This is a genomic window from Terriglobus sp. 2YAB30_2, from assembly GCF_052114765.1.
Lineage (GTDB): Bacteria > Acidobacteriota > Terriglobia > Terriglobales > Acidobacteriaceae > Terriglobus.
The window spans coordinates 1-57,671 of the sequence record NZ_JBFRFJ010000015.1 but is presented as its reverse complement, the minus strand read 5'-3'; the positions used below and the strand labels follow the sequence as shown (position 1 = coordinate 57,671).

48 protein-coding genes and 1 pseudogene (1 of these 49 running past the window's edge) are annotated in these 57,671 nt (G+C 56.3%); 24 read left to right on the top strand and 25 right to left on the bottom strand.

Annotation, left to right across the window (positions count from 1 at the left end):
- The 5 genes in view from AB4Y89_RS19405 to AB4Y89_RS19385 are tightly spaced (at most 51 nt apart) and all read left to right on the top strand, a layout consistent with a single transcriptional unit that may run on beyond the window.
- On the top strand, positions 1–6 hold the 3' portion of the coding sequence (locus AB4Y89_RS19405; RefSeq protein ID WP_442302593.1) for a ThiF family adenylyltransferase. 1,158 nt of this gene lie to the left of the window's left edge; the window shows 6 of its 1,164 coding nt (coding positions 1,159–1,164); its start codon lies off the left edge, out of view; its stop codon occupies positions 4–6.
- Between the two features lie 44 nt (positions 7–50).
- Positions 51–719 (top strand): hypothetical protein, encoded by a 669-nt coding sequence (locus AB4Y89_RS19400; RefSeq protein ID WP_442302592.1) that lies wholly within the window; start codon positions 51–53, stop codon positions 717–719.
- Between the two features lie 51 nt (positions 720–770).
- Complete coding sequence (locus tag AB4Y89_RS19395) at positions 771–1,031, top strand: hypothetical protein (RefSeq protein ID WP_442302591.1); 261 nt, start codon at positions 771–773, stop codon at positions 1,029–1,031.
- Positions 1,024–1,563, top strand: coding sequence for a hypothetical protein (locus AB4Y89_RS19390; RefSeq protein WP_442302590.1), 540 nt, complete (start codon positions 1,024–1,026; stop codon positions 1,561–1,563). The genes AB4Y89_RS19395 and AB4Y89_RS19390 overlap by 8 nt, the downstream gene beginning before the upstream one ends.
- The gene (locus tag AB4Y89_RS19385) at positions 1,560–2,537 is read left to right on the top strand and encodes a serine/threonine-protein kinase (RefSeq protein WP_442302589.1); all 978 of its coding nucleotides are present in this window, start codon (positions 1,560–1,562) and stop codon (positions 2,535–2,537) included. The genes AB4Y89_RS19390 and AB4Y89_RS19385 overlap by 4 nt, the downstream gene beginning before the upstream one ends.
- Before the next feature lie 162 nt (positions 2,538–2,699).
- Here AB4Y89_RS19385 and AB4Y89_RS19380 read toward each other — a convergent pair whose 3' ends face one another.
- Positions 2,700–5,915, bottom strand: coding sequence for a TonB-dependent receptor domain-containing protein (locus tag AB4Y89_RS19380; protein WP_442302588.1), 3,216 nt, complete (start codon positions 5,913–5,915; stop codon positions 2,700–2,702).
- 963 nt (positions 5,916–6,878) lie between these two features.
- On the opposite strand from AB4Y89_RS19380, the gene AB4Y89_RS19375 reads away from it, so the two are divergent.
- Positions 6,879–7,250, top strand: a complete 372-nt coding sequence (locus tag AB4Y89_RS19375) for a hypothetical protein (protein ID WP_442302587.1) — start codon at positions 6,879–6,881, stop codon at positions 7,248–7,250.
- 71 nt (positions 7,251–7,321) lie between these two features.
- Positions 7,322–8,326 carry a glycosyltransferase family 2 protein gene (locus AB4Y89_RS19370; protein WP_442302586.1) on the top strand — a complete coding sequence of 335 codons (1,005 nt, stop codon included), beginning with the start codon at positions 7,322–7,324 and terminating at the stop codon, positions 8,324–8,326.
- 119 nt (positions 8,327–8,445) lie between these two features.
- Here the strand turns inward: AB4Y89_RS19370 and AB4Y89_RS19365 are convergent, their stop codons facing one another.
- From AB4Y89_RS19365 to AB4Y89_RS19330, 8 genes are read right to left on the bottom strand one after another with little or no spacing between them, the layout of a single operon-like run.
- Positions 8,446–9,630 carry a glycosyl hydrolase gene (locus AB4Y89_RS19365; RefSeq protein WP_442302585.1) on the bottom strand — a complete coding sequence of 395 codons (1,185 nt, stop codon included), beginning with the start codon at positions 9,628–9,630 and terminating at the stop codon, positions 8,446–8,448.
- On the bottom strand, positions 9,579–10,556 hold the full coding sequence (locus AB4Y89_RS19360) for a glycosyltransferase family 2 protein (RefSeq protein ID WP_442302584.1): 978 nt from the start codon (positions 10,554–10,556) through the stop codon (positions 9,579–9,581). Before AB4Y89_RS19360 ends, AB4Y89_RS19365 begins: the two co-directional genes overlap by 52 nt.
- Positions 10,549–12,006, bottom strand: a complete 1,458-nt coding sequence (locus tag AB4Y89_RS19355; RefSeq protein ID WP_442302583.1) for an O-antigen ligase family protein — start codon at positions 12,004–12,006, stop codon at positions 10,549–10,551. The genes AB4Y89_RS19360 and AB4Y89_RS19355 overlap by 8 nt, the downstream gene beginning before the upstream one ends.
- Positions 12,003–13,244 carry an ATP-grasp domain-containing protein gene (locus AB4Y89_RS19350; protein WP_442302582.1) on the bottom strand — a complete coding sequence of 414 codons (1,242 nt, stop codon included), beginning with the start codon at positions 13,242–13,244 and terminating at the stop codon, positions 12,003–12,005. Before AB4Y89_RS19350 ends, AB4Y89_RS19355 begins: the two co-directional genes overlap by 4 nt.
- An 18-nt stretch (positions 13,245–13,262) precedes the next feature.
- Entirely contained in the window at positions 13,263–14,612 is a 1,350-nt protein-coding gene (locus AB4Y89_RS19345; RefSeq protein ID WP_442302581.1) for a lipopolysaccharide biosynthesis protein, read from the bottom strand.
- Entirely contained in the window at positions 14,609–15,913 is a 1,305-nt protein-coding gene (locus AB4Y89_RS19340; protein WP_442302580.1) for a glycosyltransferase family 4 protein, read from the bottom strand. The genes AB4Y89_RS19345 and AB4Y89_RS19340 overlap by 4 nt, the downstream gene beginning before the upstream one ends.
- 41 nt (positions 15,914–15,954) lie before the next feature.
- Complete coding sequence (locus AB4Y89_RS19335) at positions 15,955–16,689, bottom strand: polysaccharide biosynthesis/export family protein (protein WP_442302579.1); 735 nt, start codon at positions 16,687–16,689, stop codon at positions 15,955–15,957.
- Positions 16,690–16,736: 47 nt separating this feature from the next.
- Entirely contained in the window at positions 16,737–18,890 is a 2,154-nt protein-coding gene (locus tag AB4Y89_RS19330) for an exopolysaccharide transport family protein (RefSeq protein WP_442302578.1), read from the bottom strand.
- A gap of 349 nt (positions 18,891–19,239) precedes the next feature.
- Between AB4Y89_RS19330 and AB4Y89_RS19325 the strand changes: the two genes are divergently transcribed.
- A complete protein-coding gene (locus AB4Y89_RS19325; protein WP_442302577.1) occupies positions 19,240–20,652 on the top strand; it encodes a sugar transferase in 1,413 nt (470 codons plus the stop codon).
- Between the two features lie 245 nt (positions 20,653–20,897).
- On the opposite strand, the gene AB4Y89_RS19320 is transcribed toward AB4Y89_RS19325, so the two are convergent.
- Positions 20,898–21,983: a hypothetical protein gene (locus AB4Y89_RS19320; RefSeq protein ID WP_442302576.1), complete on the bottom strand. Its 1,086-nt coding sequence runs from the start codon at positions 21,981–21,983 to the stop codon at positions 20,898–20,900.
- Positions 21,984–22,255: 272 nt separating this feature from the next.
- On the opposite strand from AB4Y89_RS19320, the gene AB4Y89_RS19315 reads away from it, so the two are divergent.
- Positions 22,256–22,492, top strand: a complete 237-nt coding sequence (locus AB4Y89_RS19315) for a hypothetical protein (protein ID WP_442302575.1) — start codon at positions 22,256–22,258, stop codon at positions 22,490–22,492.
- 12 nt (positions 22,493–22,504) lie between these two features.
- On the opposite strand, the gene AB4Y89_RS19310 is transcribed toward AB4Y89_RS19315, so the two are convergent.
- From AB4Y89_RS19310 to AB4Y89_RS19300, 3 genes are read right to left on the bottom strand one after another with little or no spacing between them, the layout of a single operon-like run.
- A complete protein-coding gene (locus AB4Y89_RS19310; protein WP_442302574.1) occupies positions 22,505–23,656 on the bottom strand; it encodes a glycosyltransferase family 4 protein in 1,152 nt (383 codons plus the stop codon).
- A complete protein-coding gene (locus AB4Y89_RS19305; protein ID WP_442302573.1) occupies positions 23,653–24,603 on the bottom strand; it encodes a glycosyltransferase family 2 protein in 951 nt (316 codons plus the stop codon). Before AB4Y89_RS19305 ends, AB4Y89_RS19310 begins: the two co-directional genes overlap by 4 nt.
- Complete coding sequence (locus AB4Y89_RS19300) at positions 24,590–25,723, bottom strand: NAD-dependent epimerase/dehydratase family protein (RefSeq protein ID WP_442302572.1); 1,134 nt, start codon at positions 25,721–25,723, stop codon at positions 24,590–24,592. Before AB4Y89_RS19300 ends, AB4Y89_RS19305 begins: the two co-directional genes overlap by 14 nt.
- A gap of 195 nt (positions 25,724–25,918) precedes the next feature.
- Here AB4Y89_RS19300 and AB4Y89_RS19295 point away from each other — a divergent pair, with 195 nt between their 5' ends.
- Entirely contained in the window at positions 25,919–26,455 is a 537-nt protein-coding gene (locus AB4Y89_RS19295; protein ID WP_442302571.1) for an acyltransferase, read from the top strand.
- A 61-nt stretch (positions 26,456–26,516) separates the two neighbouring features.
- Here the strand turns inward: AB4Y89_RS19295 and AB4Y89_RS19290 are convergent, their stop codons facing one another.
- The gene (locus AB4Y89_RS19290) at positions 26,517–27,158 is read right to left on the bottom strand and encodes an acyltransferase (protein ID WP_442302653.1); all 642 of its coding nucleotides are present in this window, start codon (positions 27,156–27,158) and stop codon (positions 26,517–26,519) included.
- Between the two features lie 432 nt (positions 27,159–27,590).
- Between AB4Y89_RS19290 and AB4Y89_RS19285 the strand changes: the two genes are divergently transcribed.
- Positions 27,591–28,460, top strand: a complete 870-nt coding sequence (locus tag AB4Y89_RS19285) for a hypothetical protein (protein WP_442302570.1) — start codon at positions 27,591–27,593, stop codon at positions 28,458–28,460.
- Positions 28,457–30,013: a hypothetical protein gene (locus tag AB4Y89_RS19280; RefSeq protein ID WP_442302569.1), complete on the top strand. Its 1,557-nt coding sequence runs from the start codon at positions 28,457–28,459 to the stop codon at positions 30,011–30,013. The genes AB4Y89_RS19285 and AB4Y89_RS19280 overlap by 4 nt, the downstream gene beginning before the upstream one ends.
- Positions 30,014–30,024: 11 nt before the next feature.
- On the opposite strand, the gene AB4Y89_RS19275 is transcribed toward AB4Y89_RS19280, so the two are convergent.
- The 5 genes from AB4Y89_RS19275 to asnB all read right to left on the bottom strand — a co-directional run bounded on the left by AB4Y89_RS19275 (position 30,025) and on the right by asnB (position 38,083).
- Positions 30,025–31,269 carry a GumC family protein gene (locus AB4Y89_RS19275; RefSeq protein ID WP_442302568.1) on the bottom strand — a complete coding sequence of 415 codons (1,245 nt, stop codon included), beginning with the start codon at positions 31,267–31,269 and terminating at the stop codon, positions 30,025–30,027.
- A gap of 64 nt (positions 31,270–31,333) precedes the next feature.
- Entirely contained in the window at positions 31,334–32,530 is a 1,197-nt protein-coding gene (locus tag AB4Y89_RS19270; protein WP_442302567.1) for a glycosyltransferase family 4 protein, read from the bottom strand.
- Positions 32,531–32,659: 129 nt separating this feature from the next.
- Entirely contained in the window at positions 32,660–33,907 is a 1,248-nt protein-coding gene (locus AB4Y89_RS19265) for a hypothetical protein (protein WP_442302566.1), read from the bottom strand.
- Positions 33,908–34,427: 520 nt separating this feature from the next.
- Entirely contained in the window at positions 34,428–36,110 is a 1,683-nt protein-coding gene (locus tag AB4Y89_RS19260; protein WP_442302565.1) for an ArnT family glycosyltransferase, read from the bottom strand.
- A gap of 17 nt (positions 36,111–36,127) precedes the next feature.
- Positions 36,128–38,083, bottom strand: coding sequence for an asparagine synthase (glutamine-hydrolyzing) (asnB, locus tag AB4Y89_RS19255; protein ID WP_442302564.1), 1,956 nt, complete (start codon positions 38,081–38,083; stop codon positions 36,128–36,130).
- A 500-nt stretch (positions 38,084–38,583) separates the two neighbouring features.
- Between asnB and AB4Y89_RS19250 the strand changes: the two genes are divergently transcribed.
- The 7 genes from AB4Y89_RS19250 (at position 38,584) to AB4Y89_RS19220 (ending at position 44,958) form a co-directional block, all read left to right on the top strand.
- Positions 38,584–39,636 (top strand): hypothetical protein, encoded by a 1,053-nt coding sequence (locus tag AB4Y89_RS19250; RefSeq protein WP_442302563.1) that lies wholly within the window; start codon positions 38,584–38,586, stop codon positions 39,634–39,636.
- 48 nt (positions 39,637–39,684) lie between these two features.
- The gene (locus AB4Y89_RS19245; protein WP_442302562.1) at positions 39,685–40,245 is read left to right on the top strand and encodes a DNA polymerase ligase N-terminal domain-containing protein; all 561 of its coding nucleotides are present in this window, start codon (positions 39,685–39,687) and stop codon (positions 40,243–40,245) included.
- Between the two features lie 412 nt (positions 40,246–40,657).
- Positions 40,658–40,858 (top strand): DUF1059 domain-containing protein, encoded by a 201-nt coding sequence (locus AB4Y89_RS19240; protein ID WP_442302561.1) that lies wholly within the window; start codon positions 40,658–40,660, stop codon positions 40,856–40,858.
- A gap of 1,789 nt (positions 40,859–42,647) precedes the next feature.
- The gene (locus AB4Y89_RS19235; RefSeq protein ID WP_442302560.1) at positions 42,648–42,827 is read left to right on the top strand and encodes a hypothetical protein; all 180 of its coding nucleotides are present in this window, start codon (positions 42,648–42,650) and stop codon (positions 42,825–42,827) included.
- A 1,464-nt stretch (positions 42,828–44,291) separates the two neighbouring features.
- Positions 44,292–44,447: a hypothetical protein gene (locus AB4Y89_RS19230; RefSeq protein ID WP_442302559.1), complete on the top strand. Its 156-nt coding sequence runs from the start codon at positions 44,292–44,294 to the stop codon at positions 44,445–44,447.
- Positions 44,444–44,680, top strand: a complete 237-nt coding sequence (locus tag AB4Y89_RS19225) for an asparagine synthase-related protein (RefSeq protein ID WP_442302558.1) — start codon at positions 44,444–44,446, stop codon at positions 44,678–44,680. Before AB4Y89_RS19230 ends, AB4Y89_RS19225 begins: the two co-directional genes overlap by 4 nt.
- Before the next feature lie 143 nt (positions 44,681–44,823).
- The gene (locus tag AB4Y89_RS19220) at positions 44,824–44,958 is read left to right on the top strand and encodes a hypothetical protein (protein ID WP_442302557.1); all 135 of its coding nucleotides are present in this window, start codon (positions 44,824–44,826) and stop codon (positions 44,956–44,958) included.
- Between the two features lie 1,555 nt (positions 44,959–46,513).
- Here AB4Y89_RS19220 and AB4Y89_RS19215 read toward each other — a convergent pair.
- A complete protein-coding gene (locus AB4Y89_RS19215) occupies positions 46,514–47,347 on the bottom strand; it encodes a manganese catalase family protein (RefSeq protein WP_442302556.1) in 834 nt (277 codons plus the stop codon).
- A 701-nt stretch (positions 47,348–48,048) separates the two neighbouring features.
- On the opposite strand from AB4Y89_RS19215, the gene AB4Y89_RS19210 reads away from it, so the two are divergent.
- Entirely contained in the window at positions 48,049–48,690 is a 642-nt protein-coding gene (locus AB4Y89_RS19210; protein WP_442302555.1) for an SRPBCC family protein, read from the top strand.
- Positions 48,691–48,711: 21 nt separating this feature from the next.
- Positions 48,712–49,905 (top strand): zinc-dependent alcohol dehydrogenase, encoded by a 1,194-nt coding sequence (locus AB4Y89_RS19205; RefSeq protein ID WP_442302554.1) that lies wholly within the window; start codon positions 48,712–48,714, stop codon positions 49,903–49,905.
- Positions 49,906–50,074: 169 nt separating this feature from the next.
- On the opposite strand, the pseudogene AB4Y89_RS19200 reads toward AB4Y89_RS19205, so the two are convergent.
- Positions 50,075–50,560, bottom strand: a pseudogene (locus AB4Y89_RS19200) (SIR2 family protein); the annotation flags it as partial.
- A 123-nt stretch (positions 50,561–50,683) separates the two neighbouring features.
- Positions 50,684–50,926, bottom strand: coding sequence for a hypothetical protein (locus AB4Y89_RS19195; RefSeq protein WP_442302553.1), 243 nt, complete (start codon positions 50,924–50,926; stop codon positions 50,684–50,686).
- A 176-nt stretch (positions 50,927–51,102) separates the two neighbouring features.
- Between AB4Y89_RS19195 and glgX the strand changes: the two genes are divergently transcribed.
- Positions 51,103–53,220: a glycogen debranching protein GlgX gene (glgX, locus tag AB4Y89_RS19190; RefSeq protein WP_442302552.1), complete on the top strand. Its 2,118-nt coding sequence runs from the start codon at positions 51,103–51,105 to the stop codon at positions 53,218–53,220.
- 120 nt (positions 53,221–53,340) lie between these two features.
- Here the strand turns inward: glgX and AB4Y89_RS19185 are convergent, their stop codons facing one another.
- Together AB4Y89_RS19185 and AB4Y89_RS19180 are read right to left on the bottom strand one after the other, a co-directional pair.
- Positions 53,341–53,739 carry a GlcG/HbpS family heme-binding protein gene (locus AB4Y89_RS19185; RefSeq protein ID WP_442302551.1) on the bottom strand — a complete coding sequence of 133 codons (399 nt, stop codon included), beginning with the start codon at positions 53,737–53,739 and terminating at the stop codon, positions 53,341–53,343.
- A 232-nt stretch (positions 53,740–53,971) separates the two neighbouring features.
- Positions 53,972–54,205, bottom strand: a complete 234-nt coding sequence (locus tag AB4Y89_RS19180; RefSeq protein ID WP_442302652.1) for a cytochrome c oxidase assembly protein — start codon at positions 54,203–54,205, stop codon at positions 53,972–53,974.
- Between the two features lie 57 nt (positions 54,206–54,262).
- On the opposite strand from AB4Y89_RS19180, the gene AB4Y89_RS19175 reads away from it, so the two are divergent.
- Positions 54,263–54,625, top strand: a complete 363-nt coding sequence (locus tag AB4Y89_RS19175) for a hypothetical protein (RefSeq protein ID WP_442302550.1) — start codon at positions 54,263–54,265, stop codon at positions 54,623–54,625.
- Positions 54,626–54,871: 246 nt separating this feature from the next.
- Positions 54,872–55,375, top strand: a complete 504-nt coding sequence (locus tag AB4Y89_RS19170) for a DUF4142 domain-containing protein (RefSeq protein WP_442302549.1) — start codon at positions 54,872–54,874, stop codon at positions 55,373–55,375.
- A 1,786-nt stretch (positions 55,376–57,161) separates the two neighbouring features.
- Here the strand turns inward: AB4Y89_RS19170 and AB4Y89_RS19165 are convergent.
- Positions 57,162–57,536, bottom strand: coding sequence for an OsmC family protein (locus AB4Y89_RS19165; protein WP_442302651.1), 375 nt, complete (start codon positions 57,534–57,536; stop codon positions 57,162–57,164).
- Between the last annotated feature and the right edge of the window lie 135 nt (positions 57,537–57,671).

Sequence of the window (57,671 nt, the reverse complement as noted above, 5' to 3'; positions counted from 1 at the left end):
TCATGAATGCCTTAGAACGATCGACACTTTTGGCAGGGCTGATTGTTTTTATGGCCTCGCTCCAGTTCGGCACAAATCTTCTTGGACCTGGTGTTGCATCTCTTGCTGCGATTGTCCTCGGGGTGATTTGCACCCTCATCTGGGTGCACTTCGATCTTCCTCACCGCCTGATATGGATTCCGCCGGTTTCGTTGGGAGCAGCTTCTCTGCTTGCGGTAGGTATTGCTGCTCTCGTCGGTCCGATCAGCACGCTCTTCGCGATCGTCCCCATCCTTGTGGCCGGAGCCTCTTTTGCGACACTGGCCTTCCTCACCTGGGATCGGCCGCGATGTGGTCTCTGCAGCCGGCGCCTGCGGACACAATCCGTTGTCTTTCAGTGTCCTCGCTGCAGGCTTGAGGTATGTGAGGAGAGCTGCTGGAGCTTCGAGCATCGCCGCTGCCATCTCTGCCTGGAGCAGCGTGTTCCCATTCTTCCCATGCAGGAGCGCTGGTGGTCTCGCGTCACCGGGCCGCCATCCGAGGTTGGGAGATGCCAGGTCTGTCTCGCGGCGCCACAGAAAGCCGCTCTACGATGCTGTCCGAAATGCCGTCGCCTGCAATGCCAGGATTGTTGGGACTTCCACAATGGAAGTTGTACCCGCTGCGGTGAGACGCTTCCGGACCTGCCCTCTGCGCTGACGGAATCCATTGCAAAGGTTTACGACAGGAAGGCCTCCTAGATTCATCAAAGCGTCATCAAACGGTATTTCATAGACGAGGAAGTGAAACGAATGCCGAAGTATCAAATCTATTTCGACACTGTAAGTGGAGAGACGAAGTACAACGTCGATATCGATGAAGGCGAGACCTTGAATATGGTCCTTGAAGAGATTCTCTTCGATCTTCGCGAACGCGGCGATGTCCTGAAAGGAGACGGCGAACCAGAGGTGATCTGGAACAGTTCGATTCTGGATTTTGGCCGTGCTCTTCCGGAACAAGGGGTACGTCCCAATGACGTCTTGCGCGTCTCCACCGTCGCGACCAATGGCTGACATTCCGCAGACCTCACCCAGGGAAAGAAGGCTTGTCGCCGAGTGGGATCTCCTGCAGAGTCTCGCTCATCTGAATCCTGYACGTATCGGCAACCTCGCAGTAGAGGATGAGGTGTTCTCCTGCACGCTTCACAAGACCCCAGCCCTTCGTGTGGGAACGAAGGACGTTGTTACAAGCCATCGCTTGAAGATTGTCTTTCCGCTCTACTATCCCTCGGTTCCTCTCGAACTTTATCTGAAAGCTCCTGTCGCTCACCCGAATGTCCATCCTCGGACCGGCTTTCTATGTCTTTGGGACAAACACCAGGTAAGCAATAACGTGGAGCACGCACTTCACAAAACGGTCGCGATGCTTTCGCGTCGCCTGGAAAACCGCAATCCGGTTCACGTGATGCAACCCGATCTTCAGATGCTGTCTGATGCTGATTATCCTGCTCCCGGAGAGCCCCTCCTGGGCATTGCTCATCCGGGAATCGCCGCTCATGGTCGCCTTCCCGATGAGCCTCCTGCGAGAAGGAGGCGGCTCTCATGATTCGCGTCGGTCTTGGAGATGATGCTCCTTTGATGTCTTTCAGTGGTGAAGGGCTTCCCGCAAAACGCTACTCCCCCGAATCCATCAGGCGGCTAGGCGCACAGCTTCAATCGATGATGGGCGAACGCTTCCGTGTGTTGGAACCGATCGCTATTGGTGGTATGGCTACTCTCTTCCAGGTACAACACACGCTGCATCGCGGTCTGTTCATTGCCAAGGTGCTGCATCTTGAACTCGTGGAAAGAAAAGATGTCCGCGAAAGCTTCCGTCGTGAGGCGATCCACCTTGCTCAACTGGGGAACCACCCAGCGATGATTCCAATCCTCGATTTTCAGGAGAATGATCGCTTCGCATTCTTTCTCACGCCATTTATCGAAGGCGAAGATCTGGATCACACGCTCGCTCGTTGCGGCTCGCTATCGCGCGCTGAAGCCCTGCATATGGCGGCACAGATCAGCAGCCTGCTCTGCCACGCGGAGTCGCACGGTATCACGCACTGCGACTTAGCTCCAGGGAATCTTCGTCTCGACACCTTTGGGCGCTACCGGGTTCTCGATTTCGGCCTGTCACGCAGCCGCTTCGACACCACGACGGAATATTTGAGCGGGGGCACGCCGGCCTATACCAGCCCGGAGCAAGCGGCAGGCGGCCAACCTGACCATAGAAGCGATCTGTATTCGCTGGCGCTGATTCTCTGCGAGGCGATGAGCGGCATACCTCTCATCACTGGCGCTTCTTTTGAGGAGATTCGTCACAAGCATCTGCAAGCGCAGTGGACGCTTCCCGCAGTGATCCAGAAAGACGCCCCGGTTGCGAAATTGTTGGACTGGATGCTGGCTGCGGATCCAGCAAAGCGCATGCAGAGTGCGTTCGAGCTCTCCGGCGTACTCGCAGCCCTCGGCTTCGAACGTCCGGAGTTTCATGGGATGGCGAAGATCGAGACGGAAAATCGAAGGGTCAGGCTCTCCAATTAAATGACAAGGCCCGGGCTAGATGGCCCGGGCCTTGTGTTTGGGGGAGGGCTGGAGCATTTTCCCTGTAGGTGTGATGTAGGGCTTCCGCCTCCATGGGCGTTTTCTGCAATGGAAACGCCGCTGCACGCCCTTCTGGGATACCCCAGTAACAGGGAAAATGCTCTAGAAGAGAATCTTCAATCCCAATTGCGTATTGAAGGGTTCACCGGCGCCAATACCCGGAGCTCCGTTGTAGTCGCCGATGGTGTCATACAGGCTGAAGCTTCCGCCGACTGTACTGCTTGGCGGTGCGTAGTTGATACGGTTGAAGAGGTTGAACATCTCTGCCCGGAACTGAATGGTCATCAATTCCTTGATCTTCGTGTTTTTGAAGACGGAGAAGTCCACATCGGAATAGCCAGGACCGTAGTAGCCATTGCGGCGTGAGGTTCCAAAGTGGCCGGTGGCCGGATCGGTAAATGCCGCAGGATTCAGCCAGCTTGCTCCTGGCTTTTGTCCCTGGTATCCCGCCTGCGGATTACCGATCTGGACAGCGCGGTCGTTGCCCTCGTTGGTGCCGCTGATATCGCCCGAAGCATGTACCGTGAACGGTTGGCCGCCGTGGAAGCTGAGCAGGGAGTTCAACTGCCATCCATGCGTCAACTCTTTCGGGCCCCACGCCGCTCCCGGAACTTCATAGCTCATCAGAGTGGTGAAAGTATTGCGGGTGTCAAAGTCGCTATTGCCGTAGTCGCCCTTGAAGTTGAAGTTATCCTGCGGCAGGCTTCCACGATATGCCGTCACTTCATCCAGGTTATGGCTCCAGGTGTAGGCAGCTTGCGTCATCAGCCCATGCCAGTGCATGACACGTAACTGCGCCTGCAGCGAGTTGTAGTTTGAGGTGCCAATGCTCTCGATCTGGTTGATGTTGCCATACTGCGGATAGCTTGAGGCGTAGGGAAGAGAGCTTGCGCCCGCAGTGACGTTGAGCTGATTCAGATCAAGCAGGCTGAGCAGGCGACGGCCTTCGCTGCCCACGTAGCCAAGCTGGGCAATGACATTTGCGCCAATCGTATGCTCGATATTCAGGCTGTAATTCTGGTTGTATGGTGTGCGGAAGTTCCGATCTACGGAGAATACTCCGCAGGGGTTCGACGAGGAACACGGGTAGCTGATCGCGGAAGGGAAGATGGCCTGGCCCCCGACGATCGTGGTCTTGCCGGGCTGCACTGTCGGGTCGCTTGGAATCGCCTTACCTGCCGCGCTGATGGTGTAGACAGGGTTAGGTCCTGCCGGATTGCCTTCAACGCCATTCGGCGCCTGGTTGCCCGGCCGGTTGTCGAGGAAGGGATTCAGGTTCGGCGTATCGAAGTAAAAGCCATAGCCGGCGCGGATCACTGTCTTGTCGTCCAGGCCATACGTGATACCCAGACGTGGGCTGAAGTTCTTGTAGTACTGCTGATAGAGAGAACTGATCTGGTTGCCCTGGAAGGCGATGCCATTGGTCGAGGTCATCTCAGGACGGAAGACAGAAAGATCTTTGTTGCCGTTATGCAACGGACCAACGTAGTCGTAGCGCACACCGTAGTTGAAGCTCAGCTTTCTCGTAAGCTGCCATGAATCTCCCGCGTTCAGCTCCCAGGTGTTGACGAAGACCTGGCGCTCCGGATCTCCAATGGCAATGGTGGCTGCCGAGGTATAACCGGCGAGAAAGTCTGCCAACGCTCCGGCAAGTCCGGATCCGCCGACACGCGTGCCATCAAAGGTGAACGATCCGACTGAGTGACGCTTATAGAACTCATCGAGCTGCGCCTGCCGGAACTCGCCACCGAGACGAATCTGATGCTTGCCCTTGACCCAGCTCAATTGGTCGGTCAGGTGGCCGGTGATGTCGTTACGGCCCTCGGGCGGCGTCATGCCAACTGGATCGAAGCCGGTAATGGTGATGTTCGGAGCATTGCCGAAGGGTGCCCCAGTCGCAAAGCCCAGAGACTGCACATTGAAATTGGTATTCGCGTCATTGAAGACCTGGTTGAAGTAGTTCACCCCTACCAGCAGCTGGTTCGAGATGGAGGGCGAGAGCATGCGGTTATAGACAACCGCGACGTTCTGAACGTGGATAGGCGCCACCTCGAAGTAGTCGTAGATCTGCGATCCGACTGGCGCCACCTGGTTGCCTTGACCGACGAACCAGTGGGCGCTCAGGCTGTCTTTGTCGGTGATGTGATAGTCCACCTTGCCAAGTCCGTTATAGCTGTAGCCAAATTCAGGGACGTTCGAATGGAAGTTATTGACGTTGCCGACCGTGTCGGAGGATAGATTGCCCCCGGCCCACAGCGTATTCAGCACCTTCTGCATAGTCGTATTTACGGGGATATTCTTTGCGGCAAGGATGGCCTTTGCCTGGTTCTGCCAGCCGATGGATGGTTCGGTGGCACTGCCTGACTCGCCGATCACAAACCGCTGCTTCTCAAATGTCAAAAATCCAAAGAGCCTGTCCTTCAGGATTGGTGCGCCGACTGAGAAGCCCCAGTTGTAGTTGCGCACCTTCTGCTTCGTATCGCTGAAAGGGCTTTTGGCTCCGAAGAGTTCATTGCGGTCGAAGTAGTAAGCGGAACCGTGCAGACGATTGGTGCCCGACTTGAGAGTCAGATTGATGGTTCCACCTGGGTTGCGTCCGCCTTCAGGGCCAGATTGTGTCTGGGCCGAGAACTGTTCAACAGCATCGATGGGCAGAATGATACCGGCAATGCCCGAGACACCCCCTTGGTTGACAGCCGGTACGTTGTGCCACAGATCGTTGTTATCCACGCCATCGATCTGCCAGTTCATCTGGTTGGCGCGAGTTCCGTTGAGAGAACCGTATCCACCGCCTGTATATCCGGCAAAGCCGGGTGTTAGCTGGATCATCTGAGTGAAGTCGCGACCATTCAGCGGCATATCCGCTACTGCTTGAGACTCGAGAACGATGTTCTGTGTCACGGTGGTTGTGTCGAGGGTGATGTCTGAGGCCTGTACCTCAACCGTCTGTGTTGCTGCCGCGCTTAGCTTGATGGATGGAAGTGTATAGATCACACCGGCGGAGACGGGGATCTTATCGACCTTAACCGTGCTGAATCCTGAATTGGTGGCCGTCAGTGTGTAAGCGCCCAATGGCAGATCATTGAACAGGAAGCTGCCGGCGCTTGAGGTTACCGAGGTGTACGTACTCTTTGTTGCTTCATTGGTGAGGGAGACTGTTGCTCCAGGGACGGTGGCTCCCGTCACGTCAGTGACTTCTCCATTGATGCCGCCACGAAATGTCTGGGCTGAAAGTGGAGGAGAAAGTACACATACTGCTGTAAGTACTAGAAGGAAAATCACTTTTGGGAAACGAATACACGACTGCCAGAACGTCATGAACCTTACCTCCATGCGTGATACAGCTATAGGTCTGCGTGCCGGCGTAGTGCGGCCGCAACCTTGCCCACTTTTCAGTTACGAGTACGAGACGTGCGAACTGCTCTTCAACTAAGTGACAAGGACCGTAAAGGCCTGGCAGAAGAGAAGGAAACGACTGTAGGGAACAGCGGGGGGAGCTCCAGCTTCTTGCGCCGGAGTCATCTTTTGAAGAGATATTCACCTATTGCAAGCATTCCTGCAATAAAAAATATTGAATCAATCGGCGGGATCTTTCTATCAGAAGGCGGAATAGCTATGCGGCAGTACGCAGGATCGCCTCAGCCAGCCCGACAGTTTCACTGGGCCCAGGTTCCTTCTGTGTCCGTTCTGTTGACGTAGAGGATCGGCGCAACGCCAGTGTGCGGTGTTGCGCTGAGATGATCTCGCTCTCTGGTGAAGGCTCAGTCGCGACCTGACGTGTCAGAGCGAGAATGCTGATACCGCGAGATGATCCCGACATGAAACGGCATGAGCGAAGGAGTACGAAAAAGAATCGTTTGTAGCCCGACCCCAAGCACAGAAGCCCGCCGGGCTGCTTGGTCCGCAACCCCGTCTCCGTATCGCTGAAGCCCTTGAGTGGACAGCTCTCTGGTACCACAGGCGAGGCATGGACATGCAGGCGGATACGTTGAGTCAAATCGCAGCCTACGAAAATCGCCTCTAATGTCTTGTTCCGTACTTATCCCAGGTCGCTCTATCTTGGTACGGTAGTCGACAGAGTAAGTGGTGAAGCGATTTGTCTCTCGCCCATCGATGCCGGAAATGCATTATGCTTTGAGTCAAGACGGAAGATTGGTCCGCTTCTGGTGATGTTTCCTCTTGCGGCCTCACCGTTCCCCTGAACCGTTGCACGCCCTGTTTTATTACTGCCTGTATTGCTTTAACTTCTCCGTGCTTTCTTGCGGATCTCCCGAGGTTGCGATGCAGTCTACACATAATGATTTTCTGGTCCTGTCGATCGGCGACGATGCCGCCCTTCTTCATAACAGGGCGGATGTTCTGATGCGTGCCGGTTATAACGTGCTTTCGTTGCCCAGCTCCGTTTGGTTGGGCGAAGCCCTGTATCCCGGGTATGGAACCGTGATTCTCTGTCATACTGTGCCACCTGCCCGTCAGATTCTGATGGGCAGCGCTCTGGCAAGGGCCGGTGTGCCGATTGTGTGTCTCACCGACAAATTGAGTACAACTGCGCTTGGCGCGATGTACTCAGAAGACTTCACAAGCCTGTTCAACTTCCTGGAACAGGCCTCGGCCCGCTACGAGGCAAAGACCTTCCGCAGCGCTGCCGCATAAATTTTCGATCGATCATCCCTCTGGCTTCGGGGACGGAGGGAAGTCCTGCGCCTTCAGATAGACTGCGTAATGTGATTCCTCGTTCCTCCGATCCAGAGCCCGAGATCAGCGTCGTCATGACGACGTGCAGCCGTGCGCACTTCCTGCCCGGGGTTCTGGATGCACTCCTCGGTCAATCGCTGCTCGCGAGCGTTCGGGTCGAGATGGTGATCGTCGACGATCAATCAACGGACAATACGCCTGAGGTGCTGGCGCGCTATCAGGCGGAAGCGGCGATTCCTGTCCGCATCCTGCAGGGAGCCAAACAGGGGGTTGCTGCCGCACGGAATCTGGCCGCACAACACGCCCGGGGCCGGTGGCTGGCGAGCTTTGACGATGATGAGATCGCGCCGCCGCACTGGTTGCAGACCCTCTATGGTGTCGCCCAGCAGAACAATGCTGTCTGCGTGGGAGGGACGACCGTGCTTTCACTTCCGGAGGGGCGGTCTCTTAGTGAAGTGGGTCCTCGAGCCCGCCGGCTGCTCGGCGAGATCCTGTTCTCGGAAGAACGGAGTATGCAGTTCCACGAGCTTCCGTCCACCAACAATGTGCTTACCCGGCGCGACGTCTTCGAATCGATGGGTGGATTCGACCTGAACTTCACCGAAGGTGGGGAAGACACCAATCTTTTCCAGCGAATGCACGAGGCGGGCCATCGTATGTGGCTGGCCCCTGAGGCGAAGGTGCTGCACCTGATTCCGCCGCGCAGATTGGATCCGCATGTCTTGAGACAGTCGGCCATGCGCACCGGAGCGATCGAAGCGCGGCTTGCCGGAGCGAGGAATAGCGTCCCCAGCCTTCTATATAACCTGACCGGACGTCTGATACTCGCCGTCGTGCGCGACCTTCCGCAGTTGGCGGCAGGGCGTCTCACACGACAACCGGCGAAGGTGCTGGATGCTCAACTGAGTCTTGCGGTCACAGCCGGTTTGTACCGGGGATTGTCTGCGGCACGAGGTGGTTCGTCACAGTTCCTTAGCAGGATGGATTTCCGCAGTCGCCATGGGGAACGGCCCGACGCACCGCCGCGGCAGTAGAGCATTTTCCCTGTGGAGGCAGTGTAGGACTTCCGCATCCTGTGGGCGTTTTCCGAAATGAAAACGCTGCTGTACGGCACTTCCGGGATACCCAGCAACAGGGAATGCTCTAGTAGTACTTATCTCCCGTCGAGGCGCAGGACGCTGCGCGTCGTTGCGCGGTCAGCGCCACCGGAGAGCCACGGTGCGTTTCCAGGTGTATTGAGAACCTGCGATCGGTAGAACTCAAGTACCGTGGCATCGCTCTCAATGCGCGCATCGCCCCAATCGGCCCACTGCGGATAGATACGCCAGTCCCAGTCGATGTAGCAGATAGCCTTGATGCCCTTTGTGCCGCGGAGCAAGCCGAAATAAGGTGCGAACCATTGATCGATGGCGGCATGCGGGTCATGTACAGAGGCGCCTCGTAGCGTTGATTCCGCGATCATAACGGGAAAGCGGCGGTTGTCCGCTTCGGCAAGAAATTCCCGCGTTGCCGCAGATGAGAGCGTCGGCGGAGAGAAAAGGTTCACGCCCCACCAGTCGACGTACGCATCGCCGGGATAGAACTGCTGCCAGCGCGCGGCTGCGAATGCTGCCGCGGCGCCTGCTCGCTGCTGATCGAGTTCAGCATCCGGTGACCAGTCCCACACCACCGCTGCTTCCTGCGGCATGCAACGGTGGATAGCGTCTGCGATACGGCGAAAGGCTGCAACGTAACTCGGCGCGGCATAGCCATTCCACGGTCCGTTGAACTCGTATCCGGGACGGACGAAGACGGGACGAGCAAGAGATTGCAATCCGGAACAGATCTGTTCCAGCGCGGCATCGTCCTTACCGGCTGCGGTTGCGGCTTCATAGTGGTGTGTCCCACCACCTTCATTAAGCGAGATACCGATCTGAGGAACCAGATAGTCCTGCGCTGTACCCAGGTCCGCACGAAGGTGGTCGAAGAACTTTGGCAGGTCATCATGCAGATCGACATAGCGCATCATCAGCATCGGCCGGGCCGGCGCTACCGCCTTCGAATAAGCATCGAAGCTCTGCCGGTCGCTCTGGCCCACCCCATGCAGCACTGTGTCGCGTGGCTCCAGTCTGCGGCCATAAAAAGCACGCGTGACGGGGGAAGCCTTCGCCCATGCCTGTAATGGAGTGGCAGCGCTCGCGGCGTTTGCCGTAATGGCCTCATCCACGGCTCGCAGGTGCCAGCGATGCCATGTCCATATGCCTGCCAGGGCCACGCAAAGCAGCAGCGCGATACGTGCGACGAGCTTCATGATGCCGTCTGACCAGCCTGATGCGAGCTCTCGAGAGACTTCTTCCATAGGTGATGCAGTACCTGTCCAGGCAGCAGCCAGATGCCGGCCAAAAATGCGAGTTCCAGCCAGCCCGGCCGGCTCGCCATGACCAGTCGGCCTATCTGCTGGAGCGCTCCCTTATCCTGGCTGCGCTTTGCCTTGAGTGCAACCTTGGTGCTTAGAAACGAAGCGAAGGCGCGATCGCCAATCCATTTCCGGTACTGTAGCGCCCACTCCAGAGAATCCTTCCAGTTGGTGCGCCGCGATCGGGAGATGCTGTCGACCACGATGTTGTAGACCACCAGCGGTTCCCACGCGAATTTAACACGGGCGCCGGCAAGATGCCATGCCTCCAGCAGCCATGCCCAGTCCTCATGGTCCGCATGCGTGGTGAAGGGGATTTCCTTGAGCAGGCTGTGGTGCAGTAGCAGTGACTGCAATGGAAGAACACCGGGGCGCCTGGTTAAGGATGGACGCAGCAGGATGTAGTCAGCCACATCCTCCGATGGACCAATGGGCCGTTCAGGATGGATGTTGTCTTTACCCTGGGCGCGATAGATTGCGCGACAGGAAATCATCATCTTGGGAGAGTTGCGATCAGCCAGGGCAAGCTGTTTCTCAATCTTTGCCGGAAGAATCAGGTCATCGTCGTCCAGGAAGGTAAGCCACTCGCCGCGGCTAAGGGCTACACCTTCATTTCTTGCCGCGGCGGGACCTCGGTTTGAGGGGAGCTCTGCGTAGTGAACGCGCGGATCGATGCCCTCGACGGCCGCTCGCGCTGCCGGATCCGGCCCATCGGAGACAGCCACGATCTCAATGTGATCGTAGGTTTGGGCCAGGGCACTCTCAACTGCTTTTCTAAGATCGTCGGGCCGTTTGTACGTTGGGATGATGATGCTTACAAGCCCTGGCTCGCACTGACCAAAGTCGTTGCGCACCGTCGTATCAACCATGACTGCTCTCCATCGCTGTCTGCGCCTCAGCGCGCAGGTTCGGCGGTAACTTTTCCAGCAACGCCGGTGTGACACCGCCCAGAAGCTGGTCGGATTCAAGCCATGTATCCTGCTCGGTCTCAGAACCTTCAGCGAAGCACATCTTCACGATGCAGGCATACGCCAGTGTCGTTGGTAGATAAGGATCGATCGGCGCCGACTCGGCAAGACCTTCCATGGCGAGCCAGGTGAGCATCGAGGCCGCTAATAAGTCGGTTGCCTGACGGCTACGGCGGTAACGCTGCCACGCGAAGAAGATGGCGCCCCAGAGCACGCCTGCGTACAGCAGCGATCCGACGAAGCCAAGGGACAGTGTCTGATCCAGATAGGTTTCGTGAGCATGGGGGACAGTCCACCCCTGATGGCCCGAGATCAGGCTCACGCGGCTTGGCGACCAGAACCCGGCATATCCAAAGCCCTGTAGCGGACGCGTCTTTACATAGTCAGAGAGCTCCGCCCAGAGCGGCGCACGATTGGAAAGATTGGATGTGTTCTGGGTATCGGTGCGGCCCATCATGAAAGCAGATTGTGCCGCGCCTAGTCCCTTTTGTCCCACAACGTAGACCAGGACTGGAAGCACAACCGCGAGGCATGCCACAGCCAGCATGGCGCGTGCGGGTGCGCTGAGGATCTTGCGCGCCAGGCGCAGCATCATGATGCCCGCCATCATCAGGCAGATGATCGTACTGACGCGTGAACGGGTGAGATAGAGCAGGATGAAAGCGGCGAACAGCGCGGGAGCAAGGAACTTGCGCCATGCCGGTCTGCGATCGAAGAGTGTAAGCCCGGAGAAGATGCCTGCCACAAGACTCATAGCCTGATAGTTGGCTTCGGCAACGCCCTGGAAACGATAGTCGGCATTGCGTGGATCGAAGATATGCTGCATGACCACATCGCCATATAAGGCAAGAATGGCAACCGCTCCGGTGACAAAGAAGGCGAGGACAGACATCTCTACGAGAGAGAAGCGTCGAGCAAAGGTGTAGATAGCGAGGATATTGATCAGGAAGACGACCAGCCGCTTGAGGGTAAGCGAGGGATCGTCACTCCAGGCAACGCTCATCACGGCCCAGATGACGTACGCTGCGGCGAAGTATCGCAGGTGGCCGGCGAAGCGTCCACGGCGGGGAAGTTCCCGCAGAAGGATGAGACAGAAGAATGCGATGACAGGCATCGCCAGCTGGCGGCTTGCGCTGCCCTGAAACGCCGCTGACTCCGCTGCTGCCGACTCCGCTGTTGCCCCGTGGACGATGAAAGGCAACACATAAGGAACTGAGTACCAGTAGCAGATACCAAGCGCGATGCCGCAGACGATCTTCACGAGCATCAACCGCCGGGTGATCTGCGAAAGCTCAAGGCGGACTCGTGCCAGCCGGTATGGTGTGAAGGCCGTGGGACGGGCGGTGCTCACGCATCACCTCGCGAAGGAAGCAGAGAAGAGCTCAGCTTCTTTCCGCCTGTCTCCAAAGCGAAATCGATGAGAGCAGGCGAGTCCCAGGGAACGTCCATCCATGCATCCTTGACCCATGAGCTTGCGGCGTCTCGCCGCAGCTCCTGAGGGAAGAGTGCGATGAACGGATTGTTCGTGGCTGCGGGACGATCTTCCACGTGTTTCTGTCCCAGGACCCCGCGCACATAGGCGGCCACCAGGTCTTTCCCTTTGCCGAACGAGAGATGGCTCACCTGCGTCGGACGCGTATTCATCTCGATCATCAATGGGTTTCCTGTATCCGGCTCACAGATGAAGTCGAAGCCGCAGAATCCGTTGATTCCAAGATGGGCAACGATGCGCGCCATGGCGTGGCGAAGCCGGGCGTCGTCCAGAACGCGAAGCACACTGGATGGTCCGCGGCTCTCCGTGGTTTGCACCACTTCAAACTCAATACTTGCGAGCAGCCGGCCCTGGTGTGCCATCGCCATGCTGGTGGCCTCTCGACCGGCGATCCACTGCTGTGCGCTGACTGCCGACTTCAGGCGCCGCGTCCAGGCGCGAAGATGCATCCACTCTGCATCGACCAAGCCGCGCTTCAGCACACGGGGAAGGCTGGGGGTCCGATGCAATTTGTTCCAATAGTCCTGCGCTTCCTCCATGGACCGAGCGATGCGTACCCCTTGGCCCCCCGCGCTTCCATCAGACTTTAGAACCAGCGGAAATCCCAGATGCGCAGCCGCGCGCGGCAGGTCGTCCGGTGTTGGTATGGGTTCTGTCGCCGGCACAGGCACCTGGAGTTGGTGTGCCTGGTGCAGCAGCTCGAATCGTGTCCGTGCCAGTTGCAGTGCTGCTGACCCCGCAGTGGTTGACTCAATCAGATGCCGCAGGCGCAAGCCATACTCGTTGTCTTTTCCGGCCAGCAGCAATCCGTAATGAAGTACGACTTCGTCGGCCAGAATCAGGCTGTCCGGTTGTGTAGCATCCAGGGCACGCTCGAAGCTGCGGAAGGGGCGCATCTGCCAGAAGTGTGTCCACTGCGAGATGACTCCGGTCAGCCGTGCCGGATGATTTGCCGGCGAGAGCAGGCTTACCTCGCAGCCGAGGCTGTGTAAGGCAAGGGCAAGACGCGCGCCCGAGAGCCACTCACGAGCCGTAGCGATCAGCACGCGAGGAGCCCTCGTGCCGTTGCCAAACTCATTTGTTCCCGGTGCTGTCACAATCTGTGTGCCCCCATCTTATGCATTTCGACCAAACGATGTCGTTCCTTGCGGGCTCGTAATTTCACGTCTGTAAAAGATCTGCCTGATGATTACAACCACAATACTGCCGGGCAACATCGCCAGGGCCACGCCAACGACATTCAATTTGCCTACCAGGGCAATCGCGACGAGTACCTGCACCACGAACCCTGCCAGGTTGGCATAGAAGACAAGGCCCGCCTTGTCCAATGCAGTCAGGCCATAGCTCTGCGCCAATGTTGCGGCAACGGCAATGAAGTTAAGAGCAAGAAAGAGCAGGATCAGCCGACCGTTGTCGGGAAAGGCTTTAAAGATCAGCCGGGCGACCCATGGGCCCAGAGCAAGCACTCCGGCGGCACATGCAGCCGAGCCCAACAGCAGAGCGCGGTCGTAACGGGCAATCACCTGCCGCAGGCCGGATCTTCCATCCTTTGCCAGAGCGCGCGCGACCACCGGAGCCATTGCGTTCTGCAGGCTGTTCAATGCTACTCGTGGAATATTGACCACGCTCTCGCAGATGGCATACGCGCCCACACTTGCCGGCCCCAGGACAGCCCCCAGCAGCCATGGGTTGCATTGGGCGCTCGCCATCGAGATCATGTTGCCGCCCAGCAGCCATCCGCCCAGACGAAGGTCCCGTCGAAGGTCTTCATACACATCGCGCAGGCGGATTTTGAAGGTCTTCCATTCAGTCAAAAGCCAGTACAGAGATACCACCCCGGCGCCAAACGAAAGGACCTGCAATGTCTCGGGTACATGCAGCCGGCCGAAGCGGTACAACAGCTCCACGCCGGCGATCTGTAGACCGACCGTTGCTAACTCGGTCCAGAAGGCGGCTTTGAAGCGGAGCTCCGCAAAGTACATGCGCCGGGTGAACTCACGGAACAAAATGGCCATTGAGGTGACAGCCAGCGGAACCATGACATTGGCATAGAGATCGTAGTGATGGCCCGCTGTCCACCAGCCGCCCATCCATAAAAACAACGCGAACACAAGGCAGGCACATACCTGCTGTCCGACAATGCTTCCCAGAAAGATATGCTGCCGTTCCTTCGGCGTTGAAGGCATGCGGAACATGAACGGAGCCCAGGAGAAGACGCTGCAGATCTGGATAAAGATATCCATAGACCGCTGCGTAAGGATGTAGGTACCAAACTCTGCGCGGCTGCCATGTCTACTGAGAATGGCGGCGACCACCATGTTGCCGAAACTATAGGTCACCTGGTCGGCCAGGGCGTATGTCAGGCGGTCGCCGGCAACTGCACGCCCGCGACTCCACATGGCGCGCAGCCTTCCTGGTGGCGGCAACGGCTCTTCGGGCGCAATGCTCGATGCTGGAAGGCTCATGCGCACGCGCTCTGATTGAGCTTCAACCTTTTCTCCATGTTGGTTCGGCCAAGTTCCAGATATGCCTCGTTCACCACATCCCCATTGCGCGACCACAGAAACTCACGAGCACGCATCGGGGCTGCCCAGCTCATCGCAAGTAGCTTTTCGGCATTCTCAGCCAATTCAATCAGGGCCTGACGCCAATCTTCAATTGCCCGTTTGGGGGAGACGACCGGCAGCCTGACTCCACAGGTCGCGTCCACCATGTCCTCGGCGCCCTGGTGACCAAAGCATAAGACCGGTACACCTGCGGCCATCGCCTCAAGCACCACATTGCCGCTGGTGTCTCGCAGACTCGTGAAGCAGAAGAGATCGGCATGGTGCATCGCCGCAACGGCTTCAGGGAAGGGAAGGCGCCCGGCGAACCTGACAATATCCTGCAGCCCGAGCCTTTCTGCCTCCGCGGTCCACAACTCTCGCATCGGCCCATCGCCAAGCACGGTCAGCCGGAACTCAGCCTGCTTACGCGCCTTACTGAGGGCACGCAGAAGAATCGGCAAAGCCTTGCGCGTCTGCAATTCGCCGCTCCACAAAAGCTCCAACGGTCCCGTCTGGTCCCCGCGCCGATTCTCCTCCAGGCGATGCTCAAACCGGGAATGGTCCGGCTCCGCTACATCTCTCAGCCCCGTCTCCAGCAGCAGGTCCACCTTTCGCCCCCAGGCACGCTCGTAATCACGCTGGTTGGTGGAGTTAGAGGCATAGATCTTCGCCGCACGGCGCGCCGCCCGCCGGACCCGCGAGTCGCGATAGAGCGTGTACTTGTTCGCGATTGCCCTGGCAGCCTCTTTGGCGGCTTCCTTAGGAGGTAGCAGCGATAAAAAGCTCATCGGATAATTCTGCGATCCTCCAACCGGTCCCCAGAGAAACGGAATATCAAGTTCGTATCCATAACCAGGTTCACGGAACGTATTCACGGTCGCCTGGTGTACCAGGTCGAAGTGTTCCCGCGCGTGCAGGCTCCGTGCCAGCTCGATCGCCAGTTTGTGCCAGTGATGATACGCGTTGTAGTTATACGCAAAGGCTCCATGAGCAGGAGATTCGGCGCGGAGCCTGGCATCCGGCTCCGGAGTATAAAACCGTACCTCCGGGGGGAGAAGACCTTCCTCCTGTGCCCGTTCGAGTGCGCCAAAGTTGTCCTCGCTGGTAAGGACATGCATCTGGGCTACGCGTGAACCCTCCAGCAGCCTGCCCCAGCCAACAGCCCACTCCGAGCCGCGATATGGGCTGCACTCATAGGCGATGAGCAGAACTTTCAGCACGCGCGGTAGTCTCCCGAGTGGGAAGCTGTCGCATCCCCGGCCTAGAATACCGGACTTGAGCTTAGCGGCTGTAGATAGATGCCAAGATTTGCCGTCTTGATGTAACGGCCGATCGTCTGCAGGTGATCGTGGCCTACCAGGAGCAGATCGTCCGGCTGCAGCACCATGTCGTTCTGCGCGCGAGTTACGGTCTTAAGGCTGCCCAGCTTCAGGATGTGGACCTCTGACATTTCAGAGTCGATCCTGCGGAACAGGACCACGCGTCCCATGGCGGCGTCTTCTTTCGGACCACCGGCGGCAAGTACCGCCTGCATGGCCGTGATTGGCCTGCGGAGATCCTGCCTTCCCGGAGTGATGACCTCTCCGGCGACGAAGATGTGGGGGCGCTCGAAATCCTTAAGGGTTACCGTGAACTCCGGGTTCACCAGCTTCGAGGTCGACTCCGCAAGAATAAGTGCCCGCACCTCGGGAATGGTTAGGCCCTCAAGCTTCAGATCGCCCGCCGACTTTAACTGACCATGACCGTCAGGCTGAACCGTAACCTCATCATTGAACTCGGGAGTGAAACGGAAGTTCACCACGAGCTGATCGCCGGAGTGAAGGTGGTATGCGCCGGTTCCTGTGGGGGCTTCGGCGGCCTTCCTCGTCAGCCCTGTAGGCGCATCTCCTGCACCCCTGATCTGGGCATGTACAGGCAGAACCATGAGGGGTGTCGCCAGCACGATCACAGCGGCTGCCGGCAACAGATGTCTCGTCTTCAGACGAGTGCTCGGCATAGTGTTCACGGCATCAGCCTACCAAAGCTGTATCGCGGAAAGTACCGTCAAATCAGGCGATGTAGCCAGGTAGGTACCGGGTACCGGCGTCGAGTCAGCACATATCCCAGCACTGGCGCGCTGGCTTCTTCGAACATCGCGGCCATGCCATGGATGTTCTGCTTGCGGGAATATCCTGCGCCCACGACACCTACGTATCCATCCACCACGCGGTCCAGTTCGCCGCTCAGGGTCGACTCGGCAAGGCTCGGGCAATCGAGCAACACATAGTCGAAGTCCAGCCGGAGTTGCGCCATCATCGGACGCAGCCTCCAGGAAAAGACCTCCTGCAGGCTGGTGCCGCGTGGGACATGGCTCTTGCTGTCTGGGACTTCAATGGTTGTATCAAGCTCCCAATAGCCCGCACGCTTATCCTTCTTCAGCGCAAAGCCGGCATCTCCCTTTTCCGCAAACTGGCGCAGCAGTAAGGCGGCATCGATAACAACGACGCGAAACGATGCCTGCCGCGCGGCCTCTTCGGCCAGATGGTTCACGATATACGTCACGCCTTCGCCCTGCAGGGGAGACACAAATGCGATGCAGCGTCCATAAGACATTGGCTCCGCCGACTCGTTCTGCCCGGACGCTGTGGTCTCGGGCGTGGGACCGCCCAACAGGCCTTTCGTCTGTGCGACGATCTCCTGTTCCCGATGGCGAAGCGCATTGCGGATCGCGAGCAGAATCCGGCGGTACGCGACTGCATTTGCCGAAGACGCATTGGCCTGATCGTCTTCCGCGACCGTAGCCACCGTCCGCACTCCGGTCAGGCCGTCCAGTTGGGACGGAAGATAGACCATTTCGGACGATGTATCGACGTAGATCGCCAGTAACGTCGCCAGCAGGAACCCGAAGACGAGGCCGGCTGCCATATAGAGCTTAGGCCGCGGCCGAATCTGGTTGGACTGGCCGATTGGAGGCTGCACGACCGAGACGTCGAACATGCGGGCCTTATCCAGCTCCTCCGAAACCCGTGCTTCGTCTCTTTTTTGGGCGTAGACGTCGAAATCGCGCTGGGCCTCAGCTACGTCCCGCTTCAGGGCGTCATACTGCGAGGTGGCCACGTTCAGCTCCTCCAGCCTATGCCGGGCATCCTCGAGCTGTTCGTTGATCTTTGCCACCTCGGCTGCCCCGGCGCTCATCTCTCCTGCCGATGCCGCCAGGGACGCGCTGAGCTGCTGATAGACAGGATTGACGTCGGTAGCCTCTTCTGTGGCGGGGGTGGACCGGGCGCCCGCTTCAGCCTTTTTGACGGTTTCAATCTTTTCCCTGGTCTCAATGACCTGGCGGTCGGTCTCCGGATAACGTTTCTGCAGTTCGGTGAGATGGTTCTGCAGGTCCACCAGTTCCGTTCCCAGATGTTCCTGGGAGTACTGGTTAGTGATGGAGCGCTGGGTCGTACTCGACCTCGCCGGGGTAAGGACGAGCTGACGGCGGTTCGTCTCAGCCTTGCTTCGCTGCGCCGCAAGCTGCGTCTGGGCAAGCAGGGATTGGTTAATGAGGGAGGATATCCTCTCCGTCTGCAACTTCTTCTCTTCGTCCAGATCGGAGATGCCATGTTTCACCTGGAAGTCGGAAAGCAGTTCCTGGTCAACCTGGAGCTGCCGCTGCTTGAAGCGCAACTGTTCGTCGAAAAAGGACGCCGCACCAGCGGACAGGCCCGACCCTGCCCGCTCGGTGAAATAGGCGTCGATTACCCGCCGCAACTGGTCCGAGGCCTGTTCAGGTGAGTCACCCAATAGCTTCAGCTCAATCAGGTTGGTCTGGTGGACAGCCTCAACGCTGAGCGCCTTCCCCAGCTTCTCCGCCTCTCGACTTTTTTCGCGGCTCACGCTTCCTGCGGGCCCCGCCCCAATCGCCCGCAGCGCCACGGCCGGGCTCTGCAGCATCTCTACCTGTGTCGAGATCTGTTCGGCGGAAACCGTACCGGAGGTCACCAGGCGATCAGAGGCCGTCGTGGTCAGTGGCGAGGACGAACGTACGTTCTGCACCATCAGCTTGGCGTCGGCCTGGTATTTCTTGGGGGTAAGGTAAGTTCCAACTGCTACCAGCAGCATGATGCCTGCGATCGTCAGCCAGAAGAGCCGTTCGTGCCGGAAGATAGCCTCCAGAACAATCTGGCGGATCTTCGGCTGCGAGTAGTTCGGCGAAGGCTGAGGCGGCATTTCCTGCAAGAGTGTAACAATTCTTTGCTTGCGGATACCTAGGCATTTATTACGGTTGCTTCGGTATTTGAACTGGCTATACTGGCGGGGAGCATCTCCTGGGCCGGATTGCTACCACTCCAAGGTAACCGCCTGACCCGAAAGGTGCATGTACTCCCCCCGCCCTCTGCTGGTCTTCTAGAGCTGCCCGGGGGGATCTGAACCCGGAACTGAGCAGTACAGAGGGTGACAGATGGAAGATCACATTCTCAAATCGGGCGTTGACGAGGCCGCCCGGATCCCCGCAGCCCAATCCCCGTCGGCCAGGGCGACGGCAGCACCGACCGTCCCTGCAGGAGACACCCTACTCATGCGTCGGTTCTCCAAGGGGTCAGTACGTATTGCTGATACCGTAAGCCTTTCTATCGCTCTGCTGGTCTCGTTATTCGGTTCTTCTCTGGCTGCGGGCCAGTCTCTCAAGCAGATTCTCGCCCTGCGCGTCTCCATCCAGACCCTGATCGTGGGCGCGGCGCTGCTCGTTGTCTGGAGAGCCTTTTTCTGGGCGACCGGCATGTACCGGCCCCGCCAGAGCGCCTCTCAGCTCGGTTTCATGCTGCGCGGCCCGGTGGCCGTCAGCCTGTCCGCACTGCCTGTCGCGCTGACGATGTTTCTCGGCAAATACACCTTCAGCCAGATCTGGCACATCAGCCTTCTTTTCGCGGTCACAGGTCTGCTGCTGATGGGGCTGAACCGGGTGGTCCTGTTCACCTTCTACGACAGTGTTCAGCCGGCGTTGCGTAAGAAGCGGAATGTCGTCGTGGTCGGAACCGGCCCGCGTGCCTTCATGCTGACTCAGCAGCTGCTGGCTCATCCTTCATTTGACTATCAGATCTGCGGCTTTGTGGACTCTGATCCACAGCCCGACTGCAAAGGCCTCGCCCCGGTCCTGGGACCGCTGGATGACCTTGAGAACATCCTCATGCGCCGTCCCGTCGACGAAGTTCTCATCGCCCTTCCGCTCAAGAGCGCCTTTGCCGACGTACAACAGGCTGTTGCCATGTGCGGCCATGCCGGCGTAAAAGCCCTGTACTCCGTTGATCTCTTTCAATCGAAGATTGCCAAAAATACCACGGTCGATGAAGAGACCGGCGTTCGCGGCATGGAGATGGTGCATAGCGACCAGCGCCTGCTCCTGAAAGATATCTTTGATCGTACCGCGGCGCTGTTCGGCATCATCCTGCTGCTGCCGGTCTTCTTTACCATTGCTCTTGCCATCAAGCTCACCAGCAAAGGTCCGGTTTTGTTTAGGCAGGAGCGGTGGGGCAAGAACAAGCGCACCTTCGGCATGATGAAGTTCCGTTCCATGGTGGTTGACGCCGAGGCTCGGATGGCTGCGCTCGAGAAGCACAATGAGTTCGGCGGGCCAATGTTCAAGATGAAGAACGACCCCCGCATCACCAAGGTAGGTCAGTTCCTGCGCCGCACCTCGCTGGACGAGTTGCCGCAGCTCTTCAACGTGCTGCGCGGAGAGATGTCTCTCGTAGGCCCGCGGCCTCTGCCCAATCGCGACGTCGCGCTCTTCTCCGAACCGTGGCTGATGCGCCGTTTCTCGGTCAAACCTGGCATCACCGGCCTGTGGCAGGTCTCCGGCCGTTCAGAGACGGATTTCGATCAGACCATCCGTCTGGATCTCCACTACATCGATCACTGGAATCTCCCGATGGACCTCAAGATCCTGGCCAAGACGATCAGTGTGGTCTTCCGCGGCAAGGGTGCCTACTAGATCTAAGTATTGTTATGCTCGACTCGGCCGCGACGAAAGGCTTTACTCATCCTGTAAAGCTCCCTCTGCGACATCCTGTCCGATAGCCGGTAAGGCGCGCTGCTACAGCGAAGACCGGCTTGTAGCCAGCGACGGGATCGATCGGCTTTTGAAGGATTAGCTAACGACAGGCATGAAGACAAAGTGAATGAAGATCTTATTTGCAACCGGCCACCTTCCATCCCATGAAGGCTCGAAAGGACTATCTAGAAGGCAGCTTGAAAGGCTGCGGCTAGTTTCGTATGCCCTGCCCGGTTTGGGTGCACGTCGTCGGAAAGGTCGCTTGTGTCATAGACGTGAAATGTATCCACAGTCGTAACGTTCATGCCCTGCTGCTGAAACTTCCGAGCCATATCGAGAAATCGCATGTTGTACTGGAGGATCTCATAGTTCAGGTCATCTGGTTTTGCGCGTGGAACAGAGCCAAGGAGAACGCTCGGTGCGCCCGGAACATTGTTGTAGTTTTCGCCACATACGCCCGCCCAAAGAAAAGAGAAAAATCCTCCGGTCGATGCCGTCGACACAGTGACGGTATGTTTTCCGGCAGAGGATAGCGAATATTGTGCGAGAAAGATACTTTCCTGCGTTGACCACAGGGTTGCGATCAGATGTCCGGTATCGACGGCTGAACTGAGCTGACCTACCGCTGCTCCGTCGATCGAAACGGTGGCCTGAGTCGTATTTCTGAGACCGGGGTCAAAGACGCGATAGGCAAGATAGAGTATTTTGCCAGCGGAGGCAGCATCGATGGTGAATGTGGCGATTGCGTTGGCATCAGTGGTTGACAAACCGATCGGGAGATCCGAATCCGCACTCCAGCTTCCACTAGTATTTGTGATGGCCGAGCCAAGGACCTTGTCTCTATCCGGCAAAGCGAGCCATGCGATCGCTGCGCCCACACTACGCTGCCAGTTGTCCATACAACCGTTGCTGTCGCCGCAGCGGTTCGCGTCGTTGGTGCCGATCATCACGGTATAGACCTGGTCTTTTCCCATCACCGAGTTGGTATTCGGGTAGACCCAGAGGCGGGCCATATCCGCTGCCATATCTCCAGAGTGGCATAGATTGTGTGGAGCTTTTTCCATCGTCGTTGAAACCTGTCCAGCATATCCCTTGTTGGAATAGATGTTGCCGGTCCCATCGGCAGGAGAAGAGGTATATCCGCAGGTAATTGAGTCGCCAAAGTTCATCAGAGTTCCGATGGGGCGTTTGGCCCCGTAGCTGGGGCCGGTGGAGAGCGACGGTCCACTCAGGTATCCGCTGCCGCAACCCATGAGGAACAATCCAAGCAATGAAAATTTCCAAAAAGAAACCTTGCGGGCGCACACGTTAGCGACGCGTCCTCCATGAACTTTCGACCATCATCTCTGTTCTCACGAACGATACCATGATTCTAGCTGCATCTTATTAGGCACAAGAAACAGCACATAAAAGTTGTGAGTCAGCGGGTGGTCGACAAATATTTCATGGGTCCCTCCAGCTTCCTACAGGAGCAATGACACGGGAGAGCTGTTCTAAACCATTCGGGTCCGATGTCTCGTGCTCTTAGGGAGGTGAATCGAGGATGCAACGCGGCGAGACAACAATGGATTTCAAGTATGCATTGAAGGATTGCAGAACGACGAATCCGAATATGCCTGAGGACGCGCTTGCGATAAGTGCGGAATGGCTAGAGTCCGTTCAACATCAAGTCGGCCTCCAGACGCAGCAACGCTTAAGCGGAATCTGGACAGGGGCCGCGCCGCATGTGGGACTTGAAATCACGAACTTCCAAGACATCGTGTTGGCGAAGAAGCGGTAGCTTCGTTCCCGGCTAAGACCGCGAAGATTTCGCATCGCTGACGACCTCTTCATATGCCGTCAGCGTTTGCTCCGCGGTCTTACGCCAAGTGAATTTCGCAGCCTGTAGAAGCGCTTCTTTGCGCAATCTCTCGTATAGAGAGGAATCGGAGAGAAGACGATCCATCGCCGAACTGATCTGCTCCTTTTGGGTTGGATCGATCAGTAAAGCCGCCTCGCCTGCTACTTCAGGAAGCGAGGAGGTGTTGCTTGTGATCGTGGGAATGCCGCAGGCCAAAGATTCCAGCACTGGAATTCCGAAACCTTCATACAAAGAGGGATACGCGAAGATAGTTGAGGCGGCCATGAGATATGGTTTGTCTTCCTCCGGAATGAATCCCGTGAACTTGACTCGCGACTCCAGGCCGGAGTTTGCCACTGCCTCATAGATGCCGTCGTACATCCATCCCTTCATTCCCACGATCACCAGGGTGAGTTCGGGATGTTTTGCGGCTATCGACGCGAATGCGTCAACGAGTCGAGCCACATTCTTTCGCGGTTCCAGAGTGCCGATGTACAGGGCAAATTTCGTCCCCAGTTCATAGGTTCGCCGAACCCTTTCGATCTGGTCCGGTTCAAGATTGGCACGGAAGGCCTCGCTCTTTCCGTGATGAATGACCCAACTGTCATTCCGATAATGGTTGAAACGGGATCGGAAGTCGCGCTCTGCGGAATGCGAGACGAAGATGAGCCCGTCGGCTAGATGTGCCGAGGCCCAGATAAACCGCCGATAGTAGAAGCCCTTAGATCGATAATGAAATTCAGGCATGTTGTAAGATGTCATGTCGTGAATCGTCACGATCCGGCGTGCCCCGAAGCACATTAGGGGCAACGAATAATGCGGCGAATGAACCACGTCGATGCGGTGCCAAAGCACCAGGATCGGTAGGATGATCTGCTCCAGAAGAAAGCGAAAGGGCAGGATGCGAAAGATTTTCGCGGGCACGCGGATCGTACGCACGTTGGGGCGTCCGCCGAAATCCATCGAGGAGTCGTCATCCTGGGCCAGGACAAAGAGTTGAAGGCTGCTCGGCATCGAAGCAAGCTCTCGAAGTAAGTTTGCGGCGTAGACACCCACGCCAGCCTTATTCTTCGTCACGCATGTGGCGTCGAACAGAACTTTCATTGCGTAAGCTGCTCTAGCGCTACCTTTTTCCCATCGCGCATTCCCTTTTGTTTTACCTTCCGCGCATGACGGAAGCTCTTATGCAGGATCGCGCGTATTGAATCCTGAAGGATATGGAGCATGATCCAGAATGACGGTACCAGGCCGTGAAAGTGCTTGTGAAGAAAGAGCGCCCGTCCCCGCGCATTATAGTAAAAGCTGAAGTCGGAGATACTTCCGCCGGTCAATCCACCTACCTTGTGCCAGAGTTTGCTCTGGGGCAGGTAGTACATGACCAGCCCTGCCTGTCTTGCCCTGTACATAAAATCGACATCGTCCCCGTAAACGAAATACCGTTCATCCATCAGCCCGATTTTCGCAAAGAGTTCCCGTCGAATCAGTACGCAGCACGTGGGTGCATAATCGATCTTCTCCGGATGACTGTACTGGCCGCGATCTTGCTCATCGGCCCCCCGGTGGCATATCCGGAACCCGAAGCTCGGCTCGAAGCGACCTCCCGCAGTCCAGATTCTGTCTGGCGGATCCATGTAATAGATCAAAGGCGTGTCCATATCGCAGCCATGGTCAGACAGCCCTTGCACTAATTGCGCAAAGAGTTCCGGATTGAATACCACGTCATTGTTGACCAGCAGGACATATTCGCAACCCATCTCAATAGCCGCGCGAATTCCCTGGTTGTTCGCCGCCGCCACGCCTACGTTGGTTGGGTTCGCGATGACAAGCTTTTCCACGCCGGAATAGGCGTGGAGCAGGGGGATAGTGCCATCGGTCGAGGCGTTGTCTACCGCAATCAGGCAGAACTTACTATGGGTCTGGGCGTTCAACGATGCGAAGAACTCATCCAGCATCGCCGCGCTGTTATAAGTCACCGTCACCACCCCAATTTTCCGTTGAACAAAGGCTGGGGGAAGATTGATGGTGGGATCCAGGTAACTAACTCCGCCCATGAAGCAGTCCCTTTTCCGCCATCTCTTTCAAGGACTGTTGGTAAGCGTCCAACTGGGGCTCGTATCGTTCCGCCCATTCCAGGAACTGGCGTAGCCCGTCGTCGAAGCGCCATTGGGGTTCATAGCCGAGTAGAGCCTTCGCCTGTCCCAGATCGGCCAGTCCATGGCGAATGTCTCCATCCCGGAACGCCCCCGTGACTTCCAGGGTTGAGGAGCTTTGGTAGAACGACTTGACTTGCTCCGCCACGTGCGCCACCGTGGTGCGCTCGTTCGATCCCACATTGACCACGTGACAACCGTTGGCCGTAACCTCAAGACACCGTGCAGTAGCCCGCACGACGTCGTCCACATAGACGAAATCGCGGCTTTCCTGGCCATCTTCAAAGATTTCAAGCTTGCGTCCAGCCCGCGCCAGATTGCAGAAGATGCCAAGAATCCCGGTGTAAGGATTCTTGAGCGACTGGCCAGGTCCATAGACGTTCTGGTAGCGCAATCCGAAGGAAGGAATGCCGAGTACCTGGCCAAACATCATGGCCGTCTGCTCCTGCACCTGCTTCGTCAAACCGTAAAAGGACGAGGGCTGCGAAGGCGCCGATTCCGTGGTGGGAACCGTCTCACAGGATTCGCCGCATACCGGGCAAAGAGGATCGAACTTGCCCGCCATCTTATCTTCAACCGACCGCGATGACGGATACACAATGCCATCCTTCTCGCACCGGTAAGCGCCTTCTCCATAGATCGCCCGCGATGAAGCGACTACGATGCGCTCCACCTTATGATGCGGGTTCTTGGCCAGCAACTCATAGAGGGTAGCCGTCCCACCGAGGTTCGTCCGCTCGTAACGCATCACCTCATACATCGATTGACCGGTGCCGGTCTCCGCGGCCAGATGAACGACGCTGTCCACTCCCAGCAACGCATCACTCATCGCGGACTGATCGGCGACATCGCCGGTAACGAGGCGAACGTGCGGAGCAAGATCGGCAGGCAGGCGCTCATCCCCGGCATGGACTTGAGGAAGGAAGTTGTCGAGGAGGGTGACTTCTTGGCCCTTTGCCAACAGGAGGCGCGCCAGATGTGTCCCGATGAAGCCAGCGCCGCCGGTGATGAGTGTATTCAAGGATCAACCTTCCGCAGGATGGTGTAAGTGGTTCAATTCCAGCATATAGTATATAACCTCTGGCATGTGCCGAGGCCGATGATGAGACGCTTGCAGGAGTTCTGGAATTTTCCCTTTTTTGAAAAATTGACCTTTCTTAAATTCGTTTACCACCACGCTAAGACACGTTTTTTTTACCGCTACGTCGTGGGTTCTATGGGCAAGCGCTGTGTGATCGTCCGGCCCGCCTCTCTCTATAACGCCCGTTTCGTTCACCTCGGAGACCGGGTCCGCATCAATTACGGAGTGCGTCTCGATGCCATCCTGGACAAGCCATCGCGTGTTCCGGAGCTGCGGATCGGCAGCAATGTGAACATCGAGCAGAACGTTCATATCATGTGCCACTCACGCATCTCGATCGGCGATAACGTCAGCATCACGGGACACTGCGCGATCGTCGACATCACGCATCCTTATGCAGACATTCACGACACGCGTCCCATCGGGCAACGCATCCTTGATGACGATTCCTTCGTTGAGATCGGCGAGGGTTCGTTTCTGGGCTTCGGCACAGTGGTCCTGCCCAATGTGCGTATCGGCAAATACTGTGTCGTCGGCGCAAACTCCTGCGTTACGCGGAGTATCCCCGATTACTCGGTCGCAGCCGGCAACCCTGCCGTCGTTATTCGGCAATACGATTTCACGAGTCAAAGCTGGGTGAGTATAGGGACCGCTCGCATCGAGAAGATGTAAGGGAGCCCCGCGAGTAATTTGTGATTTAGATTCGTGGGAGCTGAAGCATCTTGCAAAGACGTTAGTCTTGGTCTCGCTCGTTGTAATCAACCCATCTTTTTTCAGCAAAGCTATATCTCCTGATGAGCCGTGCGGGTACACCAGCGACCATAGAGTAGGCGGGAAACGACTTGGTAACGACCGCGTTGGCGCCCACCACACAATGTTCTCCCAAAACCACTCCTGGCATTACACAAACGCGGTAGCCGATAAAGGACGACCTGCCGATGCGCACTTCTCCTCTGCTAGACAGATTCTGATCCAGGATTGGCCCTTTCGTCGGGTCTACGCCATGGGACGCATCACTGATGTAGACGTAGTTGCTTAGGACGCAATCGTCTTCGATAGTCACCCGACCAATTGCGAAGATGCAAGAGAAGTCTCCGATATAAACGTCGTTCCCAATCACGATCTCCGGTTGGAACGATTCACCTGCATAGCTCGTAGTGGCCGAAAGCCACGCATGGTGTTGAATCGAGGTCCTTGCTCCGATAGAAATAAACCTGTTTCCATCTACATGGCGAGGCCATCTTATGATCGAGCCGTCGCCGAACTGTTTTAGGCCGCGCGGTGTAGGATGGCGAAATCGACGAGCCCTCTGGTAGATGGCTTTGGCAGCCGGTACTTGCTTGGCGTAGGACCGCAGGCGATTCCAAAGGCCCATTAAGCTATTCTCCGAAAAAAAGAAACTGGAATCGACACAAGGATTAGGGGAGTAGTAGAAATCGAATGCTGGGTCATATCGCTTGTTCAGACTTTTTGTTGAGGCCGTCATCAAAGAGGCTGACATGGGCCGACGAAGAGACCGGAACTCCATGAGACGCGAGCGTCGTCTTGAACAGCACCGATACCATCTCGCTATCTCTCGTCTCAAGTATACTCAAGTTCTAGCCATCAAGCTGTCCTGGCAGGCTAGAGCATTTTCCTGTAGGTGTCGCGTAGGGACTCCGCATTTTTGGGAGTTTTCCGCAATGAAAACGCCACTGCACTCCTCTTCCGGGATACCCAGCAATAGGAAAAATGCTCTAGTGATTCACTGCCCGAAGCGGCGGAGCTTGCGTGCGAAATATAAGCCGAAAGAGTCGTAGAAACCATAATGGTCGACCTTGCAATTGCATATAGGATTTATCCGGGGGTGTCGTCCAAGCCCGCTGCCTGGAGCGACGATAAGCTTAAGCTATCTCAGTATTGCTTGTGGTCGTTTAAGAAGTCGCTCGGTTCGCTACGTGTCAAGATTTGGGCGCTCCTCGACGCCTGTCCTCCTGAATATGAGGCCCTTTTTCGCAAATACTTCTCCGATGAGGAGTTGATCGTCGTCAATCTCGACGCCATCGGCAATTTCGCTACTTTCTCGATGCAGATCGACTTGCTCCTCGATCAGACCGAAGCGGATCTCGTCTACTTTGCCGAAGATGATTACATCTATTCCCCCGGAGCACTGGTTGAGATGGTCCGATTTGCCCGTGAAAACCCGGACGCTGACTTTGTGACGCCCTACGATCATTCTGATCAATACCAGTTGCCCACGAGATTTGAGCGGCATTGGATCCGGGCTTCCGGCGACCGTCATTGGCGGAGCTCAACATCGACCTGCCTTACGTTCCTTGCAACGAAACAAGCCCTGTGGCGCACGCGGAAGGTTTTTCACTCCTATGGACGCCTCAATAACGATGGCAGCCTTTGGATGTCAATTACCCAGAAGCTGGGTCTGCTCAATCCATTCGTCTATGCAGCCGACCCACAGCTTCGGAAGCTTTGGTGTAAGGCGTGGTTCTCAGGCTGGCGGCAAATACTTTTTGGACGTTCCCGCCGCCTTTGGAACCCAATGCCAACTCTCGCAACGCATTTAGAGTCCACGTGTTTGGCACCCCTCGTAGATTGGGAGAGCGAATTCCGACGGGTCGAGCAGCAATTCGCTGTTGAGAATCCGGATCTCGTTTTTGAAGCTGAGCGCGAAACATTGTGACCTCAAGGCAGGAGAAGCTCATTGTTGTTAAGAATGCCGCCGCAAATCTGGTGCGCGGTGGGGCTTCCGCGGCTGTCGCGTTCTTCCTTCCTTCCTTTCTTACCCGTTCCATGTCGACCGAGGCCTTCGGTGCCTGGTCTCTCGTGCTGCAGTTGAGCGCCTATGTCGGGTATCTCGATTTTGGTATTCAAACGGCCATCGCCCGCTTTGTCGCCCATTCCTCTGAGCGCGGCGAATCAGAACATCGCGATCGCATCGTCAGTACGGCCATGGTTTGCCTGGCCTCCTCCGCCTGTATTGGTTTGCTTGGGTTAGCACTCTTAGCGGCCTTTCTCCCTCATCTCTTCCCCCATTTACGCGGGGAACTTTTGGTTAGCGTTCGGGCCGCCGTCATTCTGGTAGGTGGTTCGCTCTGCATCGGCCTGCCTGCATCCGTCTTTGGCGGGACCTTTGTCGGACTTCAGCGCAATGAAATTCCGGCCGCGATTATCGGTATCTCACGGCTTATAAGCGCAGTCCTGCTGGTCATTGTTGTGCGCCACCATGGGAGCATTACTCAGATGGCGTCGGTCGCGGCGTTTGTGAATGTGGGGTCGTACGTTGTGCAATACCTTGCCTATCGAAGGCTGAGCCGCCGCCTCGCTCCCCCTATATGTCTCTCGCTCTCCAGCGTCTCCAAGGCAACCGCATTCGAAATTTTCGACTATTGTTTCAGCCTCACCGTGTGGGGTTTTGCGATGCTTCTCGTCACAGGTCTCGACCTTACCATCGTCGGCATCTTCAGCTTCGGTGAAGTAGCCTACTATTCCATCGCCGCCACCGTGGTTACGTTGCTGGCGGGCTCGTTCGGCGCGATCTTTGGCGCCATGGGGTCAACCGCAGCCGTTATTCACGCCCGCGGCGACCGGGCGGGCCTGGGCAAAATGGTCGTGGGTGCCACTCGCATGGGCACAGCGATGTTGCTGGCAACCGGATTGCCGCTGATTGTCTTCGCGCACCCCCTGCTCCGCGTCTGGCTTGATGCTCAGTATGCCGCCAAAGGCGCGATCTTGTTACAGGTGCTGGTTGCCGCGAATATCATCCGCATGACCGTGACGCCTTACGTGCTGGCGATGATCGGGAGTGGAGACCAGCGCCGCGTGATCCTGACTCCGTTGCTGGAAGGCGTGAGTAACCTGATCTTTAGCGTGCTTCTGGCTCGTTCGTTTGGGGCGATCGGCGTTGCGGCCGGGACGATGATCGGTTCGCTGGTCGGTCTTGGCGGAAATCTCTTCTACAACATGCGCCGGACGGCGGAGATCCAGATGAGCATCTCGGAGTACTTCTTCTCCGCGCTGCTTCGGCCCAGCCTGTGTTTCCTGCCAATCGGCCTTGCCGCCGCGGTCTGGCGATTTCTTCCCCCGAACCTTGTCGCGGTTCGTTTTGCCTGTGGAGCCATCGCGGCAGCCATTAGCGTGGGGATGCTTTGGCGCTTTGCACTCCAGCCCGAGGAGAGAACCAAACTGATCGCGACGATTCGCGGAAGACTGGGGCGCGAGATCGTTCCCTCCTGAACCGCTTTCCGTCAAGCTCTTATACGGATGGAGTTGCGTAGCTCCCGCAGCCGCTCCGCCGTCTCCGGCGTATCTCCCATACGCCGAAAGCCCGAGCGCAGCATGACCCACGCTATCCCCAGGATGAGTCCCACAAGCCCTCCTCCGACCGCGATCAACCCGCGATGCGGCCCCGATTTCTTGTCCGGCGTCGTTGCCGGGTCGACTACCTGAATCAGAGGCGATGACTTCGCTTCATCGATGCGTGCCGCTTCGTACTGTCTCAGCAGCAGAGTGTAGAGCGCACTGTGGTACGTGACCTCGCGCAGCTTTCGCGAATACTCGAGCGTCGCCTCGGCAACCCGTCCCGATGGCACCGAGATGTCTCCTGGAGACTGCGATTTCTGGCTATTCTCCAATGTCGCCAGGTGGTCCTTCATGGAAGCGATCTCCTGAGAGAGTCTCCGCACATCCGGATTTTGATCGGCGGCGAAGGTCTTCACCGACTGCAATTCGACTTCGCGATCCATGATCTCCGCACGGAGTTGGGCAATACTGCGAATGATCACTTCCGCCTGACTCGACACCTGAATGAGACCCGTCTTCTCCGCTGTTACCTTGAGATCGTTCTCCGCTGTCTCGAGCGCGGCCTTCTCCTTGACCAACTCCTGGTCGAAGAACATCCTCCGCTGCGCTGCTTCCGTAATGGCCAGTGTCGAGTTCAGTCTGTGAAGTTCGGTAACGTAGCCATTGGCAAGATCGCTTGCGCGATGTGCATCACGGTCGGTGACGGTGATGGAGATCAGTCCATTCTTTTCCGCCTTGAAGACTGCATGGCCCTTCAGCGCCGCACGGGTATCCGCAAGTGTCTGCGTGTGATAGATCGAGCGCAGATTGAAGCGGTCGATCAATCGATCCGCAATCACATTGCTCTCCAGAATGCCGACGTAGAGGTCGCCCGGATTCTTGAACAGGCTTGCGGCGCCTCCGCCGGAGAATCCGGCAAGCGCGCCAAGTTGTCCACTTAGCGCCGCGGCCGAGGATTGTTGCTGCGCCGGGGGCAAGATCATGGCCTGGCCGGTGAACGTCGGCTTAAGCAGGAAGGCTACCAGGCAACTTGCTAAAAAGAAGACGAATGCCGTCAGCAGAATCACCCGCCAGCTCCGAGCCAACAGCAGCAAAGCATCCAACAGGTCAACGTTGCGTGGACTGGTCGTGATCGGCTCAGCTCCGGCTAGTAACTCCGAGCGTTCAAAATTTCCAGTACCCAGTGTCATATCCACTTCCCATCGTATCCCAGTCGATCGCTACAGCCTTCGCTTCCGTTGCCCTGGATCATACTCACTGAGGCACCTGCTCGGCCTTTGCATCCACCCGGCGTGCGGCCAGGGATGCCGCTTTTATCGCGGCAAAGATTTCCATCATGCGGGCCGCCCAGCTGTCCCAGTTCAACCTCGTCTCATACTCGTTGCGCGAGGAGATGCACAGTTCGCGGTAACGCCCCGGGCGATCCAGAACTTCGCGGATGCGCGCCGCATACTCTGCCGAGCTCGCGTCCGCCGGCAGGAGCAATCCATTGACTCCATCTTTGACCACACTCGAGATGCCGCCGGTGTCGCGGGTCACGGACGGCAGGCCGCAGGCCGAAGCCTCCCCAAACACAAACCCCCACGCCTCTGCCTCAGAAGGCACGATCAGAAACGTCGAGGTCAGCAAGAGACTCCGAAGTTCCAGTGCTTCCGCCGGATTGTCTTTGCGCAGGAAGGGAAGCACCCGCATCGCCGGATGACCGACACCTGCCGGAGGCTTGCAACCGCAGATCAGCAGCTCCGCCTTGACGCCGCTCGCAAGCAGCATCTTCAAGGTTTCAAGCGCTAGTGGGCCACCCTTCCTCTCCCAGCTCACACCGAGCAGAAGCAGCCGGCAAACACTCACATCCCGTTGTGCCAGGGCCTCGTCTCGCGTCGGAGGATCTTCCAGATTGGCGCCGTACGAGACCACGTGAAGGCGCGAAGCGTCGTATCCGTAGTCAGCTTGGAAAGATTTCGCGACCCAATCGGAAGGGGCAACGATTGCCGTTGCCCGTGTCGTTGCTTTTTTCTCGATCGTCGCTCCCTCGCGGTCAGTGAACGGCAGCAGGTTCGAGAATGAGTTGTAGTAAGACTTTCCCGAAGCAAATGTCATGTCCGTCAGGTAGACAATCGGCAGATTTGTCTTAAGATAGGCGATCTCGGTCGAAGCAAGCGGCGCATAGACAATGTCGTAGTCGCCATGTTTCAGGCGCCGGGCAAACTCCCGTCCAAAGGCCCGGGAAGCCAGCAGATTGTGATGCCAGTCATACGTCCGGCCCAACAACTTCGCAGCTCCATGGAGGTACCGTGCCGCCTTGAGCCATCGTGACGAGACCGGGCCAAGCTGTGTTACCTCCGCCCCCTGTCTCTCCAACGCGCGAATCATGAAATGGCTGGCTCCCGAAAGCACTCGGACGTTTCGCGTATCCAGGTAATTTACTACGGCCACTTTCATTACTGCTCGCATGATCCTCTTTCGAATATACGAATCGGAGGGATAGATTCACTCCGCAGTCCGTCCCGGTCCCGATGAGGTGTCCGGCTTATCGATGTCGTGCTTGCCCGATCGGTCAATCCATTGTTTCCATGGCTTCGCTCAACTCTTCGACCTGGCAAGTCCATACTCTCGATCCCGCAAAGACGCATGATATTGCCGGTAGTTCAGCATGTAGACCAATACAAAGAAGAATTGTTCGGGATTGGAGTAGCCTCCGCCGCGGAGCAGCTTTTGGAAGAAACACGTCAGAATGGCGCTGCTGATGTCGGCGTGGCCGCTCTCACCCTTGACGCGGAAATGAATGATAAACCAGAGGATACCAAGAAAACCCAGGATGCCCAACTCGGAGAGCGAGCGCAGGGTGAGGGAGGCGGCGTCGCGGGTGTTGAAGCCGGCATCCCAGCCGGCTGCCTCGACAAGGTCTTCGCCCGGCACATCTTTGACGAATCGGTCACTGGAGATTACGTGGGAACCCAACCCGTTGCCGAGGATGGGGTGCTCGGCAAGCACGCGACCAGTCACATACATATTCGAAACGAGGGCATATGTGCTTACGTTGGTAGCGGATACGTCATTGTTGGAGAGCGCTCCAAATGTATCGTCCACTCGCAGGCGAACATCGGGAGAGACGAGGTAAATCCCCACCATCAGAACGGCAACGAGTCCAGTCGCCATAACAATTCCGGTAAAGCGTTTGCCGAAGAGAAGCAGCAAACCGACGGCGAGAGCAGAATATCCGATGGAAGAGCTTGAGCAAGCGACCGCCAGCGCCATCCAGAGAGTCTCCTTCCGGCATTTGCCGAAGCGAAGCCACTGGCTGGCATACCAGTAGAGGGCAGGCATGGTCAGAAGGCAGAAGGCGGCGGGTTCACTCGCCATTCCCTGAAGCCGCACCAGGTGATGATCGTAGATGTATTGCACCGGCCATATCAGGATGCCGATCAAGGCAAACAGATAGGCAGCCTTGATATAGGTCGTCCAGGCACGATTGACGAGATTGCCTTCGGCATGAAAGAAGTTGGCGAAGTAGAACACGCTGAGGCTAATCGCCCCAAGTTGTTTGAAGGTCTCTCCCAGAGAATCCGTACCCCGGACCGTCCCGACGATACCGGTGGCGAGCAGATAGACAAGAAACCCTGGCAGCCAACGAGGCAACACAACCGGCGGCTGAAGGGCCCAGATCAGCATGAGGTTGCTCAGCATCACCAGGTAAAAAAGAAAAATAGTGGCACCGGCATGCCAGACCAGGACGGCGCTGAAGATACCCCAGACCGTGGAGAAATGGATGTACCGTTCGACCGAGAGGGGACCGGACGCTGATTGATCCCGCATGGCTGCTGTCGACATGATCCCCGTTCTACCTAAGACTTCGCGGCCCGTTCCGTAGCGCTACACCTTCGGACTCAGCCGGCAGCTTAAACATTAGCATTCGAATGTAAATGATGAGCCGTCGGATCAGTGCCGCCCTCTGCATGACTCCATTCGATATCTCTCCCTGACAGCTTAGGGGAGTGACCCTACACTCCTTATCAAGTTAGGGGAGTGTGTGACGACTCAGGCTCAATTGCTTCCGGGTTTCTCCCGGCCCTCTTCCGGCGATTTTAAAGGAAATTTTTAGCCCCATTTAGATGGCTAGTGCAACAGGCCGTAGAAGCTGAGGATTGGGGACGCGGATCCGAAGGTCCAACGTCTTTTATGATTTCTACCTCATATTGTAAATCCTACACATCCACTTTTGTGGACGCGGGAACACGTCAACACGATGGCGGCCACGGGATGACGTGCGAGACTTGAACGCTCAGTGGAGACAAGTTTGATAACACTTTCTACACCGAAGGCGATAGATGCAAGCTCACCCAATGCGCACTTACATATTGCTCAACAGGGACTTCCCACTACTTTGCTTGACCACATGCAGGCGTGCTTCACCCACCAGCTCGCGAAGATGTGGCAGGTCGCCATTATCCGTTAGCAGATAGTACCGCTCGTCCGACTCCCATCTGCGGACGAACCCTGCGTCATCGATGAAGACCTGCGGTGCCTGCGGCGCATACGACCCATATTCCAGGTTGGCGCTTCTACCATTCAGTAATAGGGCTTTGCGATCGGTATAAAAGAAGACCGATGAGAAGGCATAATACGCATCCGCCTCAATCAGGGTGCCCGGCGGACTCTCCAGCAACGCAGTCGCCAGTTGATACGACCCCATATACGGATCGAATCGCACCAGCGCCAGCCGCGCCGCCTGAAAGAAGATCACCATGCCCGCGACCATCATGGCAACCATCAGACCTACCCGCCGCCGTGCAACCGCCACTCCCACGGCGACAATTGCAAACGCTGCAACCGCCAACGCAAGTGGCAGCTTCAGGTAAGCGAACGCCCCGAGCGTGAGATCCAGCATGTGTCCCAGCGAAAGCGTGTACATCTCTGGATGCTGTGCCAGCGCATCGGCAAGTTCACCATTCGCCGGCAGCTTCGCCGCCATGAAAAGCACCGTTCCGAGCACAATTGCCAGCGAGCCGAAGATCGCAACAGTAAACCAGCGCCCTGCGCGAACCCACCAGCCCTCTGCAATCCCCGCCCCCGCCAGCAGAGCCAGCGCAGGGTAAATGGGCATGGAGTAGTACTCCTGCGTGGTCGAGAAGGTGAAGAACACCATCACCACGCCGATCCAGCACAGCAGCATCAGCCGCAGCCGTCCCGGCCTGGATCCACGGTTGTAACTCAGCTTCACTGCGCCTGGCAGAAATGCTGACCACGGGAATAGCCACGCCAGATTCAGCACCCAGAACAGTGCCCGTGGCACGGTGTTGTAGTCCCGCGGATACCGCAGGTTCAGAAATCGCAGCAGATGTTCATTGAAGAAGTAGAACCAGAAGAACCCGTGATATTCACCCGGGCCGCTGTGCATGGAGAAGGCAAAGTATGGCGGATTGCGAAGCGCTGCCAGCACATGCCAAGGAGCGGCAACCACCATCATCACCAGCAGTGTCAGCCATGGCTGCAGCCTTTTCCATGCCTCGCCGGACCACAACTGCCGCGTCACTGCCATATACAGCAGGCCGGCGCCCAGCGGAAATACGAGGGCAATCAGCCCCTTCAACAGCAGGCCGCATCCCAGGGCGAACCCCATCAGTATTGCCCACGCGCGCGGGTTCGCTTCCTCCGGCTCCAGCAGCCGCATCCAGGCCCATAGTGTCACCGCGATCGTCAGCGTCAGTACTGCATCCGGGATCTGGATCCGGGTGAACAGATACAACCCGACCGATGTGGCCAGCGCCACGCCTGAGAAGACGCCCGCCTGCTCGCCCATTGCCCAGCGACCGAACCGGTACGTCACCCAGCACAGCAGCACTACAGAAAGCGCCAGCGGAATGCGTGCGGCCCAGTCATGGACGCCGAATACCCGGAATGATCCCGCCATCATCCAGTAGATGAGCGGTGATTTCTCCAGGTATGCCACTCCATCCAGCCTGGCCGTTACCCAGTCGCCGGACTCCAGCATGGTGCGAGCAATCTGCGCCTGAACTGCGTCTACATCGTCCATCAGTCGCGGTGGACTGATTACGTTTCCACAGAACACGAGACAGGCTGCCAGGACGACGAGGAGTCCTCCACGACCGGCTCTTCCTCCACGGACGGAACCGGTACGTGTGCCGTCGGCAGTTCCACGTTCCACCGCTTCATCCAGATCGTTAGCGTCAGCAGACCCCAAAGGTGATACCCCCAATTCGCCTTCCGCTCCTGGTGCTGGTCCATCAGCGTTCGCACCATCGGCCAGTTGAATACGCCGGACCCACGCAGCCACGTCTCCGTCAGTGTGTCCTCCAGCAACGGTCGCAACACTCCGCGGAACCACGCGTGAATCGGAATATCGAGCCCCACTTTCGATCGCTGCAGGACCGATTGCGGCAGCGCGTCGTGCATCAGGACTCGAAGAATCCGTTTCGTCTCCAGCCCGTTCAATTTCCACTTCATCGGGAGCCGGTTCGCAAACTGCACAATCCGGTCATCCAGGAAAGGCGGCCGTACCTCCACCGAATGCGCCATGCTCATCCGGTCCACCTTATACAACAGCGCGTCCTGTAATGAGTATCGCTGATCGAAATCCAGGAACCGTTCCATCGCGTTTCGGCCCTGCATCGTGCCCAGCAGATCCGCCATCGGTCCCTTACGCGCATACCGGAACACCTGTTGCTTCTCAAGCTCCGTGAAGGTACCGTTCCAAAATACGTGTGCGGCTTCTGCTGAAAGCAGCGAGCCTTCCAGGAACCGCTTCAGTTTGTAGTCCAGGCCGATCTTTCGGTCGCTCGCGGGCATGCGTTGCGCTGCTGTCAGCGCTCCCTTCAATAAGGGCTTCGGCAGCCACGCGACAGCGTTCCGCAGCCGGTTCGCCTTATACGTTAGATAGCCGCCAAAGAGCTCGTCCGAGCCCTCACCGCTTAGGGCGACCGTAACCTGCTGTCGGCTCATTTTGGCCAGATACCAGACAGGAATCGCGCCGGCATCCGCACTTGGCTCATCCGAGTAGTAGCTCAAGTCCGCAATCGTGTCTGCCAGGTCAGCGTCTTCATTCAGGTCGAACTCGGTATGGTTCGTTCCATAATGCTCTGCCATTGCCCGCACATAATTGCTTTCATCGAACTCCCGCCCGCGGAAGGTCACCGAAAACGTCCGCAGAGGTTCGGAGCTGATCTGCGCGGCATAGTGCGTGATGGTCGAGGAGTCAAGACCGCCACTCAGCCATATCCCGGAAGGGACTTCGCTGTGCAGCTGCTCCTGTACGGCGCTCCTCAACAGTCCATCCAACTCCTCGCAAGCCTCGCCCAGATCCGCCGGGGCCGGCTGCTGGCGCTCCACTGGAAGATACGACCGCAGCTCTATGCCGCTTTCGCACCACTCAAGCACATGCCCCGCCGGCACCTTCTTAATGCCTTCAATCAGGGTGAATGGCCCGGGGACGTAGTTCAACGACAGATAGCAGTTCAACCCATGCAGGTCCAGGCGTCGTGGTACTTCAGGGTGCGCAAAAATCGCCTTCAGCTCCGAACCGAAGAAAATCTCTCCATCCTGGCACCGGTAGTACAAGGGCTTCACTCCCGCCCGGTCCCGCGCCAGCGTCAGTCTGCGTTCGCGCTCATTCCAAATTCCGACGGCGAACATTCCGCGGAAACGTGCAAAGCACTCCAGCCCCCACTCCAGGAACGCATTCAGTACCACCTCGGTATCGCAGTGCGTTCGGAAGGCCCACCCTCGGCGCTCCAGATCCTCGCGAATCTCTCCGTGGTTGTATACCTCGCCGTTGAAGACGATCGTGCATTGGTGCTCGGCATTGTGCATCGGCTGGTTGCCGTGCTCCACATCCACAATGCGCAGCCGTGTCGCTCCCACGGACGCGTGCCTCGTCACAAACCCCTGCTGGCTGTCCGGTCCGCGATGTGTCAGGCTTCTTAGGCCCCGCGCGAGCACACCTTCTGGCAGTGGCCTGCGAACATGAGAGTATCCAACGATTCCACACATCAGTAGGCAGGCCCCTGCGACTCCAGCCCGCCGTGCACGACAGTTTCGGCCGACCCTTTCATCAAGAAGGGGTAAGGTCACTCAATGCACAGACCCACAACTGGACCGCGTGTAAAGTTGTCTGTCATTATGCCTGACCGCCACAACTTTTTGCTCGAAAAAAGTTTTCGACCGAAACTTTTCCGGGAAAAGGACGTCTAAAGCCTGTCCCTATACTGATAAGAACATTAACCGCCATCAACGCCGCAGATGCAGCGGCGGTCTTCGCCGGTTCTGAATCTTGAACGTTCTCATAAAGTATTTCAGTGAAAGCTTGGATTTCTTCCCATACCTATCGAAAGATAGTCAGCCGGCTTGCCGGAATGGGAAGGGAAGCACCCGCTTGCACCTAAATGGCGTGCAGGGTCGCATTTTAACGGCTTCGCGAGATACGTCTTCTACTCTTCAGCTAAGCTTTTGAGGCGTATCAACTCCGCCAGATTTTGCCAGGAAGAAGATCCATGATGCTGAAGTTCAGAGTTCGTGTTTTCGCCGAGGTACTGCTTGCTGCCTCTCTGGGAAGCGCCGTCGCGCAGACGAATGACCTTAAGTTTTTGAATGACAACCGCTCGATGCTGGATGCTCATAACTGCTATCCCTACGAGGGCCAATGGCAGGACCGCGTGAGCCGTGCCCTGAACTCGGGTTTCCCGGTATCCATCGAACAGGACCTGGCGTGGTACTCCGATCCGGCGACAGGCAAAGGGCGCGTCGTCGTCTCGCACACTCCGAAGACAACCGGAACGGAGCCGACGCTTAAGGCTTATTTCTTCGAACAGGTAAAGCCCGTTGTCGAGAAGATCCTCAAAGAAAATAAGCAGAGTGAATGGCCTCTCATCGTGCTGCACTTCGACTTCAAGGACAACCAGCCGGCGTTGCATGAGGCGGTATGGCACCTCCTCGGCGAGTACGAGCCGTGGCTGTCGACGGCGGTAAAGACCACGGATCCGCATCAGCTCTCGCCCATTCAGAAGAAGCCGATTCTCGTCATTACGGAAGACAACGATGCGCAGGAGAAAGCCTTCTTCGATCGCGTTCCGGTGGGTGGGAAGCTGCGGATCTTCGGCTCGGCACATAGCGCTCCCCATCCTGAGAATCTTTCCCGTGCGGAGCTAGCCCATTGGGAAGCGACCACTTCACCCGCGAACCTACTGACCGAAACTCCAACGAACTATCGCCGCTGGTGGAATAACTCCTGGGCTGTAGTCGAGGAGGGAGGGCAGGCGAACGCGGGTGAGTGGACGGCACAGGATGACAAGCGGCTGCGCGAAGTTGTGGATGCTTCTCACAGCAAGGGCTTTTGGATCCGCTTTTACACGCTCGATGGCTTTGACCCACAGAAGAGCCAGGGATGGGGTGCCAGCTACAACTTCGGGTCTCGCGAGGCCGTTCTTCCACGCTGGAAGGCTGCTATCAGTGCAGGCGTGAACTTCGTGGCAACCGATCAGTATGAAGATTTCGCCACAATGGTTCCGCAGATAGAGAAGTCATTGCGGCCGGGACCGTCCCGCTAAGCCGTCCTCAGATGCCTGGCATGCAATAGAAGGGAGGAGGGCTCCGAAATGAAAGCAGAGAATAACCATCGTGCATTTCGCCAGCGTGCTTACGGCATGAAGAAGCACGATGCGACGCATCTTCACTACGATCTTAGGCTGGAATGGAATGGGGTGTTATTGAGCTGGGCTCTGCGAGAGGGACCTAGCACGCAGTCGGGCGTGCTTCGAGAAGCGGTTGAGATGGACGATCACCGCCTGGCGTACCTGCAGTTTGAAGGTCTTCATCGAACAGGAACAATTATGCTCTGGGATCAGGGAAGCTGGGTGCCATATCCGGAATGTGACGATGTCGGAGCCAGCGTGCGCAAGGGAATTTTGCGATTCGCTCTGTACGGAGAAAGGCTGCAGGGCGACTGGACCCTTACCAAAACGAATATCGTAGGAAGCGATTCGCGTTCACTCTGGACGCTTTGTAAGCACGCCGATGAGTTTGCCGAAAGCTGGGCAGGCAGGTGCATCCTGAAGGAGCAACCGAACAGTATTACCGGCAGAACGATGGAAGAGATCAAGCAGGAATGGACGCACCCGAGGAAGAGGCAGGAACGGCAAGCAAAACTCTTCGACTAGTCGTTGGAATGCAGTTCTGTAAGGAACCCTGCGACATAGTCATCTGGCCGTCATTTCGTAGCTCCCAGACTCTCAACAAGCGAAAATTGCCGAGCTCACCCATCCAGATTGCGACTTGAGAATCTGCGCCGTTGACTGTGCGAGATTGATGCTAGTGCTCACGAGCGTGAGACCGGGCCAATATCCCGGAGGGACATTGGCCACCCGCGCACATAGCCAATCTCGAAGAGGCTAGTCGTCCAGGCTGCCCATGCTCAGATTGACGGTTGTTCCAGTCAATCCACTTGCCTTGTCGGAGGTTTTGCTACCTCGTCAAGCGTCATGACACGTTTGGGATGGGTCATGTGCATATTTACATGCGCTGCCGCAATCGACTATCTTCTGCACTGCAGCCTATCCAAAGGAGGCGGCTATGACGAGAAAATATATCGATTGCAGAGAGTTCCCGAATGAGGCGAACTGCACGTTGGCAATTTCAGGTACCGAAGAAGAGTTGCTCAACGCAGCCGTAATGCACGCTATAAGCGTCCATGGCCACATGGACTCACCGGAATTGCGGGAGCAGCTTCGCGGATTACTGAAAGACATGCCGGAGATGCGGGTTGCGGCCTAGGGCGTGTCATTCAACTCCTGCCGTCAGCGTTGCGAGCGCAAATTAGTTCTTTGGCATGCTTTTAACTCGTTCACGATTCCGGACGAGCCCATCAGCGGACAGGATACGAACTCGATTTCCTCGTCTCGAGGTGTGTGTCTTTCTTAACCAACGCAAACGAACTCTGAGTCTTCACTCGCTGCACGATTTCATCGGCCTGGAGGAACACGAAAACTTCAGCTACGAGGTGCTATTTGGATACAAGGGCGCATCGCGAACAAGCTGGAGGAGGTAACAATGGTTGCTGATCCACGTGAGATGTCATCGACTCACTCACACGCAAGGGCAGAGCTTTGCCAACATTTGATGGTGGAGGCGGCGGGAGTCGAACCCGCGAAATCTACAATTTTTCTGTAAGTTATTGATTGTAAAAGCCGCTAAAATCGCTCAAATTGCCCAAAAAGCGGTTCGGCGGTACAAATCTGCCACAGGCTTTTTCCCTGCAAAACCTCCTCAACAACCTCTCTCAAGGACTTGCTGCGCGCGGCGGGAGGTTCAATGGAGATGTGACACTCCTCAGCAGATTTACGAGCGTCGCCGCATCCGAAAAGTACCTGAACGCGGCTTCATCCACCAGCCCCAGCGACGACCAACACCTACCACCGGAAGAAATCGGCATAAGCCACATGAAGTGCCAGTCTAGAGCACGGACCCTTACGGGTATGTCATGCGCACTCTGGACGGAGACAGCGTGCCATCCGTCGCAGATTCGTTGTCCAGAAAAGCTGAACCCCCTATGAAAGGGGGTACCTGAACGAAGGTCTATCGAGCGCACGTTCACGCGCTCTGCTTTTGCGGCCGCGGAAACACGATGGGAGGTTTTTGCGGCCTAACCAAGGTCAACAACGATCCCTCCGGTTTGCCTATGTCAGGCACGGTGTCTTCGTCGACCCCGGAGTGCCCGGGGGCATCCGGTTCGCTCGCGGGTGTCGCCGTTAGGAACGAGTAACGCTTCCGAGAGGCGGCGAAATGCTTATCTACGTCGGATTTATTCTTGAAGCTCACATCGACTCCAAACACAGGTTGCTTACTTGAGAGATGCTCGTCTGGAGCGGGAAGCAATGGGGCTGCTGGAGGCGAGAAATACGTACTGGATTAAGCGTACGCTTCTATTTGGGCCTGTGCCGGTCGAAACCGAGATTACGCTTGTTGCGGCAGTGATTTAAATGGCCCGAGAGCTGTACAACCTGCACACCCTCCTCTTCGGTAGACCGATTCATGGGGATGCTAGGTTCTCAACATGGCCATCGAGGATTGCGATCAATACATGTCTGATGTTGTTATCGCGGAAACGTAGTCGGCGATCAGAGTTTTCGTTGGAGACATATTCATCGGGAGAATCAGGAATTGGAAGCGGTTGATCCCGTATCACCTTGAGTGCCTCTCGCTCCGAAGTAATTCCATAGCCGAGTTGCATGACGCGATCAAATGACTTCGCTGTGAAAGACATAGCAACTCGATAGGCATATCGCTTTGCGTGATCAGACGCACCGGCTGAGTCGCAAGGCGACCATTTACCAGTAGACAGGGCGCTCGACAAAACGGCCCACCTCCTGCCAAGTGAACTCGCGCACAGATTCTCTGACTGCCATCTCCCATCTACAGGGATTGGAGGCTTAGAACCCGCATCCTAGCGGTAAGCACGAGACTGCCGACGACGATGAGAGGAAGGCAGTGAAGCAAAAATGGGAGACTGAACCCGATCTTCCCATCCCTAGTTGGTCGTCGTAATGGAGCGGAGGCTCCGCTGATGCTGAAGTGGAATCAGGCGCTGTTTGCGGAGTACTTGAGGCAGACCGGTGCTTCGTTGATTGTGCTGGCCTACGGAACAAACGAAGCCGCAGCCAAGTGGACACGCGATGAGTATGCAACGTCGCTCGGGCATCTGGTTGATGTGCTGCACGAGACTCTCTCCCTGGGACTCAACTGAGGTGCACGGATCGAACCCGCGATTCCATGGCTCTCCTGTAAGTTGCTGATTATAAAAGCTTCTAAAACCGCAAAAATCGCGCAAAAAGCACTTCGGCGATACAAATTTGCTACAGGCCTTTTGCGCCCCATCGCTATACCCACCCCGCACATCTTGCCTCATCATGCCGCGGCGGATTCTCCGTCGCCACCACCAGCACCTTCAACGTTCACCATCATCCAGAACGTCGTTCTCCTTGGCTATGCGGACGTTACCATCATCATCACAATCGAAAGTTCTGGGAACGGTACCGCATCCTTCAATACAGATAGGGTGTCGCGCTTTCGCTAAATTGGCGCGTAGGGGGAATGCTTCTTGGTTCGTGAGCCGTCCCACCTTTGGAATACCGATCCGCCGCTACGGGCATCGCAGTGCGCCGCTGATTCTGGAAGAGCCAGGCGAAGACCGCCCACACCAAGCAGAGCAAGCATCGCAGGCCATCTTGGTTCCAACTTGGTTCGCGCATTTGTCATGTCTTCTTCATCATGCCACCACGGTCTTCCATCCTTCCATCGAGGGGTTGTCCGGCATTGTGGCCGAAGACGATCAGAGCGGATTGGGTGTGAGGGCAGGGGAGGTGCGGCATCTGGATTGTTGGGCGAATCGAGCAGCCGGAATGCATGTTTGTGGAGAGCGCCGGGATGTTGCTCCTGCGGCGGTCGCCACGCTGTCTCGATCTGTACCGGATGCGGGTGGCTCTGCAGAGTCCGATCGATGTGCAATGCGATTTTGGAGTGATAGCAGGCGCTAACAATGCATTATGTGGAATATGGGTAAATTGCAAGTCTTTCCTGCTGGCTCGTCGCAGCCGCGTGGACCGCATGAGGCGGCAATGCCCGTTATATTAGACGTGAGGTCAAATGGTGTGTCTTGTGAAGAAAAGGCTCGGTTGGCAAAAGACTACGACGAATCCACTTCGAGGTTCTCCGAAGCGGTGAGAGAGCTACGCCGAAGGATGGGCACCTCGCCCAAGGACGAATACGATCGACTTGAACGGGCTAGTAACGAGGCCCGCGTGAAATCCGAGCAGGCACGCTTGGCGCTAGAGCAACATATCGCCGCCCATCATTGTTAGCAACGAATTGTCTATCCGGATGTGAATCGTCGGAAGCTGGAATCTCCCTCCACTGCATGGCCCGCAGATTCTCACCGACTACCCGCTCTTGCCGACCGGCTCATCGCTGGCGACCCGCGAAGTTTCGCGAGAAGTGCCTTGGAGTGGTGTCTAGTCGATCAAACCCCATTTCTCAGCATGACCGTGCGAACGTCTGAATTTCTTGTACAGCAGTATTGGCCTTCGAGAATCGGGCGTCAGAACACACCGGCCTGGGGCACACGGAAGCTCCCGGCACATCTCAGAACGTACAAAGACCTCTGCCGGGACGGTCCTTCTTTTCTCGTTCAAGTTGTGTGGCGACAGCATGGATGGTTCCGGTACTCCTTGAGACGATGCCGCATCGCCGGCCGTATCACTCTGTCCACTATGAGTTTCATTATCCCTACGTGGATCGCGATCTTCTCGACTTTCTTCTGCGTGTTCCCTGGAGCGGCTACTGCGCCCAGGGAGAAGATCTGCCATGATGCGCAGTGCGCTGCGCTCGATCGTACCGACAGAGATTATCGAGAGAAGGCGGAAGGCAGCGCGGAGCCGTTCTCTCCTACTCACGCTCAGGCGTCAAGAGGAGAGAATCTGTGATCTCTTCAGCGAAATGTCGCCGACATTGGCAGAGCTGGTTGAGCCAGAGATCCTGCGGAAAAGTGTATCGGACGCGTTTCATAAGAGCGACCTTGCTGCCACTTTCCTTGCGCTCTGATGTAAGAGCTATGAGTTGAGGCAAAAGAACGGGACACCCTTGTCGCTGCCTAAGATTTAGGTTTTCGCCAATGCCACTATGGCGAACCAAGTTCTATCGATGGGTGCCTGCCGGTAGAAATCCCAAACACGGAGGAACGTCAGATGAAGTACGAACAGCCGCAAATCACCAACGTCTACAGCGCCGACGACACAATCCAAAGCGCCAGCGCAATGAAGGCGGGAAACAACCTCGATAGCCAAGAGGCAACTTCTCCGGCGTATGAGGCGGATGAGTAAATTCGTTTCGGAAGAATCGGTCGCGGCCAAGATTGACTGCGGCCGACTCTAAATAAAGCGAAGTTTGCAACTGAGACTCCTGCACGGAACCCTGAGAGAAGCCGAGGAAGTCCGTCTCGTAGATTTGATTCAGTACCTCAACTGTCGCTCGTTGGACAAGCTTGTCTTCGAGTGCCGGAACGCCGAGTGGTCGCTGCCACCCGTCCGCCCTTCGGGATGTACACCTACCCACCGGCTTCGCCCGGTATGCTCCGCGCTTCGGTCTATGGGAGAGGTTCTGGAGATTCGCCTCAAGAGCCTCGCCGTAGTGCTGCACGTCTCACCGTCCACACCGGCTGCAGCCTGCTTTTTCAACTGCGAGTAGGCGAACCGCAGAGTGTCAATGCGGTAGATGTGATGCATCAGAGCAGTGAACCTTAAATCCTTATTCGATTTTGCCGTTTGTCGTATCTGCGCCAGCGCGCTTGGCGCATCAGGTTTCGATGATGGCCACCGTTCGCTGCCCAAACCGTGCATGCAGTTTTCCCGCACACGGCTTTCACGAAGACTCAACGAGTCGAGGATGCAAGGATGGTATTACCCCGACCAGATTCACCAGTTCGTACTCACCGAAGAGCGTATCGGCTGTCTTCGCGCAAAAAGAAATCTCCGATGGCTCGATACAGTTCTGCCGGACGTCGCGCGTCTTTCCCCTCTTTTGTTTGTAGTTTGTGCTATCGGCACAAACGTCTGTATCTGCTCGCCTGACGGGCTATTTGTATTGCATCGGAATTGAATTAATGCGTTTGTGTACAGTGAGCAACACGATCTTTTTGCAGCGTCTCACCAATGCAATTCAGAAGTGCAGTGGGACTGTTCTCGGTCTTGGGATCGTCGGAGGTACCCCGCGGATTGCGAGTGTCAAAAAGATCAACGGAGAGAACCGGAGTCGAAGAGCGATGTTCCCGTACCCGACTGATGAAACCCTGTCTCTCTTCGTCAGAGAGCGAATGGCACAAAAGCACGAGGTCGAAATCGGCGGACAAAAAATGACGGACTGCATCCTCGATGACGTATTCGCATTCGACGATATAGCCTGCCGACCGCAGAACCGCGCTTCGAGTATGGAGGAGCATAAGATCATGGCCGACATGGAGAATGAGTGCAAGGGGAGGTAGGGTGGGCGCCACTGGTGCCTCCTTTGACGCCATAGAGCACAAAGCTCATGCTTGGAGCGCAAGGGAGTCGCCCGTACCTCAACATCGCTGCTTGGTGAGAGAGGCTGAATTGCGTATCAAGATGTCGACAAGACTATACACCCACTTTTCTATCCCGCACAGAAATTGAGGGGCCATGGTGGCTCGGATCCAGATGCTGGATCAGCACAACCGCCATTCCAGTGTCCAACGGTAGCGCTAGAAATCTCTGTCAAGTACTGAGGCAGCGATCGCATCGCCACGACTATGGGCTGGGGCAGGATCCTCTGCGTTCTATGCTCGGCGGTAGCGGCTTTCGAATTAGGGATGAGCCTCGGCACCAATCAGGGTCGGTTTGCGCCGGCCCCGATAGTTCCTTCTCACGACTTCTTGATGCCAATGAGTTCCGATTTATCAGGAGCCGTCGTTGCGGCTTTGGCCGCATCTTGCCTTCCCCGGTCTTCATCCGGAAGCTTCCCATTGACGGCCTCAATGTCCAGACCCCGGCCGCCCACAACCTGTGAATCAACGGGAGTAAGTCCGAATGAGCTCTGCCATGGTCCATGCATGTCTGTGTCACCTTCGTTTCCATTCCCCGTCGACCCGTTGAAGTACTGGTCAACCAAGCGCGGGGTCGGACGAAGACGGCCGATCGAAAACGGGCTTTTTTCCAGGCTATCGAGCGCGGCCGTGAATGCTTTCATGTGGGTGATTTCGCGAGTCATCAAAAACTGCAGGGTATCGATCGTGCCGGGATCATCGGTATGGTCAATTAGACGCTCATACACGATTTTGGCGCGAGCTTCCGCCGCGATATTGTTCCGCAGATCCACGTCGAGCTCCCCCGAAATCTTTAGGTAGTCTGCAGTCCATGGATTCCCCATCGAGTTGAAGAGGTTGAGCCCACCGCCTCCAGCGATAGTAACGAGGGGATCCGCCTCGGCTGCCTCGCGGTTGGTTTTGAGTGGCTTAAGATGCATACGAATCAATGCCCCAACGATCTCAAGGTGACTGAGTTCCTCGGTTCCGATATCCATGAGGAGATCCCGGCGCGCAATATCGTCAATACAATTCCATCCTTGGATGGTGTACTGCATGGCTGCGGCCAATTCGCCGTTCGCACCGCCAAACTGCTCCAAGAGCATATTGCCGAACTTGATATCCGGCGTCTCTACGTTCACGGTATACATAAGTTGCTTAACGTGGTGATACATGAGTAGGTGCCCTCGGGTCAGATTTGCGTGCAGCTTGCTAGATGCAGAGATGTTCCCCTTCGTTGTCACCACGGTCCGGGAAACTTCAATGGAAGCTCTGACTCAATCCGATTCAGAATGCCGGATTGCAGGAGTAAGGTCTGAAATCTGTTAGTGGACACCAACTCCTACCGTAGTCGCTGGGAAGGCACACATTCGTTCGGTACGGAATACGAGGTTAAGGAGCAGCTCGCTTCTGTTGTTGTTGACTGGGCGCAGAAGCCGTGCAAATCGTTCGTGCGGCGCCTCAGGAGAAACTTCAAATCGGAACGGGTTTGCCCCTCCCGCCACTTTGAGGAACATCCGAGCCGAGGCAAGGGCAACCCCCAGTCGGGATTCCTCCTCTCTACAGGCACAGCCTAGCGTTACGGTCACCGCATTGCAGCCGGGACCGACGAATATCGACTTTTTTCATCGGGCAGGTATGGATGATACCGAGGTCGGTACGGAGGTAAGAATCAAAGTCAGCCGGACGAGGTCGTTTGCGAGGGACTCGACGCGCTGTTCGAGGGGACGAACCCATGCTATTCGCACCCCCTCACAATCAAGCTGGAAGGCGCGGGCGTGAACTTCGTTCCCGGGGCCGTGAAGGGGGCGATGCTCAAGAAAACAGGCAAAGCCGCAAGGCGAGAGATAACAACTCTCAAGGAAAGGAGCTATACATGGCGAACCTCAATGAGAAGCCGAATGCTGAAGCGTTGCCGCGCCAGAGTGGCGCTTCAATCATCCTGAACGGACGATATCTACCACCGCCTGAAGATAAGGACGGCAAGCTATGGGTGCGCACCAGCACGCTGGTGCAGAGTCCGCCGGAGGCACTGTATGCCCTTTGGCGCAACGTGGAACTTGCTCCTCTTTGGCAGGAAGAGATCGAAGAGGTCGTCATAACAGGAGAAAAGACCTCCCGCTGGACCATGCGTTCGGATGACATGGTTATCACGTGGGACTCGGAGATTCTTGCCGATCAACCGGGCAAGCGAATTGCCTGGTGCTCTATCGGTGGCGATTCTGATAACGCAGGAGAGGTGATCTTTGAGCAGGCTCCCGGCGGCCGAGGTACCTATGTGATTGTGTTGCAGGAGTTTCGCATGGGAAAGCTGACCAGCGCGTGGGAGACTCTCACCGGACGTAATCCGAAACAGGCGGTGATTGAAAATCTGAGGCACTTCAAAGCGCTTGCAGAGACTGGAGAGATCCCCCGGTCGCAGGAGGCTCCTCATGGGAAACGTGGATTGATTGCCCGGTTCAAGCGGTCTCTGTACGGGGAGAGTATCGCAACTCCTCCCGGCACGAAGGTGGCCTAATCAGATTCGACATGAGGTGGAATGATGAAAGCTGTTTGCTGGATGGGAAAGAATAACGTCGAAACACAAACTGTAGAGGATCCATCGATTATTAATCCGCGTGATGCCATCATCCGTATTACGCGCACGGCAATCTGCGGGTCAGACCTGCATCTCTATGACGGCTTTATCCCCACAATGGAGTCCGGCGATGTTCTAGGGCACGAATTCATGGGGATCGTCGAAGAGACCGGGAGCGAAGTGACTAACCTGCGGCGAGGAGATCGTGTGGTGGTGCCGTTCACTATCGCCTGCGGAAATTGCTTCTTCTGCAAGAAGAAGCTTTGGGCGGCATGTGATAACTCCAACCCTAACGCCCATTTGATGGAAGCTGCTTACGGATATTCCGGCTCGGGCCTCTTCGGATATTCGCACATGATGGGAGGCTATGCCGGAGGACAGGCGCAATATGCGCGCGTTCCGTTTGCGGATGTAGGTCCTCTGAAGATCGAGAATGATCTGAGCGACGAGAAGGTTCTCTTTCTCTCCGATATTTTTCCCACGGGCTATATGGCCGCAGAAAACGCGCAGATTGAGCCTGGAGACACGGTCGCAGTATGGGGCTGTGGTCCAGTGGGGCAGTTTACGATTGCGAGCGCCTTTATGTTCGGGGCCGGACGGGTTATTGCAATTGACCGTTTTGAAGAGCGGCTGGCCCTGGCCCGCGGCCTCGGTGCGATTACAGTCAACTCCGCAGAGGAAGATGTCAGCGTGTTGACGGCGATCAAAGATCTGACCGGCGGAATCGGACCGGATTCCTGCATCGACGCGGTGGGACTCGAAGCACATTCAATGGAATTGCAAGGTGTCTATGACACTATCAAGACCGCTCTTCTCATGGAGACCGATCGGCCGGCTGTACTGCGGCAGGCGATTCAGGCAGTGCGGAAGGGTGGAACTGTCTCGATTCCAGGAGTATACGGCGGGCTTATCGACAAGATGCCCTTCGGCGCCGCCTTCGGGAAAGGTATCACCATGAAGATGGGCCAGACCAATATGCACGCTTATATGAAGCCGCTTCTGGAACGAATTGAAAAAGGGCAAATCGACCCGAGCTACATCATCAGCCATCGCATCTCGCTTGAGGAGGCTCCGGCGATGTATAAGATCTGGCGCGACAAAAAGGAAAATGTCACCAAGATCATTATCGATCCATGGCTGCAACGTGCAGCATGACGAGCGTCTGCGCGGATCGGTGACGAAGAGAGAGTAATCAAGGGTAATGATGTTGCATGGGGCGGCGCTACTCGATAGCGTCGTCCTCTTTAACAAGGAGAAGTATTGCGGGAGCTATCTTCAGCAGGATTCTGGTAGTTAGAAAGGTGCGGCAGCCGACATGGCCATCTCAGGACGATGGTGATTTCTTCGGCTTTGACCTAGAGGCGGAGCTTTTCAATTCCCGGAGAAAGCAGGTCGCCGCCGCTCCTGCATCCATGTTTTCTAAGACAACGGGTATCACCCCGCGGCTGCATAACACGCTCTCTTGTCCTACATCGTGCTGGTTCATCACGATGTAGGACAATGGCCTCTGACTGCTATAAACGGAGTTTCTCCATAGCTCCTGCAGACGAAACAGCAGATAACGGATATTGATGTCGTGAAGGCTGTAGCCGATGAAGAGAATCGGCCGCGCCAGGCTATCCGATCGGAGCCGCAGGTCCAGCGGGCTCTCAAAGAGCATGCGTTGAAAGTAACTCGACTCCGTGAGCACCAACGACTCGTCGTCCTCGAAGTCACCGTGGAACTTGATAATCTCCGTCGCTGCCTCTACATGCTGGGTGAGGTCGGCCATATTGGAGATCTTGTGAAACGGCTTTTTGTATTGTTCGAAGGCTCGCTCTAATCAGCGATCGTAATTGGTTGTATAGATGGTTGAAAAGCCGAGCTCTACGATGAGTCGATGCAGCTCAGAATCTGTAATCGAGATGCTGTTAGGGTGCCAGGTGCGATCCATTCAGCTTCTCAGCGGGCCAAGCTTTCCGTGTTTGAGAAGGTATGCTTCCGCGATAATGGGATAGTCGGGATATTGCAACGATGGCTGTTCTGTCCCAAGTTCCCGCGTCAGATGCTCTGCCAGTGCTGTGAAGCCCGGTAGGCCAAGGTTCTGTGACGCTCCACCGCCGACGAAGAGAATGAGTTGCTTCTGTCGTACTGCCTCGGTGAGTGGTTCGAGACCGTCCAGAAGAGATATACCCAAAGTTTGCGGTTAAGTGCGTCGCACGGCCTGCTCTCCTCTGCGGTTCGGTAACGGTTCGATGTTTGACTGCCGGAGAATGTTGCCGCCTGGCGGGTCGTATAAGATGCTGCCAATTCGTGCCGGAGCTAAAGGAATGAAAGTTTTCTGCATCCAAAGGTCTCTAGGAACGTTATTACATGTCATACAGGCTAGAAGAAGGTACTGCTACCCGGCTGGGGGCGTTATGGGATGGCGATGGAGTTAACTTCGCCTTGTTTTCTGCCAATGCAAACAAAGTTGAGCTCTGCCTCTTTTCAGAAGATGGCGAGACTGAGCTTGAGCGCATCGAACTGCCGGAATACACGAATGAGATATGGCATGGATACCTCCGAGGCGCCGGCCCCGGACAGCGCTATGGATACAGGGTGTATGGTCCCTATGAGCCTGCATCGGGATACCGTTTCAATCATCACAAGCTGCTTCTCGATCCATATGCGTATGCGCATATCGGGGAGGTGGTGTGGAATCCTGCCATCTTCGGCTATAACGTGGAATCAGGCGACGATCTGAGCTTTGACGAGAGAGATTCGGCGCCGTATGTTCCGAAGTGCATCGTCGTAGACCCCAACTTCGACTTCACGGGAGAGCGCCGTCGTAAACGCATTGGATGGAGCGAGACCATCCTTTATGAAGCCCACGTGCGCGGGCTCACCAGCAAATATCCAGGTATGCCGGAGGCGATACAGGGGACATATGCCGGGGCCGCCGATCCCCAGGTGATTGGGTATCTGCGGTCGCTGGGAATTACCTCGGTCGAATTTCTTCCCATCCATACCTTTGTCGACGATGGCTACCTGCTGGAGAGAGGGTTGCGTAACTATTGGGGGTACAACACCATTGGGTTTTTCGCGCCAGATCCGCGCTATGCCTCTAATCGGCCGGACACACTCAAAGAATTTAAAGAGATGGTGGCTCGCTTCCATGAGAACGGCCTCGAGGTCATTCTGGATGTGGTCTATAACCACACCGCGGAAGGCAATGAGAAGGGGCCTACCCTTTCTTTTAAGGGCATCGACAATGCCAGTTATTATCGCCTTTTGCCAGATCAGCCCCGGTACTACCTCAACGAGACGGGGACGGGAAATACGGTGAACGTGAGCCATCCGCGCGTCCTGCAGATGGTCATGGATTCGCTCCGTTATTGGGTAGAACAGACAAACGTCGACGGTTTCCGGTTTGATCTGGGTACAGTGCTTGGAAGGGAAGCACAAGGATTCGACTCAGAGGGCGGCTTTCTCAAGGTCTGCTCGCAGGATCCAGTGCTTGCCACCGTCAAGCTGATCGCTGAGCCATGGGATTGCGGCCCGGGCGGTTATCAGGTTGGGGGATTTCCTCCCGGGTGGGCGGAATGGAATGATCTCTTTCGCGATACAGTCCGGGACTTCTGGCGCGGAGAGGCAAAAGCGGCGGAGATTGCTCCCCGTCTTACCGCTTCGGGCGATCTGTTCAACCACAGCGGGAGGCGACCATGGGCGACAGTCAACTTCATAACCGCGCATGATGGGTTCACGCTGAACGACCTGGTGACGTTCAATGACAAACACAACGAAGCCAATGGAGAAAATAACCAGGACGGCAGCAGCGATAACCGTTCCTGGAACTGCGGTGCAGAAGGGGCGACCGATGATCAAAAGATCAAAGATCTGAGATTGCGTCAGATGAAAGATTTTCTCGCCACGCTTCTGTTCGCACAGGGAACGCCGATGCTCCTTGCCGGGGACGAGTTCGGCCGTACACAGCAGGGCAATAACAATGCCTATTGTCAGGACAACGAGATCTCCTGGATCGACTGGGAGCTGCGGGAGAGGAACCAGCAATTGCTGGAGTTTGCAAAGTATGTCATCGGGCTGAGAAAAAAAATCCCAGCTCTTCGCCGCCCGAGGTTCTATGTTGGGCAATATGACGAGGCTTTCGGCGGCAAAGACCTGCAGTGGATCAATCCAAACGGTCAGGAGATGCAGGCCGAACATTGGGAGGATCCAGGTATGAAATGTGTTGGTATGCTGCTGGAGGGTAGAAGCAAGACAACAGGGTTAGGAGCGCAGAGCAGTAGCGTGACGCTGTTGCTGATTGTGAATGGGAGTGCCGACTCTTCCAGATTCAGATTGCCCGAGTGCAGCAGCAAAAGCTGGAGCCTGTTAGTAGACACAAGCCTCACAACGTTTGCCGGGCAAAGCACTTATGAACCCGGTACGGAATACGAAGTCACGGCACGTTCACTCCTGCTCTTGTCGACTCATCTGCTGAAATCCTGACTGGACCGCGCCTCTACGGACTGGTTGGCACTTGGTTTTCCGTAGCTAGTCAGCGGTGATCCGCATGCCTGCTTCCTTGGTAGTTTGGTCGACTACCATCGGAGAGCATCCTGCTTTGCATCAACTGAAAGCATCTGCTCCGGCTTGAGCGACAGCCTGGTCCTGTTTTCCCATACCACCACTGACGCCAATCGCTCCGACGATCCGGCCATCTCGTTTCAGGGGGACGCCACCCGCGAAGATCATAACGCGTCCATGATTTGAAGCGTGAATACCGAAGAACTGATCTCCGGACTGTGAAAGCTCACTCAGGGCTTTAGTTTCGATATCAAAAGCGCGAGCTGTCCATGCTTTATTGATCGCAATGTCGACGGAGCCGAGCCAGGCGTTCTCCATGCGTTCAAACAACAGGTTTCCGCCGGCGTCGACAATCGCTATGTTCATTGGCATGCCGATTTCCTGAGCCTTTTGTTCTGCCGCTGCGACGATGGTTTTTGCTTCCAGAAGGGTGACGCTCATGATTTCTCTCCTAGCGTTGTGTGAAATGAGATAAATCTGTTAGTGGAGACGCTCCAGATAAGCAGCGATTCTGTCGGCGTCCTGCCGCGTGACATGCATCTCAGGCATAGCCGAACCTGGATGTACTGATTGTGGATGTTGCAGCCAGTAAGAAAGGTTTTGCGGATTATTTGGAAGAATTCCGGCGATATAGCTTTTGGAACTGCCGTTCACTGCAGCGCACTGGGAGCTTTCATGCGGCCTCCTTTCTGACGGAGGTTGATGCGACAGAGGTGTGCGCGAGTCGAGCATCCGAGATGGTCAGCCACTTGGCGAAGAGCAGAATCCCAATCGCGATGAAGACCAGCCCAGAGGGAACCCACATCAGCAGCCCTCCGAACTGCTGATCTTCGAGCGCAGTAAGATGCCAGATCTGTGTGCGCTCTGCGTAGATGGGATACCAGAGGACCTTGGAAAAGGTAAGCAGTGCAATTGCTCCTATCGATTAGATCGGCAAACCGATGCCTCCCGAGGAGATCCCACCATGCATGCTAAGTCTGGCAAGCTTCTTCATGAGACGACGAACGTCGGGTATCCGTTCGTTGATGAGGAATCCCCGACCCCAGCCTCCATATCGCTCAGTAACGCCGAAATTGCAGATCGCCTTTCTGCTCTCGCCCAGCTTATGACGATCGAGAAGGCGAACCCATACAAGGTGCGCGCCTACAGGAGGGCTGCCACTGTCATCCGGGGCCTCGGTGAGAGCGTGGACGAGATGGTTCGTAGCAATGAAGACTTGCGAGTCTATTCTGAGAAGTCGCCGACGATGAAGCATCTGCTGGTCGACCTTTGGGAGCCTCGAGCAGCACCGAGCTCTCGCCGGAGTCGGCCGACAGCGCGAACCTGATCCTGTTGGGCACCGTAGGGACGCTCGCTCCGTATAAGCAGTTCATCGAAGATGCAACGCCTGGGCTCAAGGCACGGCTACACTTTGAGACGCTCTGTGAATCACCGACCCGGATTGTGGCTCCGGTAGCCGAGGCGTCACATGGGCCTTGGTTTTTGGTTCCTTCCGATCACCAAGACAACCATCTCTCAAACGCCTCCGTCTGACAGTTCGGATTTCTCCCTAAAAGGGAGATGAGGTGATTTCATGTTTCGAACTAAGTTATACCTGACTGTATTTTCGGGTCTGTTACTGTTTTTGCCGACCGTAGGCCGAGCTGCCGACGACAACGACAAGAAATTTCTCGCAACTGCGGCGCAATCCGACGTCAACGAAATCAAACTCAGCGAGCTCGCTATCCAGAAGACAAGCGACCCCGCCGTGAAGGCCTTCGCGCAGAAGATGGTCACAGAACACAAGGCGATGACCGTGAGCATGAAGCCATTTGCCGAGTCTTGGGGTCTGGCTGCCCCGAGCGATCTCGACAATGACCACAAGGAAGAATGGAGCAAGCTCAACGGCCTTGCTGGAAAGGATTTTGACAAGGAGTACATCGATACGATGGTTTCCGACCATGCCAAAGCACTGGACGCCTTCACTTCTGAGGCGAAGGATACGAAGGACGTAAAGTTTAAAGCCGTCGTACTAAAGGGCAAGACCCATGTTGCAGCACACAAAAACATGGCATATGACCTGAAGAAGAAGCTCTAGGTGGGGCGGTCCCCCGGAGGACGCCGAGGCTAAACTGCACCGCGTCCTTCGGGGTCTCTCGCGTGTTTCCATAGCGGTCGCCACTGTTCGTACTTCAGATCGGTCCAAGTGGGCAATTCTACGACAGGAATGCGCAGCCTATTTCTTCTCAGGTGGCCTTAGAACCATTCGGTTTATCCATCGCCGTGACACGTGGGAATGAGGAACATCAACTCGATATAAAGAAAGATTCCCCGGCCACAAGCGGCTTCGGCCTCGCGCTTTAGCTTTCAACCACAGTCTTTCATGCCATATCTACATGCGCGTCTTTTCAGGATCTGATGGAGCCCGGTAAACTTCTTGCCATGGGATTGGGAGCAACGCTGCAGGCCAAACTAATCAATCATGGACAGTCCGAAATCTGGCGGCGAGTAGAAGGGAAGGATTGTCCCGCGAGAACGCTCGCTACGAATGAAGTGTGAATGTGACACGCCGCTTATGTGCTCCGGAAGTGTTCGATACCTTTTATAAAGGCTGTCATCTTTCCGCAGTCACATTGCCTCCCTGCAACCCGAGAATCTCGATGAGATTGCTGCGGAACTCAAGCCGAAAACCAGCACCTGCTGACGGTCTTGGAAGCATTGACCACCCGCGTCAGTGTTATCCGCATTCGTGGTGGCGCCCAATGAGTGGGTCTTTCGGGGTACCTGTGGATAAAATTCGCCTTTTATTCGCCTATACTTCCTTCGTACGGGTTCGGTCTGGAACCAAATTCGGAGGACCTGTTTTGGAATGCCTGCCCGTTGTGTTTCGCCAGATATCACTGCAGCCGTTTACTGCGTACGAGCTGGAATACGAAGCGCTGCCCCGAGTGCGGTGGCGAGTGCGACGAGGACAAGGAAAACCGGCGAGTCCGGTGTTGATCTGACCGTGGGGAACGCCCCAACAATCGCGCAAGGTTATGACCCAGACTGACTTTAACAATCAATGGAGCATCGATGAGTTGCCAGCCTGCGACTTCGGCATGGAACTGCTGAAGCATTTTGCTGACATGCATCCAGAACTCACGACGTCTCATATCCGGCGACTCGCATGGACAGAGGAGGTAGATCCATTTACTGCCGCAGATCCTCTGTGGATGGCGTACACCCGTCATGTGGCGGACTGTCCCCATTGCAATGATCTCTAACCATGCCGTACCCAAGGGCTGCATGGTTTTGTAGGAACAGGTTATGCAGATGGGACAGATGCGATCGGCTTCTGTGTTTCTGGGCCATACGACGGAGTGCTGAGCCGATTTTGAAGCCGGCGCTCTATCGAACGGACGCCGGCCTAACCCTGGCCGCCGCCCTCTTCTTGTAACGAAATCGTTCCGCCTCCAGATGTACACATCCTTTGAATCTATGAGCGGTTAGCAAGTCCTTTCAAAGTCATGTGTTAGACGGTGCTATTGTTTTGTAGCCTATCGAGGCGCAATCGCGCCATGTTGATAGTAGCCACCGATCTACTTGGTAATACCAGCAAAGCCGTTGAGCTTCACACGGGAAGTGTTCAGGAACTTAAAAGTTAGTAGGTCGCCATCAAGGATGCGTCGGAATAGATCGGCCTCCGCCGCCGAGAAGATGCCCGGCGTTCTCGCCATCTATACCCACAAAAACGCTCCAGGCCATCCATAACCTGCACGAGGCCGGCGTGGACATCGTCCCCGTAACGACCATCGTCAACGGCATCAACAACGAGCAGGTTGGCCGCATCATCCAGTTCGCCCTGGATAACCCGATATCCGGCTTGTCTTACCCAAACACCACTACTTGGTTTGGCTCGCCAACTTTTCTTTTTCTTCCGTATAAGGACCTCGCACGATCGTGCTCTTGATTAGTTGAGAATCTTTGATCATGTTGTAGATCGGGCACGTGGCTTCGACAGCCTTCTGCAGTTCCTCAATCTTCTCCTTAGTCTCAGGTGAGGAGATGTAAACGCTATAGGCGATGTCCTTATAAGTGGGAGGGGTGTCGATATTGCCGAGGCGGCTCGTCAGCGTGCCCTCGACCTTCAGCTCGAGACCGTCCAGCTTGATCTGCCGTTTGGATGCTTCGATCTCATAAATGTGTGTCAGGCAGGTGATCATACGTCCCAGGATGTCTTCCTCGGGTACCGGACCAAGATTGTGGCCACCTGTGATGTTTCAAGAGGTTGTTGTCCATCCGTTTGTATCTGGAGATTCTGTTTGTGACGAGCAAATAGAAGTTTCCGGAGGAACGGATGGACTATCACTATCATGCCCGATTGACGGTGCATGGTCGAAGAGGTCGAAGAG

Coding starts and splice junctions, on each gene's coding strand:
- AB4Y89_RS19275 (WP_442302568.1), bottom strand. CDS start 31,269: ATGACACTGGGTACTGGAAATTTTGAACGCTCGGAGTTACTAGCCGGA.
- AB4Y89_RS19310 (WP_442302574.1), bottom strand. CDS start 23,656: ATGAAAGTTCTGTTCGACGCCACATGCGTGACGAAGAATAAGGCTGGC.
- AB4Y89_RS19325 (WP_442302577.1), top strand. CDS start 19,240: ATGCGTCGGTTCTCCAAGGGGTCAGTACGTATTGCTGATACCGTAAGC.
- AB4Y89_RS19375 (WP_442302587.1), top strand. CDS start 6,879: ATGCAGTCTACACATAATGATTTTCTGGTCCTGTCGATCGGCGACGAT.
- AB4Y89_RS19360 (WP_442302584.1), bottom strand. CDS start 10,556: ATGGTTGATACGACGGTGCGCAACGACTTTGGTCAGTGCGAGCCAGGG.
- AB4Y89_RS19260 (WP_442302565.1), bottom strand. CDS start 36,110: ATGGACGATGTAGACGCAGTTCAGGCGCAGATTGCTCGCACCATGCTG.
- AB4Y89_RS19225 (WP_442302558.1), top strand. CDS start 44,444: ATGATGCGCAGTGCGCTGCGCTCGATCGTACCGACAGAGATTATCGAG.
- AB4Y89_RS19270 (WP_442302567.1), bottom strand. CDS start 32,530: ATGCGAGCAGTAATGAAAGTGGCCGTAGTAAATTACCTGGATACGCGA.
- AB4Y89_RS19235 (WP_442302560.1), top strand. CDS start 42,648: ATGCTGAAGTGGAATCAGGCGCTGTTTGCGGAGTACTTGAGGCAGACC.
- AB4Y89_RS19170 (WP_442302549.1), top strand. CDS start 54,872: ATGTTTCGAACTAAGTTATACCTGACTGTATTTTCGGGTCTGTTACTG.
- AB4Y89_RS19220 (WP_442302557.1), top strand. CDS start 44,824: ATGAAGTACGAACAGCCGCAAATCACCAACGTCTACAGCGCCGACGAC.
- AB4Y89_RS19315 (WP_442302575.1), top strand. CDS start 22,256: ATGCAACGCGGCGAGACAACAATGGATTTCAAGTATGCATTGAAGGAT.
- AB4Y89_RS19395 (WP_442302591.1), top strand. CDS start 771: ATGCCGAAGTATCAAATCTATTTCGACACTGTAAGTGGAGAGACGAAG.
- AB4Y89_RS19385 (WP_442302589.1), top strand. CDS start 1,560: ATGATTCGCGTCGGTCTTGGAGATGATGCTCCTTTGATGTCTTTCAGT.
- AB4Y89_RS19335 (WP_442302579.1), bottom strand. CDS start 16,689: ATGCCGAGCACTCGTCTGAAGACGAGACATCTGTTGCCGGCAGCCGCT.
- AB4Y89_RS19295 (WP_442302571.1), top strand. CDS start 25,919: ATGGGCAAGCGCTGTGTGATCGTCCGGCCCGCCTCTCTCTATAACGCC.
- AB4Y89_RS19400 (WP_442302592.1), top strand. CDS start 51: ATGGCCTCGCTCCAGTTCGGCACAAATCTTCTTGGACCTGGTGTTGCA.
- AB4Y89_RS19245 (WP_442302562.1), top strand. CDS start 39,685: ATGAAAGCAGAGAATAACCATCGTGCATTTCGCCAGCGTGCTTACGGC.
- AB4Y89_RS19330 (WP_442302578.1), bottom strand. CDS start 18,890: ATGCCGCCTCAGCCTTCGCCGAACTACTCGCAGCCGAAGATCCGCCAG.
- glgX (WP_442302552.1), top strand. CDS start 51,103: ATGTCATACAGGCTAGAAGAAGGTACTGCTACCCGGCTGGGGGCGTTA.
- asnB (WP_442302564.1), bottom strand. CDS start 38,083: ATGTGTGGAATCGTTGGATACTCTCATGTTCGCAGGCCACTGCCAGAA.
- AB4Y89_RS19380 (WP_442302588.1), bottom strand. CDS start 5,915: ATGACGTTCTGGCAGTCGTGTATTCGTTTCCCAAAAGTGATTTTCCTT.
- AB4Y89_RS19345 (WP_442302581.1), bottom strand. CDS start 14,612: ATGAGCCTTCCAGCATCGAGCATTGCGCCCGAAGAGCCGTTGCCGCCA.
- AB4Y89_RS19305 (WP_442302573.1), bottom strand. CDS start 24,603: ATGGGCGGAGTTAGTTACCTGGATCCCACCATCAATCTTCCCCCAGCC.
- AB4Y89_RS19215 (WP_442302556.1), bottom strand. CDS start 47,347: ATGTATCACCACGTTAAGCAACTTATGTATACCGTGAACGTAGAGACG.
- AB4Y89_RS19210 (WP_442302555.1), top strand. CDS start 48,049: ATGGCGAACCTCAATGAGAAGCCGAATGCTGAAGCGTTGCCGCGCCAG.
- AB4Y89_RS19365 (WP_442302585.1), bottom strand. CDS start 9,630: ATGGAAGAAGTCTCTCGAGAGCTCGCATCAGGCTGGTCAGACGGCATC.
- AB4Y89_RS19240 (WP_442302561.1), top strand. CDS start 40,658: ATGACGAGAAAATATATCGATTGCAGAGAGTTCCCGAATGAGGCGAAC.
- AB4Y89_RS19285 (WP_442302570.1), top strand. CDS start 27,591: ATGGTCGACCTTGCAATTGCATATAGGATTTATCCGGGGGTGTCGTCC.
- AB4Y89_RS19175 (WP_442302550.1), top strand. CDS start 54,263: ATGCATGCTAAGTCTGGCAAGCTTCTTCATGAGACGACGAACGTCGGG.
- AB4Y89_RS19250 (WP_442302563.1), top strand. CDS start 38,584: ATGATGCTGAAGTTCAGAGTTCGTGTTTTCGCCGAGGTACTGCTTGCT.
- AB4Y89_RS19265 (WP_442302566.1), bottom strand. CDS start 33,907: ATGTCGACAGCAGCCATGCGGGATCAATCAGCGTCCGGTCCCCTCTCG.
- AB4Y89_RS19185 (WP_442302551.1), bottom strand. CDS start 53,739: ATGAGCGTCACCCTTCTGGAAGCAAAAACCATCGTCGCAGCGGCAGAA.
- AB4Y89_RS19230 (WP_442302559.1), top strand. CDS start 44,292: ATGGTTCCGGTACTCCTTGAGACGATGCCGCATCGCCGGCCGTATCAC.
- AB4Y89_RS19205 (WP_442302554.1), top strand. CDS start 48,712: ATGATGAAAGCTGTTTGCTGGATGGGAAAGAATAACGTCGAAACACAA.
- AB4Y89_RS19290 (WP_442302653.1), bottom strand. CDS start 27,158: ATGGGCCTTTGGAATCGCCTGCGGTCCTACGCCAAGCAAGTACCGGCT.